Below are 56,689 nucleotides of genomic sequence, written 5' to 3' on the forward strand. Positions count from 1 at the left end.
CCACCCGCTCGAACAGCTCGTACAACTCGTCCGGCACCAAACGCTCAACCATCGACACCAGCCCAGGCTACCGAGCCAAATGAGATGACGTCTAAGCGGGCGAGGTCGGGCACGCCCGCGGCGCGCGCGGCGGCCGTCGGGTCGGTGGTGCCGCGCTGGTACACCTCGTCGTGGAACGGCCAGAACCGGCCCTGCTGTCCGGCGGCCCAGGCGGCGCGCGCGAGCGCGATCGAACCGTCGCCGCGGATGGCGAAATTGCGGAACTCGAAGCGGACGACGCCGGTGTCCACGTACTTGCGCAGCAGGTCGGCCTCGGTTTCGCGGGCGAAGCGGATGCAGTAGCCGCAGTTGAAGTCCGCGTACTCGACCATCAGCACCGGCGCGTCGACGCGCCCCAGCGCCATCGGGTCGGCGGCATCCCGCGACGCCGTCGCCGGCAGCGTCAACGCGGCCTTCCGCACCACCCCGTCGTGCGCGGCCCCCACGACCGCCGGCTCCGCCGGCAACCCGGCAGGCACCGACGCCTGCGAGAACTGCGCCAACACGCCCATCAGCACCGCCGCCAGGCCCACCACCGCCACGACCCACACCCGCCGCCGATAGGCCCGCGACGCGGGGCCTTCCCCGGCGCTCAGGATGATCCCCATCGCCACTCCGCCTTCCACTCGTTCCAGGAACCCCGCACAGCGCGCGGCACAACGAGTGGAGGAGGGGAGGGGATACGGGGGAGGGGCCTGATGGGTGGTGGGGGAGCGAGAAGGCAGGCAGTGCCAAGCGCGCGGGTGGGGGGCGGGCCTGCGCGGAGGCCGACAGCCGCTGACGGGTGGGGGCGGGGCCGGTGGCGGGCAAGGCGGAGCGCGGGGCCGGCTGTGGGTGTATGGGCGGGTGCGGTGCCTGCGGTGCCTGCGGTGCCTGCGGTGCCTGCGGGGATGTCGGGAGAGGCTGACGGGTGGTGGCGGGGAGAGCGGGCGCGGGCGTTTGCGGGGCGCGGCTGCGGCGCTGCCGGCACCGTTGCGCTCGGCCCGATGCCCGATGCCCGATGCCCGATGCCGCTTTGCCGCCAGTGCCCGCGCCGCCGGTCCGCTCTGCGACCCGCCCCGCCCCCGCCCGTGGGACAACACCCCCCAGGGGGCCACATTCCGCCGGCCGCGCCCGACGCTCCCCACCTCGCCTGGGCCCTCGTCGGGTCCGTATCGCCTGGCCCGTTGGTGCGTGACTCGTTCTTCCTTCTTGGCCGTGGCACTGGGCGTGTCTGGTGGATATTCGTGCCCCTCACGTCGTCTGGTGCCGTGCATCGCAAGGCGCATGCCCGCAGCTCGTGCTTTGTCGTACTCGCAAGGCCTACGGCGCCGCGAGGGGTGTGAAGATCCAGCAGACCGCCCTAGCCTGAGGCCGCCGAGGGCCGGTGTGTGACGGGGTTCGGCATCGAGCGGGCCGTGACGTGCGGGAGGGCGCGATGGACGGGATCGGGATCGTCGAGGTCGAGGCCGGGGGGATGGTGTTCCGGGCCCGGGTGGCCGGGCCCGAGGACGGGCGGCCGGTTCTGCTGCTGCACGGGTTTCCGGAGACGTCGGCCGAGTGGGTCCTGCAACTGCCCGTGCTGGCGGCGGCGGGCTGTCGGGCCATCGCGTTCGACCAGCGCGGATACTCGCCGGGCGCGCGGCCCGCCGACGAAGCGGCGTACGACCGCGACGCGCTGGTCGGCGACGTGCTGGCGGTCGCGGACGCGCTGGGTGCCGCGACGTTCGACCTCGTCGGGCACGACTGGGGCGGCGCCATCGCCTGGCAGGTCGCCGGACTGCACCCGGAACGGCTGCGCACCGTGACGGTCGTGTCGACCCCGCACCCCGACGCGATGTCCGCCGCGGCCCGGGACAGCGGGTCCGGCCAGCGCAAGCAGTCCGCGTACATGGACATGTTCCGCACCCGCGGCGTCGCCGAGGAGCGCCTGCTCGCCGACGACGCCGCCTACCTGCGCGCCGCGTACGGCGGCCTCCCCGACGACGCCGTCACCGAATACCTCGCCGTGCTGCGCGAGCCCGGCGCGCTGACCGCCGCCCTCAACTGGTACCGCGCGATCACGCCCAAGTCGCTGCACGACGCCGGGCCGATCACCGTGCCCGCTCTTTATGTCTGGGGCAGCGCCGACGGCGCGCTCGGCCGCACCGCCGCGGAACTGACCGCCGCGCACATGCGGGGCCCGTACCGGTTCGTCGAGCTGAGCGGCATCGACCACTGGGTCCCGGAGAACGCCGCGGGACGGCTCAACACGGAACTCCTCCGCCAGTTGGCCGCGCACTGAGGTCTAGACCAATATGGGGGGCATGCGAAACCCGTGCATGCCCGACCCCCTGCTCGAAGTCGTCGTCCTGTCCGCCGCCGACGCCCGGGCCGCCGTGCGCGGCGGCGCCGACCGGCTCGAACTGGTCGCCGACATGTCCGCCGACGGCCTGACTCCGCCCGCCGTCGTCTGGGCCGCCGTCCGCGACGCCGTCGACGTCCCGGTGCGCGTCATGATCCGCCGCGCCCCCGGCTTCGCCCGCGGCGTCCCGCTCGACCGGCTGCGTGCCGACGCGGCCGAGCTGTGGTCCGCCGGGGCGCGCGAATTCGTCGGCGGGTGGCTGACCGCGGCCGGGGACCCGGACGTCGAGGCCTGCGCGGCCGTCTTCGGCGACCTCCCGGATGCCCGCTGGACGTTCCACCGGGCCTTCGACCACATCCCCGACCGCGCTGCCGCCTGGACCGTGGCCGCCGCCCTGCCCGGCGTCGACACGATTCTCACGTCGGGAGGCCCTGGGGGAGTGGGGGACGGGTTGGCCGCGCTGACCGCCGATGCCGAGGCGGAGATGGCAGCGAAGAGCGCGGCGGGGAAGAGCGCGGCAGCGAAGACCACGTCGGCGAAAGCGATGCCCGCAGCCGCGAACGACCGCCCCACTGCCGACTCCGACGCGCAACCCCCGACCCCTCGCCCCCGCATCCTCGTCGGCGGAGGCCTCCGCCTCGAGCACCTCCCCGCCCTCGAAGCCGCGGGCCTGAACGCCTTCCACATCGGCAGCCCGGCCCGCCGCGGCGGCTGGGATCAGCCCGTCGACCCGGCTGCGGTGGCCCGCTGGCGGGAAGCGATCGGCTGACGCGCCCGGGGGTGGCGGCGTCGGAGAATCCGACCGGGCGAACTTGGCGCACGCGTAGGGGAGGAAATAGGGCGGAGCCGCACATACGGCCGCCGAGCGATGTGATGGTTACGGCCCGGGTATCGCCTCGGGAGCGCACGCCGACACCGGTGCGAGCGTGAGCCGGTGATGACGCGTGGCGCTGTCCCCGAAACCACGCCCTCCCCGGCCTTCCCCGGCCGTTCCCGTCTGCGGTGACCCCCGGCACCACACTCCACCCGGTCGCACTGGAGGCGGCAATCCGGGTACTGCCCCCCCGCAACCACTGCACCTGCTCGCCCCGGCGGCGGCGGTGATCCCGGGACCGCTTCCGCAACCACGCCACCCAGCCGTCCCCGGCCACGGTGGCTTCGGGAACGTTCGCGCAACTACAGCGCCCGAGCGCCCCGGCCGCGGTGACGTCCGGGACCACGCCCGCAACCACCCCCACTCCGCTTCCCCCGCCGCGGCGACGATCCCGCAACCGCTACCGCTACCGCTACCGCTACCGCGACCACACCCCGGCCGCCCCCGGATCTGCCGCCGGGTGGCCGAGCAGCGCCCAGAACCGGTCGGCGAGAGCCGCGGGAGTGGCCGGTGGGGGCGGCTCCGCGGCGTGCGGGCGGGTGCCGGGGACGCCGGACGTCCAGGACAGGGCCAAGTGTTCCCGGTACGCAAATTCGCGGTGCAGTCCGGTCAGTGCGGCGGAGACCCGGCTGCGGCGCAGGCCGGTGAGGCGCGCGACCACGGACAGTTGCGCCTTGGGGCGGCCGCGTACCGTCTCCGCGAGCAGCTGCTCGAGTTCCGCGGCGGAACCCGCCACGGCGACCAAGTCGCGGTGTGAAAAGCCGAGTTCGCGGGCGAGCGCGGCCGTCGAGCGGGAGTCGCCGCGCCACGCGTTGGCGCGTTCCATGGCCGTGTAGCGGGAGGGCGGAAGTCCGATCCGCGCGCACAGTTCGGCGACGGTGAGTCGGCGACCGATCCGGTGTTCGCGCAAAGCCCCTGCGGTGCCCATGAGTTCGCCGGGGGAGCACCACAGGGTTTCGGCGAGCGCGAGGAGCTCGGCTTCGGTGGGGCGGTCGGTCCCGGCCTCCCACGCGGCGACCCGGCCGGGGCCCGCGGCGACGCGGAACGCGGCGAGTCCGTAGGCGACTTGGTCGAGGGTCATGTGCAGCCCGCGGCGGGCCCGGCGCGCGGCCGAGGGCGAGAACGGCGGGCGAGCGGCGATGTCCTGGGCGGCCTCCACCGCGCCAGGCTAGGCGCGGCCCGGGCGTCGGAGAACCTGGACGATCGCACCGGACTGCCGCGTTCCGCCCGGTCCCGAATCGTCACATCGTCCGGCAACCCGGGCGCCGTCGCGCGCCGCGGAACGGGCCGGGCAGCAGTGAGGCCCCGGAGCGAACGGGGGGACGTTCCGGGGCCTCGCTGCGTACAACGACCCCCCGCGCACGGGGGTTACGGTCGTCACCGGGAAATCGGCGGAGAAATCGACGACGTCGGCGAAGAAGTCGGTTCCCCGGTAAGGGAGTCGGAGGTCATGGGCCGACGAGAGTTCCGGCCGCTCCCAGTCCCCCGCGTCGTCCCCGACGCCCGCAAAGGACGCGAGAAGCAGGGCGTGGAGAACCTTCATCACGCGCGGTCGGGTTTGTCGGTAGAGGCAGGCAGAATACGCCTCGGCAGGCGACCCCCAGGCGCCGGTTTTGGAGGATACGCTCGTATGGTCCGCACGACGCCGCCGCGGCCGATCACGATGACCGAGGTTTTCCCAGAACTCCGTTCGTTTGCGCGGACGGCGATTCGCTTGCACCCGCGCCGCGGTGCTCCCGCGGTCGGCGAAAGCTCGATGGGCGGCCCGCTGTTGTGGCCGGCCGGTGAACCGTGGCCCTACTGCACACGGGACCACGAGGACGAGGGCGGTCCGGTCGCCCTTCTGCCGGTGCTGCAGGTGTACGCCCGCGATGTACCCGAACTACCAGGATGGCACTGGCCGGACAAAATCGATGTCCTGCAAGTCCTGTGGTGCCCCAACGATCACCACGATCCGAGCATCGACCCGTGGTACGACGGCCCGATTCCCCTACTGTTCTGGCGCAGGTCCGCGGACGTCCTGGACGTGCTGCGCACACCCCCGGCCAGTCGCTTCGCCTGCGATCCCGAGTACTACCACCCCGCCGACGACTGCTACACGCCGGCTCCGTGCGTGATCCATCCCGAGGCGGTGACCGAGTACCCGGACGCCTGCGAGGTTCCGAAGGATCTGGCTCGGCGGATATACGAGTGGGCGGACTCAGCCGGGCAGGAGTATCCGTCCGAGTTGTCGATCGCACCGGGAAGCAAGATCGGAGGGTGGCCTGCACGGCACCTGACTGATTTCCACGCGATCGACTGCCGTTGCGGTGCGCGCATGCAGCCCCTGATAACGGTCGCGAGCAGCGAATGGCACGGCGGCGGCCACAGCTGGATCCCCACAGAAGACCACCCGGATACCAACGACTCCGATCCGTTGGACATCAGCGTCGGACGCCACGGACAGGTGCGTGTCTTCGCTTGCCCGGCGTCGCTCGACCATCCGATGCGGCTCGACACGCAGTGACGGCCGAACGGGACTGGCTTGGCATCGGAACCTGAGGCGCGACCGAGGGAGATGCTCTGCGCGTCGGCCGCCGCGGTGACGCGAGCGTCCACCAATCGTGCCGCGGCGGTTTACGGCAGGTCTGTCTCGACGAGGCGTCCGTTTTCCATGCGGAAGATGCGCGGCGGTTTCATCCGGGCCATGAGGGCGTCGCGCACGGCCTGGCGTTGTTCCGGGGTCGGCCCGTCGGGGTCGGTCAGGCGAATCCGGTGCACGGGGACGTGGTCGGCGTCGATGTCGCCGGGCATGCGGCGGCCTTCGACGACGAACCCGAAGAGGGCGCGCAGCGCCTCCTCGCCGAGGTCCAAGGGGTGGAACGGCAGCGGTTCTCGCGCGGGGCGGTCCAAGGACCCGGCCGCCCGCCCGGATACCGCCTGGCTGCGTTCCACGCTGCGTGCCGCCAGGCCCGATGTCCAAGCACCGTGCACGACCTCGGCCCCCATGACCCCGCGGATGACCGGTCTGGACACGCTCGCTCAGCGTTCAACAGGGACCCGCAGAAGAACATGCGTCGCCACCGAATGGGGACGGTTTGCGGCGACTCTTGCCACGGCTGGACCAGTGACGGCGTGCCGGGAACGGGGGCGGGCCCGTGGGGTAAGTCGTTGGGGTCCGGCGGTTTGCCGGACCCCAACTGTGGTAGCGGGGACAGGATTTGAACCTGCGACCTCTGGGTTATGAGCCCAGCGAGCTACCGAGCTGCTCCACCCCGCGTCGGTGTGATCACCCTATCGGATCTGGCGGGGGACATCGACCACCACGGGGCGTCGCAGCGGCTGCACCGCGGACGCCGCTCCGACCAGGGCACCCGTCGCGCGCATGCTGCGGCGGGAAGCGGCGTTCGAGCCATTGTCCGATGTCGTGTCCGTGGATGGTCACCCGGGCACGAGCTCGTCCAACGTCGCGCCTGCGGCCAACGCTTCGCGTACGCCCGCGTAGTGGCGCTGCCGGTCGAGCGGCCAGGCCGGGTTCCAGTTCGGGTCGATCTCCGCCCGGGCCTCGGCGCGTTCGGGGTGGTCGGCCAGGAAGCCGGGCCGCCGTTGGTTGGGCAGCCACTGCCCGATGGGCGTGTCGAGTGCTGTCGCGGTGAGGGGTGCGGCGTGGGTGCCGTGGTCGGTGTAGTACGCCCGCGTGGTGTCCAGGCTGTCGTCGGAGGCGGCGTCGGTGGGTTCCAGACTGTGCCGAGGCCTTCGAGGCGTTGGACGCAGCCCGGTCGGGGTGTCGGCGGTGTAAGCGGTGCGCTGCCGCTTGATCCAGCTTCCGAGGGGGGTAGCCGGCCTCACACATCTCGGTCGCCCGGGCAGATTGGTATGAGAGCCTCACGCCGTGGCTACGGAAAGCGAGGTGGGAGAGCTGTTGCACCAGCGCGGCTGGAGGACCGTGTTCACGGTCGCTGACAGGGTGAACGCGTGGGCTGCCCTGGTGTGCGCCATCGAGCGCGGCTACGGCGACGACGTGTACGAGTACACGAACGACCTCTACTGCCGAAACTGGCTGCACGAGGCGTGGCTTCCGCTGGACGAACACGTCGTCCAGCTCTGGACCCCGCGGATCGAAGCCCTGGACGCGCAGTACAAAGCCGCGACCATCGACGACGACGGCCTAGCACTCGGTCAGTTCCACAGGCTGCCTGGCCCCGACCTGTGGTGGTGGCGGCGCCATCCCAGCATCCTCACCGGAGACCTCGGGCGATCGCTTCGCTCGGCCGGTGCCGTCGGCGCCGACGCCGACGCCGACGCCGACACGGACACGGCATGACCCTCATGCCTCGTGGGAGTGTGCGTGGCGGGAATTGTTTCTTCACCCGCGAACTGGCCCGGCTCATGACCGGCCCCACGGCCGCAGCGCCGACCCGCTGCTGCTCGCCGCCCAACTGGAGCGCGTGCACCGCTTGCAGGAGCAACTCGCCCAGCGCCTGGCCGCTCGTGCCGTCGCCCGAGACCCGGATACCCGCCCCGACATCCTGGTCCTGAGCGCCCTGGTGGGCGCGGCGTTCGCCTGTCTCCAAGCTGCCCCGTCCGCCGCACCTTGTGTGGCAACGACGACCTCGCACAGCCGGGCGCCTCCCTGGACCACAGGATGCGTGCGCTGCGGCTCATCCGCTATGTCACTGCCGAGCGCTGACCTGCGCGGATCTGGGCCGTATCGCGCGTCGGCGCGGGAACGGTCGCCGCGCCGACCGGGTCAGGCGGTGTCGTCGACGAGGCCCAGGCGGTGGGCGAGGGCGGCGGCTTCACCTCGGCTCGCCACCTCGAGCTTGCCGAGGATGTTGGAGACGTGGACGCTGGCCGTCTTCACGCTGATGAACAGCTCTTCGGCGATGCGCCGGTTGCTGTAGCCCCGTGCGAGCCGCTGGAGGACTTCCCGTTCGCGCGGGGTCAGCGACGCCGCGGTGGCTGTGGCGGTGTCGGGGGAGTCCTTCGCGCCGCCGGGGGTCGGGTCGTTTGCCGACGCCGGCGCCGGCTGCGGAAGCGTCAAGGACATGCGGCGGGCCAGGAGCTCCGCGCTCGCCCGGAGCGGTTCCGCGCCCAGGCGGACGGCCCTGGCGTGGGCGGCGGCGAGGGCGTCGCGGGCCTCGGTCCGACGGCCCGCGGCGGCCAGGGCGGAGGCCAGGTCGAGTTTGACGCGGGCCTGGTCGTACGGCTTGGTGGTACGCGACCACGCCTCGTCGGCCTCGATCCAGCGTTCGGCGAGACCCGAGTGCCCTTCGGCGGTGTCGAGGAGGGCGGTGACGGTCACCGCGTACGCGCGGTCGAGGTCGCAGTCCGTCGCGAGCGTCTTCGCGAATGACCGGAGGGCTGCGGCGGCGGACCCGACCGCCTCCGATCCGCCGGATGCTGCCGGTGCCAGCTCGGCTTCGGCACGCGCCGCCTCCGCCAACAACGGCCATCCATAACGCTGGTGGCCTGCCAGCACGCCTTCCCCCAGTTGCGCGGCGGCGATCTCGCGTGCCGCGTCCAGGTCGCCCGCCCTGCGCGCGGCGGCGATCCCGAGGGCCCGGTGCGGGATCGTCGCCTGCGGTTCGAGGTAGGTCTCCACCGCCGTGGTGAGTCCCCGCTCCAGGTGACGGGCCGCAGCCTCGTCGTCGCCGCGGTATACGGCCAGTTCGGCGAGCACGCGCTCCAGGTGGGACGACGCCCTCGGACCCGGGCTGAGCGCGAGCGCGTCCGCCGCGACCTGGGCGGCTTCGTCCCAGCGTCCCAGGGACAGGAGGCTCTCGGCGAGGTTGCCGGAGGTGAACACGGCCATGTGGCGTTGTCCGCGTTCGAGGGCGATCGCGAGTCCGCGCCGGGCGGTTGCGACGGATTCCTCGTGGCGCCCGAGCCCTTCGAGCAGGGAGGCGTGGTTGCCCAGCATGTGGACCAGGGTGTCCGGGTGGTCGAGGCCTTCGGCGATCGCGATTGCCTTGTCGCCGTTCTCCTTCGCCTCGTCGACGGCGCCGACGCTGAGCAGGAACCAGGCGAGCGTCTTGCGGACGTCGGCCTCCGCGGCGATGTCGCCCATCTCTTGGGCCGCCACCAAGGCGTCGCGTGCGGCGCTTACGGCTTCGGCGGCCCGGTCGTCGAGCACCTGCGCGCGGGCGATCTGGATGCGTACGCTCGCGTGCTCGGCCGTCGCGGGCACCTTGGCGAGAAGGGCCTCGGCCTTGCGGAGTTCGGGGAGGCCCGACCCGCGGGCGGTGGTACGCAGCAATTGCGCCCGGGTGAGCCAGAGCACGGCGGCGCGGCGCGGGTCCGCGTCTGCGTCGACGATTTCGAGGGCTTGGCGGAGCAGCGCGAGTCCGTGGTCGGGCGCATCGTGGTAGCGGGCCGCGGTCGCGGCGTCCTCGAGGATGTCGAGCTGGGCGGTGCCGGAGAGCGAGGCCGGGTCGGGGACGCGTTCCCACATCTGGAGGGCGCCGTCGAGCAGCCGCAGCTGCTCGCCGAAGGCGTAGCGGTCGCCGGCGTGGCGGGCGGCGGTGAGCAGGGCGGGGAGGGCACGGGCCGGGTCCTCGGCGGCCCACCAGTGGGTGGCGATCCTTCCGACGGCCTCGTCGGCGGGGACGAGGCCGGGGTGGTCCTCCAAAGCGCGGGCGAACGCGGCGTGGCTGCGCATGCGTTCGCCGGGCAGCAGGTCGTCGAGTGCGGCCTCGCGGACGAGGGCATGGCGGAAGCTGTATCCGTCGCCGTCGCGTGCGGGGGCGAGCACGTGCGCGCCGACTGCGGCGCGCAGGGCGGTGTCGAGCGCGTCCGGGTCGAGGCGGGCGTGTGCGGCGGCGACCTCGGCGAGGAGGCGGTGCGGGACGCTGGGACCGCCAACGGCGGCCAGCCGCACGACGTGCTGGGCAGCGTCGGGGAGTTGTTCGATGCGGACGAGGAGAAGGTCGCGCAGGGACTCGGACAGGCGGGTCAGACGTCCGTCGCGGACGCTGTCCGCGAGTTCTTCGACGAAGAAGGCGTTGCCGTCCGACCGGGTGAACACCTGTTCGACGAGCCGGTGGGACGGCTCCTCGCCGAGGATGCCGTGGAGTTGCTCGGCGACCTGGGCGCGCGTGAGGCGGGCGAGGTCGAGGCGGCGCACACTGCGTGCGCGGTCCAGCTCGGCGAGCACGGGGCGCAGCGGGTGACGTCGGTCGACGGCGTCGGCGCGGTATGTGGCGACGATCAGCACGCGGGCGCGGCGCAGGGTGCGGACCCAGTAGACGAGCAGCTCGCGGGTGGCGGAGTCGGCCCAGTGCAGGTCCTCGATGGCGACGACGAGTGTCCGGTCGGTGGCGAGGGAGTCGAGGAGGTGCAGGGTGAGGTCGTAGAGGCTCAGACGGTTGGCCGCCCCTGCGTCGGGGTCCCGAGGCGGGGTTCCGGGGGTGGCGCCACCGGGCGGGGAGTGCGGCACACCGGTATCGGCGGCCGTCACCGAAGCGGCCGATCCGACGGGCTGCGGAACCGGGACGAGGCCCGGGGCGAGCCGGGCGAGGTCGGCCTCACGCCCGGCCGCGGCCTGGGCGAGCCGGTCGCCGAAGGCCGCGTCGAGCATCCGCAGTGCCCCGGCGACGGGTGCGAACGGCAGCGCTTCGGCGCCGAGTTCGATACAGGACCCGGTCGCGGTGACGGCGCCTGCCGTGGTGGCGTGCGCAAGGAACTCGTCCAGGAGCCTGGTCTTGCCCACGCCGGCCTCGCCCGCGACCAGGACCACGGCGGGCGTGCCGGAGTCCGCGGCGCGGAGGGCTTCGTCGAGGATGCCGAGTTCGGTGGTTCGGCCGACGAAGACGGGGCTGACGGGGTTGGCGGACATAGGGGGAGCATGCCATGACTTGGGGCGAAACCGCTGGGGTGGTTCCGCCGCCAGGGAGGCCGGAGGCACCCGCCGATGAGGACATCCAAGACCGGTGGACGCCGCATCAGCCGACCGTGACAGACGCCACCGTCGTCGCCGAACCGGTCGCGGCCGCCGAGCAAGCCCACCCGGGACCCTGGAACCCCGGAACCCTCCGCTGCCTCCCAGCCCGCCGGGACCCCGCTGATGGCCCGTGTGGGCTGGGCGGACTCTCCCGCCGCGTGCACGACGCGACCGGGGCCCACGACCCGCACAAGCCCGCCGCGCCCGCCGGGAGGGATGGTGCTTTCCGGTCTTCTTATGGCGTGCCGTCGGTGTCGTCCGCGAGCAGGCGTTCCAGCAGTGCTTGGAACTCCGCGCCGACCGTGATGCCGATCCCGTCGTCCACGCGTTCGCTGAGCTGGGTGAGCCGGCGCCGGTGCCACCAGTACACGTAGGGGCTGACCGGGCCGGGGGCCTCCTCGTGCCGGGCGGCGGCGAAGCCGGCCAGGGCGTTGAGGGCGGGCACCACGTCCATGCCGGTGATCGGGTGGAACGCCAGCACGTGCCGGAACGGGAAGGCGACCAGCGCCCCGTCGGGGCCGAGGGCTTTGCCGGTGATCCGCCGTACCAGGTCGTCGAGGACCAGGACCCGGCTCGCGGTGAAGAACGAGTCCCCGGCGAGGAGATGGAACGTGCCGCCGTCCTCGTGGGTGACCACTTCGTGCTCCTCGACCGGGAGCGCGCGCAGGTTGTTCATCGCCCGCAGCCGCAGTTCGGCGAGGTCGCCGAGGGCGGAGAGCGCGTCGCCGGGCAGCGTCTGGACGCTTTCCGGCAAGTCGAGCGCGAGGACTTCGCGCAGCCCGGGCGCGGGCGCCGGGGCGTACACGAACGCCGGGTCGTCCGGCAGGTTCGTGTCCGACGTGACGCGGGGGAAGAGCCGGGCCCGCAGTTCGTCGTGCGAGAGGGTGTCGAGGGCGGACGGCGCGTCCATCGCGCGCACCAGCTTGTCGACGTGGTCGCGGATCAGCGCCGGCCAGGCCCGGGAGCCGCGTTCGTCGTTGTGGCAGCCCGCGGCGAGGTTGTAGAGGTTGTAGTTCCGCTGCGCGCTGTCCGTCATGTGGTCGGCGAACACCGTGACCTCGAGGCCGCGCTCGGCGAACGCCTCCCGGGTGAGGCTGCGCAGCATCCGCCCCTCGGCCTCCGACAGGAATTCGAACGCCGGATCGCGAGGAGTGTCGCGCGGATCGCGCTTCGGCCCCCGACGGAACAACCCCACGCCTGCCTCCTACCCGGTGATCACGTACCGGGATCGTAGCGAGCGCGGGGCACCCCGGGGCCGGGCGCGGGCCCCGGGGCGCGGGCCCGCGCGGCGGGTGCCCGCGGGGGTGTGCGGTCAGGCCGAGTCGCGTACCACCACCCGCGGTTCGTTCTCCGGCAGTTCCGGCCAAGGCTCGTGCGGGCCGCGGTCGAGCAGCTCCAGCAGGACCCGCACGTGCGCCTCCGCGAAGTCGCTCGTGTGCAGCGCCACGCTGCTGAGCCGCGGCTGCACCAGCTCGCACAGCGGCGTGTCGTCGACGCCCAGCACCGCGATGTCGTCGGGCACGGACAGGCCCGCGTCGCGCAGGGCACGCAGCATCAGGGCGGCGAATTCGTCGTTGTAGGCGAACAGCGCGCGCGGCCGCCCGTCCGGGTCGGCCGCCCACGCGCGGGCCAGCACGAGTGCGGCGTCGTGGTCGAAGCCCAGGTCGTGCCGGGCGACCGCGAGGCCGGTGGTGGAGACCTCCGCGGCGAGTCCCGCGTAGCGCAGCTCGCCCGGCTCGGCGAGGTCGCCGGTGGGCACGATCGCCGCGATGCGGCGGTGCCCGCGGTCGAGCAGGTGGCGGGCGGCGACCCGGCCGACCTTCTGCTGGGCGAGCCGCACGGTCGGTGCGAACGGGACCTCCTCCTCGCCGACCAGGACCACCGTGCGCACGCCGTGCCGGCGCAGCAGGTCGACGCTCTCCGCCGTGCACCGGTCGGTGTCCGCGATGACCGCGCGCGGCCGCAGCTCGGCCCAGGCGAGGGCCGCGTCGGTGCCGGTGAGGCTGCGGTCGCCGTGCACGAGGAGGACGAGGCCGCGGTCGGCCAGGGCGGCGCGGGTGCGTTCGATGACGGAGTTGAGGGCGGGTCCGAGGGGCCAGCGGGGCATCGCGTACACGACGAGGTTCCCGGTTCCGGCGCGCAGGGCGCGGGCGCCCGCGTTGGGCGCGTAGCCCAGTTCGCGGACCGCGGCGAGGACCTTGTCCCGGGTGGCGTCGCTGATGCCGGAGCCGGGGACGTCGTTGAGCACGAAGGACACCGTGGTTCTGGACACGCCGGCAGCCCGGGCGACGTCGGCGCTCGTGGGCGCCTTGCCTTGACGAGGGACTTGGGGCATGGCTACCGGTCCTCACGTGAGGGTTCGAGGGTGGTGCAGCGGGTTCCGGCAGGGTCGGCAGATTCCCCGGGTGGCGTCCGGAGGCTTCTGTCAACAGTGTTGCCGAAGGGTTTCAACAGAGGGTGACATGAGGTTCCCATGGCCGCAGCCCATTTGGTTCCACGGGGGCCATGCGACGTAAATCACGGGGGGTTTACGTGTTCTTCATCCCGTGCCATGATCCGTGCACCGCTGCTGACACGTGTCAGTAACACGAGTCAGTTAATCGAGTAAGCAAGCGAGTCGGCAGCGGCGAAAGCGAACGGCCCACGACCCCGTGCGACGGGTTACCGGGGGTCAGGACCGTGCGTTCCCTCCTTCCACGACTCGTGATGGCTCGGTGATACCGAAATGACGCAGAGCAACCTCGCGCCCCGCGACGAGGTCCGGGGCGCGGCCCCGGGCACCGTTCCGGCGCAGCTCGGCCCCCTGGACTCGGCCGGCAAACCGCGTTACAGCCTGAGCCCCCTCCTCGGGACTCTCCCGCTGGCGAACCTCGCGCTCTACCTCGTGTGGATGGGCGTCGGATCGTTCCTGATCCCGATGCAGGTCACCGCGATCAAGGGCCACCCCGACCCCGACGCGCTCAAGAACGCCGTCGCCGTCGGCGCCGCCCTCGCCGCCATCGGCAACCCGATCTTCGGTCAGATATCCGACCGCACCCGCAGCCGCTTCGGCCGCCGTGTCCCGTGGATCGTGATCTGCTCGCTCCTCGGCGCCGGCGCCCTCATGTGGCAGGCCAACGCCAAGTCGATCGGCACGCTCGCCATCACCTGGGGCTGCGTGCAGTTCATCCTCAACGGCTTCCAGGCCGCGCTCACCGCCGTCATGCCCGACCGCGTGCCGCCCGCCAAGTACGGCATCTTCTCCGGCCTGGTCGGCCTCGGCATCCCGCTCGGCATCGTGGTCTCCGCCTACACCATCGGCGGCATCGACCTGCACAAGCTCGGTATCGACAAGGTCGTCGGCGGTTTCGACGGCAAGTTCCAGGGCGAGAACGGCTACTACCTGATCGCCGGCATCCTCGTCGCCTGCGTGCTGGTGTTCTGCCTGGTCACCCCGGACAAGCCGAGCGTCGACATGCCCGTCGAGCGCTTCGACTTCGGCAGGTTCCTGGCGAACTTCTGGCTCAACCCGCGCAAGCACCCCGACTTCGCCTGGGCGTTCCTCTCCCGCTTCGGCGTCGTGGCCGGCTACTTCGTCGTCCTCACGTACAACATGTACATCCTCATGGAGTACGTGAAGATCAAGCCTCAGGACACGCCCGCGATCATGGGCTTCCTGATGGTGATCAACGCCATCGCCACGGTGATCGCCTCCATCGTGGTCGGCAAGCTCGTCGACCGCTTCGGCGTCATCAAGCCCTTCGTGCTCGGCTCGGGCGTCCTCGCCGGCCTGTCGCTGTTCATCCCGATGATCTGGGCCAGCGTCAACGGCATGACCGCGTTCAACGTCGTGAACGGCTTCGCCTTCGGCATGTACATGGCCGTCGACATGGCGCTCATCACCAAGGTGCTGCCGCGCGGCGAGGACGCGGGCAAGGACATGGGCCTGATCAACATCGCCAACGCGGCCCCGCAGATCGCCGCCCCGTTCATCGCCTCGTCGATCGTCGAGACCTGGGGCTACCACGCGCTGTTCCCGATGGCGGCGGTCATCTCGCTGGTCGGGTCCGTGCTGGTCGTGTTCGTGAAGACCGTGCGCTGACCGTCGTCACGACGGTCCGCCGACCGGACGCCGCAGCGCGGCGCCGGCCGTGGTCCCCGGAGTCCTGCCCGACGGCAGGGGCCCGGGGGTCGCGGCCGGCGCTTCCGTGTTCGGCCGGTGATCCGGCCGGGCGGGCTCAGCGCTGGTAGGGCCCCTGCGGGGGATAGTGCGGCTGCGCGCCCGGCGGCGGGTAGTTCACCGGGCCGTGCGGGCCGCCCGGGCCGCCCCAGGTGTTCGCCCGGTAGCCGTCGCCGCCCATGCCGAGGGCGCCGCCGCCGTGCTGGATCGTGTCCGGCGGGTTCACCTCGGTGCACTGCACCATGACCCAGCCCTCGCCGATGAAGCTCAGCATCCAGCCCTCACCGGTCTGCCCGCGCCGCCGCCACACGCCCTGCGCGTTGGTCTGCGCCTCCATGCGGGTGGTCAGCCCGGCCGTCCACGCCACCGCGGCGTCCGCGTCCACGAAGACCTCGGCCTGCGGTGTCACCTTCATCACCAGCGGCGTCCCCGGCGTGGTCAGCGCGATCATGCCGGTGCCGTGGATCTGCAGCGCGTTGTTGCCCGGGCCGGCGATGCGCTGCTGCGCCTCCAGCGCGACGGGCGCCCACATCAGGCTCGGATCGAGGGCGAGGACGGTGTCGTCGTCCACGATCAGACCGTCGTTGTCCAAGGTCACCAGGTGGATGTACTGCGCCTGGTTCGCGAGATAGACGACGCCGTTTCCGTAGCAGCGCATCAGCTGCATGAATTCCGCGCCGTACTGCGCGGCGCGCATTTCGCCGGGGGAGTTGAGGTACCCGTCGAACTGCACGCCACCGGTGAAGGCCACCATGGCACCCTTGCGCGCCAGCACTTCGGGCATGCCGCGCTGGTCGAGCGCCACCCGCAGGATCTGCGGGTTCTGCAGGCTGAACCTTTCGGTCGTCTGGATCGCCACGTTCTGGAACAAGGGACTCTGCACCGCCCCATGATCCCGGTTCGAGGGCGGTTACGGGAACCAACAACACCCCATGTCATGCCGGGTGAGGGGCGGCCGTACGCTGCCGGTGGGCACTCTGTTACGGCGTTACAGAGTGTCCGGCGGGGTACGTCGACCGCCTGACGCCGGAACCGTTCGAGCCGAGAGGGCCCGCATGACCGCCGAGAGTGCCGCTCCCGCCCACCGTCCCCTGCCCGACCTCGGACGGGTCGGCCTGTGGACGTCCGCCTTCGACTTCCTCCCGGTGCCGCAGCTCCGCGACACGGCGGCCGAACTCGACGCGCTCGGGTACGGGGCGCTGTGGTGGGGCGAGACGGTCGGGCGCGAGACCTTCACCCAGGCGCTGCTCGTGCTGGAGTCCGCGCCGCGCATTCCCGTGGCGACCGGCATCGCGAACGTGTGGGCGCGCGACGCGGTGGCGACCAACGGCGCCGCGCGCACGCTGCTGGACGCGCACCCGGGCCGGTTCCTGCTGGGGCTCGGGGTGAGCCACCAGCCGCTGGTGGAGGGGCTGCGGCCGGGCGGCAACGTCTACGACAAGCCGCTGGCGCTGATGAAGCGGTACCTGGACGGCCTGGACGGCGCCCTCTACTTCGCCGCCGGAGGCGAACTGCCGCGTCCGCCGCGGGTGTTGGCCGCGCTCGGACCGAAGATGCTGCAGCTGGCGGCGGAACGGTCCGAAGGCGCGCACACGTACCTGGTGACGCCGGAGCACACGGCGGAGGCACGCGGCGCGCTGAAGGACGGATACCTGGCCGTCGAGCAGGCGGCCGTGCTGACCGCGGACCGCGAGACCGCGCTGCGCCGCGGACGCGAGCACGTGAAGCCGTACCTCGGGCTGCCGAACTACCGGAACAACTGGCTGCGGCTGGGCTTCGACGAGGCCGACTTCGCCGACGGCGGCAGCGAGCGCCTGCTGGACGCGCTGGTGGTGTGGGGCGACGAGGCGGCGATCCGGGCGCGCGTGGACGAGCAGTTCGCGGCGGGCGCGGACCACGTGTGCGTGCAGGTCCTGGGCGAGTCGATGGTGGACTGCCCGATCGAGGACTGGCGGGTGCTGGCGCCGGCGCTGGTGGGCTGACACCGCCGAGCCTGCCCGGCCGGGCGGTGCCACCCGGCACGGCTTAGGGATGTCTCGGCACCGCGGCCTTCGCGCGGGGCCGGGCGGGTGTCCCGACGTGGGCGCGGGCCGCCCGGCCCGCGGCCCGCGCGAACTGCGCCAGCGACGCGCCGGCGGAGTCGGCGCGCCAGACCAGCCCGTAGTCCACCGGGTCGGCGCCGAGCACCGGGACGTAGCTGACGCCGGGCCGGGCGTAGTAGGCCGCGGAGTGCGCGGGCACCAGGAACGCGCCGTGCCCGGCGGCCACCAGCATCAGCGCCTCCTGCATGTTCGTCACGACCGGGCCGCGCGGGATCTCCTGCCCGCTCGGTGTCCGCGTCGGCGTGTGCGTGCCGCGTGCCGGGTCGGTGGTGGCCACGCCCAGGAGCGGCACGTCGGCCAAGTCCTCCACGGTCAGTGCGCCGCGCCCGGCGAAGGTGTGCCCGGCGGCGATCGCCAGGGCGTACTCCTCGCGCAGCAGTGCCGGACCGTGGCCGAGGTCGTCGGCGTGGCGCGGGAGTTCACCGATCTGCACGTCGAACTCGCGCTCCCGGAGCGGCCCGTAGGGATCGGCGAGCGGGATCTCGCAGATCTCCACCGCCAGCTCGGGGTGGTCCTTGCGCAGGGCCTCTGCCGCGGCCAGCGCGATCTCGCCGGTCAGCGGGGTCGCGAAGCCCACGTGCAGCACGCTGGTCACCCCGCGCGTCGCGGCCCGGGCCCGCTCCAGTGCCTCGGTGATCGCCTGGTGCGCCGGTGCCAGGTCGTCGCGCAGGCGGCGCCCGACCGCGGTCAGCGCGACGGTCCGGCTGGTGCGGATGAACAAGGGGCCGCCGACCCTGCGTTCCAGGCGGGCGACGAGCTGGCTGACCCGGGACCGGGACAGCCGCATGCGGTCGGCCGTCCGGCCGAAGTGCAGCTCCTCGGCCAGCGTCAGGAAGGTCTCCAGTTCGGCGCGTTCCATGCGGTCCCCACCCAGGTGCGATCGGTTAGTCGGACTGCATGAACGGTGAGGTGATCGCCGTTGTTCCGCCCCTCGGGGCGCGGTGAGGGTGGAGCACCAGCACAACGACCCCCACCGGCGAGGAGCGAACCCATGGCAATCGATCGAACGGCGGTCCCACCGGCGGCGGAAGGCCGCATCCGCGGACGCGACCGCGGCATGCTGCTGGTGCTGTGCGGCGCGATCTTCCTGGAAGGCATCGACGTCGCGATGCTCAACGTGGCGCTGCCGTCCATCCGGGCCGACCTCGGTTTGTCGACCGGCCAGCTGCAGTGGGTGATGAGCGCGTACGTCCTCAGCTACGGCGGCTTCATGCTGCTCGGCGGCCGCGCGGCCGACCTGTTCGGACGCCGTCGGATGTTCGTCGGCTGGCTCGCGGTCTTCCTGCTGTTCTCCGGCGTCGGCGGATTCGCCACCGAGGGCTGGATGCTCATCACGGCGCGCTTTGTCACCGGTGTGGCGGCGGCGTTCATGACCCCGGCGGGCCTGTCGATCATCACGACCGGCTTCGCGGAAGGCCCGCAACGCAACAAGGCGCTGCTCATCTACTCCGGAACGGCGGCGGGCGGTTTCTCGATCGGCCTGGTCGTGGGCGGCCTGCTGACCGCGGCGGGGTGGCGCTGGGTCTTCTTCGTCCCCGTCGTCATCGCGGCCGTCATCCTCGCCGCGGCCCTGGCCCTCGTGCCGAAGTCGCCGCGCCCGGCACCGGCCGACGAGCGGTTCGACCTGGCGGGCGGACTGGCCGTGACGGCCGGGATCGTGCTGATCGTCCTCGGCATCGAGCGCGGCGCGCACGCGTCCGCGGCCGCGACTGTCGCCACGGTCGGCGCGGGTGTGCTGCTGCTGGGCGTGTTCGCGGCCATCGAGCGGCGGACGCCGGCACCGCTGGTCCGGCTCGGGATCCTCCGCAACCCGGCCCTGCTCCGGGCGAACGCGGCGGGGCTGCTGTTCGCGGGCGGGTTCTTCGGATTCCAGTTCATCGCGGTGCTGTACATGCAGGAGCTGCGGGGGTGGTCGACGGTGGAGACGAGCCTGGCGATGCTGGTCGTCGGGATCGACGCGGTCCTGTCGCCGACACTGACGCCCAAGCTGGTCGAACGCTTCGGAAACGTGCGGGTGGCGGTCGGCGGCCTCGTGCTCGCCGCGCTGGCCTACGCGTGGTTCCTGCCGCTGGGGGCCGACTGGAGTTACCTGGCGATGCTGCCGGGGCTGACGCTGCTCGGGTTGGCGTTCGCCCTGACGTACGGCCCGCTGACGATTGCCGCGACGGACGGTGTGGACGAGGCCGAGCAGGGGCTTGCGGGCGGGCTCCTGTACACGTCGATGCAGTTCGGCGCCGCGCTGGGGATGTCCGCCGTGACGCTGGTCAACACATCTGCCACGGAAGGGAGTTCAGCCTCGGCCATGCTCGATGGGTATCGCGCGGCCTTGGTGGTGCCGTTGGTCGCTGTGGCCGTGGCGGTTGCGGTGGGTGCGTCGGGGTGGCGGGCGCGGAGCGGGCGGGTGGTCGACGAGGCCCGCGCAAGCGCCGATCGGCCGGTCGACGCGGTCGCCCGGTGACGCGCCGACGGTGACGTGTCCGGTGGTCAGACCGTGCGGGGGCGGTCCGGCCGCTGACCACGAACCGCCCAGGCCCGCGCGGTCAAGGCGATCGACCCGTCGGGCCGGGCGGGCACGATCCGCCGGAGCGCCCGCCGGAGCCGCTCCCGCGCGGCCGGATCGAGGGTGGCGACATACCCGGGCGCGGGCCCTTGGCCCAAGCCGAACGGACCCCATAGGGCCCCGAAGTCCCGAAAGGACGTCGGAACTTCGATCGGGACGACGACGACCTCGGCGAGGCCCGCCGCGGACCACAGGGTGCGCAGGGCGTCGGGGTGGCAGGCCGGGAACCGGCGGCGTTCGTCCACGGCGCCCGCCGCCGGGTCGGTGGCGACGGCGGCGTCCCAGAAGAGGCGGAGGAACTGCATGCCGTCGGTGTAGTCCCAGACGTACGCGGCGACGGTGCCGCCGGGGCGCACCGCGCGGACCGCCTCGGCGACCGCGCCGCGCTGGTCCGGGAAGAAGTTGAGCGCCAAGCCGCTGACGGCCGCGTCGCACGAGCCGTCGGCGATCGGCAGGGCCGAGGCGTCGGCCACCGCGAAGCCGGCGGCCGCGGGTGCGGCGTCCCGGGCCGCGGCCACGAAGCCCGGGGACGTGTCCACCCCGGCCACGGTCCGCGGCCGGCAGCCGTCCGCGATCACCTCGGTCAACGCCCCCGTGCCGCATCCCACGTCGAGCCAGCGCCAGCCGTCGGCGGGGCGAAGCCACGGCACGAAGGACGCGGCGACGGCACGGCTCCACCGCCCCATGTACGTCTCGTACGCGGCGGCCGCGGTCCAGCGGTCCGACGATTGCTCTGCCATGTGCCCATGATCCGGGCGGCGGGCGCCCCAAGGCGAAGCGACACGGCGTGGGGGCTATGCGCCGTTCAACCCCCGCAAGGCTTCCACCGCCATGTCCACGTCCTGTTCGGTCGAGTACACGTGGAACGACGCCCGGACCCGCCCCGCCCGCACGGCCGCGCGTACCCCCGCCGCCGCGAGCGCCGCCTCGGCGCCCGGCACGTCCACCGTCACGATCGCGCTCGTGCCCGGCGGCCGCCCCAGCCCGGTCAGGAACCGGTTCGCGAGCCCGACGTTGTGCGCGCGGATCTTCTCCACGCCGATCTCCCGCACGACGTCGATCGCCGGTGCCGCCCCCACCCACGCGAACCACGCCGGGGACGAGTCGAACCGCCGCGCGTTCGCGGCGAGCCGCAACGGACCGCCGTAGAAAGACGCGTGCGGATCCTCACCGGCGAACCAGCCTGCCGCCACGGGCACGAACCGGTCGCGCACACCCGGCGCGAAATACGCGAACCCGGTGCCCCGCGGGTTCATCAGCCACTTGTAGCCGCCGACGGCCAGCACGTCATAACGGGTCGCGTCGACCGGCATCCACCCCACGGCCTGCGTCCCGTCGACCACCACCAGCGCGCCCGCCGCCCGCGCCGCCGTGAGGATCGCGTCGTCGTCGGCGATCGACCCTTCGGCGGACTGCACCAGGCTGTACGCGACGACATCCGTCCGTTCGTCCACAGCCTCGGCGAGCTTGTCGCACGGGACAGTCACGACCTCGATACCGCGCGGTTCCTGCACCATCCACGGAAAGACGTTGGACGTGAACTCGATGTCCGGCACCACCACCCGCGTCCCCGGCGGCAGCGACGCCGCGACCGGCGCCAGCAGGCTTGACACGTTCGCGCCGATCGTGATGTCCGCGACGTCCGCGCCGACCAGCGCCGCGAAGGACCCCCGCGCCACCTCGCCGGCTTCGCCCCAGACTTCCCAACTCGTATGCCCGGTACGCCAGTCGCGCTGCGCTGCCAGGACGGCTTCGTAGGCGGGAGTCGGCGGCAGGCCGTAGCTGGCGGTGTTGAGCCAGCCGGGCTCGGGGTCCCACAGGACGCGTGCGTCGGCGATCTCCATGCCATCGACGCTAACAACCGTTCCGCGCAGGTCCCAAGAGCCAATGACACGGAGGTGGCTCCCGCTGCGACGGCCGTGGCGGACCGGAGCGGGAGCCACCTCCGGGTGGCGGCGCGTGGCGCACAGGGGCGGCGCCACGTACCGCATGCCGCCGCGTGTGCCCACAGGGGCGAGGCTCTCGCGGCGACCGGGGGTGGTCGTGCGGACGTACCGGCTTGCTGACGTGCTGGGACTTGCGGCGGTGCGGGAACTGCGGACCTGCCGGGCTCCGGCGCGTACCGGCGTGCGGACGTGCGGAGTTGCGGGTCGTGCGGTGGTGCTGGGCGGTGCTGGACGGGCCGACGGGCGCGGTGCCGGTGTGCGGGTCGTGCGCGTTCGTTGGCTTATGCCGGGAACCGTACCCGATGGGTGGATCCGGTGGTGGCGGAACCGGGTTATCCGCCGGTGTGCCGTTCGCGTAAAACCTCCGGACCGCAAAGCGGCCTTGCGGGGTTCAGTGGGCGCCGGAGGGGTGCGGTCTGCCAGTCGCGCGGGCGACTCGGGACGAGCCGCCGGTGTACGCGGTCGCCGCGATCGGCGTGTGCGTCTTCAACTCCACCATCTGCACCCCTCGTGGACCGTGGCGCCGGTCCGATCCCCGTACGACGAGCCACGCCGACGCAGATGCACGTGCATCCGCACCCGCAACTGCTCGGGCGTCGGGTGAAACCTAGCCGTTGGCCAATTAGTTTGCAAGGTCCACTATCCGCCTCCCGTGATGTGGGCCTCACCACAGCATCCGACGCCATTCCGGGACCCCCCGAACCCGCCGCGAAATACCATGGGCGCACCGGGGATCCGCACGCCGCGGGCACCCCGGCCGACCGCCACCGGGAGGCGCATATGCAGGTGTTCGCATCGTTCGACGAGTTCGCCGCACGCAAAGGCGACCACCTCGGCTACAGCGACTGGCACGTCGTCGACCAGGCCCGCATCGACCTCTTCGCCGACGCCACGGGCGACCACCAGTGGATCCACGTCGACCCCGAGAAGGCCAAAAACGGCCCCTTCGGCGCCACCATCGCCCACGGCTACCTGACGCTGTCGATGATCCCCGCCCTCGGCAAGGACATCTTCCGACTCGACGGCCCGAAGATGCTGGTCAACTACGGGACGGAGAAGGTGCGGTTCCCCAGTCCGGTGACGGTGGGTTCGCGGGTCCGGGTCGGCGCCGAGCTGGCGGACGTCCGGGATGTCGCCGCGGGCAAGCAGGTCGTCGTGAAGTACACGGTCGAGATCGAGGGGCAGCCGAAGCCGGCGTGTGTGGTGGAGAGCATCGTGCTCGTGGTGCTGTGACATCTCCGCGACATCTCCGCGAGAGTGGTTGACCGAATCGACCCGCCACGCCAGACAGTGTTCATCCTGCGTGAAGACCGCGCGAACAGCTCGGCGACGTATGCCTGTTCGTGACTCCGTGTGAGTCCGATCGGCCCAGGGTGCCGGCATTTCGGGGCGTGCACCTGGCCCGAACTGCTAACCCGGTTGCAGACCCGGGCGGACGCAGATGGGCTGATCACGTGGGAGGTCAATATCGACTCCACGATCTGCCGGGCCCATCAGCACGCCGCAGGCGCCCGCCGCAACGGCCAGGCCCAGAAGGAGCCGCCGGACGGCGCCCGCACCGAGCCCGATGATCACGGCCTGGGCCGGTCACGGGGAGGCTTCACCACCAAGATCGATCTTGCCTGCGAGCAAGGCCAGCGACCGCTGTCTGTGCTGGTCACCGCGGGCCAGGGCGGTGACAGTCCTCAGTTCACCTTGGTTCTGGAAGGCATCCGGGTAACCCGCACCGGACCGGGCCGTCCCCGCGTTCGTCCGCTGCGAGTGCGGGGCGATAAGGCGTACTCGTCCCGCGCCAACCGGGCCTACCTTCGAAAGCGCGGAATCCGCTGCACGATCCCGGAGCCCGCTGACCAGGCGGCCCACCGCAGGCGACGGGGAAGGCCGGCGGGCGGCCTCCGGGCTTCGATCGCGAGGACTACAAGGCCCGGCATGCGGTCCAGTGCGGGATCAACCGGCTCAAGCGCAACCGCGCGGTGTCGCCACCCGGTTCGACAAACTCGCGGTCCGCTTCGAAACCACTGTCTTGATCGCAGCGATCGGCGAATGGCTGTGACCGGGCCCGAGATACTGGTTCCTCATGCCATGCTGACCGCGTCAGGGCCGGAGGGCGAGGTGGAGGAAGCGGTGGGGGCTCAGTACTACGGCGCCGACAGCGAGACCGGCGACCGCATCGACGACCCCTCCGAGGACGCGCTGTTCATGATGTTCAGCGACCTCAACGACTCCGGGAACACCTTCGTCGTCGTCCAGCCCGACGAGGACGACCCCGTCTGGTTCGCCTCCGTGGCCGTCCTGGACGAGGGCGGCTACGAGATCGTCCGCCGTGACACTGCCCGCAACGAGCACGAGGTCGCTACGGCGACCAGCATCAACGACATCGCCCGCGACCTCACCATCTGGTTGAGCGCCCGCGACTTCCCCGGACGGCCAACCAGGCAGGTCGGCGAGTTCTAGACCACGGGCCAGCCGAGGACGCGGGCGAGCAGCCGCGTGAGCTGCTCGCGCTCGGCGGCGGACAGGCCGTCCAGCAGGTTGTCCTGGACCCTGGACAGCTCCGTGTCAAGCTCGTCCAGGCGGCCCCGCCCCACGGCGGTCACGGTGATCAAGTTGCGGCGCCGGTCCTTGGGGTCCGGCGCCCGCGCGACATGGCCCTGCTCGATCAGCTCCTTGAGCATGGCGTGCATGTCACTCTGGTCGATGCCGCACCGCTGACCGATTCGCACTTGGCTGTCCGGGCCGAACTCCTCCAGCGCGGCGAGGATCGCGAAGTGGTAGGCGCGCCCCCCCGCCCCGGCCATCGCCTCGCCGATGAGACGGTGCGCCCGCGCGGACGCCTTGCTGATGAGCCAGCTCGGCTTGCGGCGCAGGCGAGTTGGCGACTCTTCCATCTCCATGCGCGAAGTCTAGCCAATCCCTTGGATGGACCCACGAATATGAGATACGTTGGTTGAGCCAAGGTTGGTTCACCCAAGAGATTTGGAAGGTGCGACGATGTCGCTCACACTCAGCGAGGCCCAGACCCTCAGCACCTGTGCCCGGGACCGTGCCGCCGGACTCCGCGTGCGGGTCACGGTCGCGATCGTCGACGCCGGCGGGCACCTGCGCGTCCTCGACCGCATGGACGGCGCGCCCCCGCTGTCCGCTCGGATCGCCCCGGCGAAGGCGACCGCCGTCGCCCTGTTCCACCGCGACGGCGGCGAGTTGATGCGCCTGCAGCAGGCATGGCCCTCGCTGTTCGCACAGCTGGACGAGGTGGCGGGAACGCCCGTCGTCGCGGGCGCGGGCTCCCGGCTGATCCGTCACGGCGACACTGTCGCCGGGGCGATCGCGGTCAGCGGCGGCATGCCGGAACAGGACGACCAGTGCGCCGAAGCCGCGCTCGCCCACCTTGAGAAGCCCGCTCCCGCATCCCCCGCAAGGGCTTCCTGACCGCGGTGAAGCCGCACTCTGGAGGGCGCAGGGCCTCAGCACCGTGACCGGCAACAGCGGCTCCAGCACAGCCCAGTGCCCGTCAGAAGGATCCCCTCGCCCCACACCGAGATCATCGCGGTGTGGGGCGAGGAACAGAGCCGACTTTTAATACACGGCCTAGCCCAGCGCGCGGTGCCGGTACGCCAGGGCGGCTACCCAGACCATGGCAATGAACGCGCGGCACAGGAACGCGGTGGGCAAAGGCAGCCAGCCGAACGCACGGAGTCACCAGCACCCTGTCCGGGCCCGCTGTGCCGACCCCGCAGACAGAGCCGGGCAATCGCCGCCTGCCCTGTTCAGCGATTGCGGGTGGCTCCGTCGGATCGGTTCGCCTCGGCGGCACCGAAGACTTCGTCGTGGGTTTCCAGATCGCCTTCGCCACGATATGCAGGGGGGACGCCGAATCCGAGCCTGGACAGGAGCAGGCCGACCGTGCTGCCGACTGCGATCAGACCTACACCGGTCCAGAACAGCCAGGGCTCCGCGAGTGGCAGTCCGCACGCTGCCGTGACCGCGCCGACGAGTACGACGACGGCTCCTGTCCATGCCGCGACGCTGTGCCCGTGCCTGCCAGGTTTTGGAACATTGCTGCCTCCTCTGTCGTCCTGGGCGCCGCGCTCCCACGGCGCGTACTGCGTCAACTATCCGGACGGCCAGGGGAGAAACCGGCCGCAGGCCAGAGCGCGCTTCAGCGTCGGCATGGTTGCGGCCCGCGCGCCTGTTCCCAGTTCGCAAACGGGCTCCGTGTGAGCCGGGGCGCCGTCCTGGCAGCTCGGACAATCTGAGAGGACACGTGTATTCGGCGCAGCCGCACCGGCGCGCGCCGAGTCGCGTCGACGCGGCCGGACGCGTGCCGTAGGGCGGGAAGCCCTTGCCGCGTCCCGTCGTTGTCCCCGGACTCTTGCCGCACTGGGGTCGGGCGGGCTCCTCCGGACGTGCGGCTCCCTCCGCGGTGCTCCTGTGGCTGGGCGCATGCACGCGCCGGTCCGCCGTCGTATGGGTTTGTGGCCGGCCACGGGCGGCTTCGGAAGTTGCGCTGTTCCGTGGCTATGCCGGATCAGCGAGCGCGGCCAGCCGCACCACTCACCGGGAGGCGGAATGCCGCGGTGACCGTGGTCCCGCGCCTTCTGCCTCTCGTAGGGCGATGCGTGCGTGTGCGTGGTCGAGCGTGTGGGGGAGTGGGCGGGACGAGTCCAAGGCGGGGCGCAGCAGACGGAGCCTTCCGGTGCCGCGCAGGACCTCGGCGGTCACCGAGACGATCGTGTAGAGAACGAGGTCGCGGCCAGGGCAGGCGGTCGGGCCGGCGCTGAAGGGGACGATGCCGCGGGCCTCGTCCGCGCGGCCGTCGAGCCAGGCGTCCGGCGCGAACCGGTCGGCGAATTCCAGGGTTTCGGCGTCGCGGTGGAAGAAGGAGCTGACGATCGCCACCGTGTCGGCGTGCGCCGCCCACGGGCTGCCGGGCACCGGATCGCGCAGGAGGACGAGGGTCGTGGGCCACAGCCGCAGCGCCTCCAGCACGGACGCGCGCAGCCATGGCATCCGGGCGGGAGCGTGCGCCTCGTCCGGTGCGGTGTCCTGGACTTCCGCGAAGACGCTGTGGGCTCGGTCCGGGTGGGCGGCGAGCAGGATCAAGGTGGCGAACGCGGCGATGCCCGCGGCGTCGTAGGCGAACAGCCAGTGGGGGACCTGGCCGCCGATGCCCGCCTCGTCCCCGCCGGTCGAGCGCGTTGCGCCGGCGAGGCTGTCGGGGTGGGGGGCGGCCGTGTACCGGGCGAGGCGACGGGCCAACGCTTCCTCGGTCCTACGCCGGCGAGGCCACGCGTATCCCCAGTTGGCTTCCGCACGAAGGGTGTCGAGAAGTGCGGTGAGCTGCGTGTCGTCGGCCGCGTCGGGACCGAGGACGATGCGGCGGACCAAGCGCCCGAATGCCTTATGGAAGGCGTCCCAGGAGAGCACCCCCGGAGCGCCGGTCGCACGCAGCGGTTTGGGTTGTCGGTGATCTGTGCGGTGAATGGGCGCTCTCCCTACACTCGCGGCGTGAACGAATCGATTGGCTACGTCAGTTGCCGGCTCGACGAACACGACCTCACGGGGCGCTACCGTGGCGGCGAGTTCGTCATCGCCGATCTTGCGGAGCTGTTGTCCGTGAGCCGGGCGGCGGGGTACCGCATGCTGGAACGCACCCGAGACACGCATACAGGGGTGCGATGAACTCCCCAGTCTGGCCGGAGCCGCTGCGACAGGGCGATCCGCACGCGGTGGGGGATTTCCGGCTGGAGGGGCGGCTGGGCGGCGGCGGTATGGGGCAAGTGTTCCTGGGACGCTCTCTTGGCGGCCGCCCCGTTGCGGTCAAGCTGGTGCGGCCCGAACTGGCCGGCGATCCCGGCTTTCGACGACGGTTCGCCAAAGAGGTCGAGGCAGCGCGCCGGGTCGGCGGGTTCTACACCGCCCAAGTGGTCGATGCCGACCCCGACGCCGACCCGCCGTGGCTGGTCACCGCATACATCCCCGGCCCGTCCCTGCACCAGGCCGTCGAGACGCACGGCCCGCTGTCCCGGGAAGGTATCGCCGTGCTGGGTGCGGGACTGGCCGAGGGGCTGCGTGCGATCCACGACTGCAACCTGGTGCATCGCGACCTCAAGCCCTCCAACGTGATCCTCGCCGCCGACGGCCCCCGGGTCATCGACTTCGGTATCACCCGTGCGCTGGACACCACATCGGTCACCCTCTCGCGGACCGTGGTCGGCACCCCTTCGTTCATGTCTCCGGAACAGGCGCGCGGCCACGAGATCGGCCCAGCCGGCGACGTATTTTCCCTCGGACTCGTCCTGGCGTTCGCTGCCACCGGCCGCAGCCCTTTCGGTACGGGACAGGCCGAAGCGATCATCTACCGCATCGTCCACGACGAACCCGACCTGAACGGCGTGCCCGCCGACCTGGCGGACCTGGTGCAGCGCTGCCTGGCCAAGAACCCCGCCGACCGCCCCGACGTGGCCGACATTCTCAAGGGACTCGCCAGTCCGGCGCGGACAACCGGCCTTTGGGTGTCGGCGCCGGTCGCGACGATGATCGCCGAACGCCATGTGACGACCCTGCCGGCCACGGTGCCTTCGCCGCCTTCGGATTCCGATACCCGCACGGACAGCACGCAGGGCGGTCCAGACGACGAGCGTTTCGATGAATCGTCCTCATGGCGGGGGCGATTCGGCCCCGTGCTTACGTGGATCGGCGTCGCGTGTGCTGTCCTCGGCCTGATCGTCGTCGTTGCCCTGAACTCCCACCATGGGCCCGACGCCGCGACGTCAAGCAGTCCTCCGACCACATCTCCCGCGACCGCATCTCCCACGACCAGCCCTCCCACGACGACACCTCCCAGCACCGCCGCTCCCAGTACGACCCCTCCCACCACCCCCAGTCCCAGTGAGGACACCGTCGGCCCGGCTCTTGCGGCGATGCGGGCGGGGGACTGCTTCCACATCGGAGACGGGCCGCCGAATGCCTTCCCGTTTGAGGGGCCAAGCGACCTTTCCGAGATACCGGACAAAGTGCCCTGCGATGCGTGGAACGCGTACTACCGGGTCACCCGGGCGGGGCCCAGCGGCTCCGAGTGCCCGGGCCCTCCCGATGGCGGAACCAAAGAATGGACCCACCACGGCACCACAGACATCACCCTGTGCGTCGACCGCCAATACCGCGTCGGCGACTGCATCACAGGCCGCAAGGACGGTGAGTCGGATACTGCCTTCCTCGGGGAAGGCTGGGACTGCGGCGATACCCCCAACGGATCCGACTACCGTCTGAAGATCACCAAGATCCTCGGTCCCAAGCAGGGCAATCAGTGCGACGGAAAGTCCATCCAGGCCGTCCACGGAACGATGACGTTGTGCCTCAAAGTGCTCTGAGCCTCTGTCGATCTTCACGATCGGGAGGTCTGCGACATGAGGTTCTCGCCTTGGGCTGCTTCGAGGGCGTCGCGCAGTGCCCGGACTTCGTCGCAGTGGCGTTGTTTGAGCGCGGCGAGTTGGGCGGTGGGGGTGCGCTCCCCCTAGTCAGCGAACGACGCGGCGGTTTCCAGGAGAACGTCGTCGAGTGGGGTCGGGATCAGGCCGAAGGTCTTGGCGGTCAGTGAGGCGTCCATGACGAAGGGGCGCTGGTACTGGTATTGCATCTCCCAGGTCTGAGCGATGATCGGGTCGGCGAGGCCGGCGTTGTGCAGGTCCAGGGGCGACATGCTGGTCAGTTGCGGTGTGGGAGCTCCGGCCAGTTCGGCGAACCTTGTCGTCACCTCGCGTAGGGAGGCGTCGGAGATGGGGGGCACGTGCCAGGCCCGGCCCCATGCCTGCTCGTCGCGGCTGAGGGTGACCAACGCGTTTGCGGCGTCGCCAGGGTGGCTCCAGCTGTGCGGTGCATCCAAGTCTGCTGGTACGGCCGCGGGCTTGCCGGCCAGCACCGGCGGCGCGATCAGCAGATTGAACATCGATGGTTGGCCGGGTCCGATGAAGTCGCCGGGTCGCACTTCGGTGAATCGGATCCGTCCTTCGTTGTGGGCGGGGATGGCGTCTTCCCACATCTGCGCTCGGACTCGTCCCTTGATGGTGGTCGGCGACATGGGGAGATCTTCGGTCACGGGCTCGCCTGGGGCCGGGGGGCCGTATCCGTAGGTGTTGCTCAGGTTGACGTACCCGGCGCCGCTGCGTTCGGCCGCGGTCAGCAGTGCGGCTGCCAACGCAGGGGTCTCCACGGGCAGCATGTCGTATGCCGGCGTGGCGCAGTTGAACAGGGTCCTGGCGCCGCTGGTCAGTTCGGTGAGCCGGGCGGCGTCGCGGGCGTCGGCGGCGATCGGTTCGATCAGCGGATGTACGGGCCCGCCGCCACGCCGGCTGAGGATGCGGACGCGCTCACCGGATTCGGCGAGCAGGCGCGCGGTGGCGACTCCGGCGGTGCTGGTTCCGACGACGACGTGGAATGACATCGGGGCTCCTTCGTGCGGATGCGGGGGGTTCAGCCGAGGTGGGACAGGTCGATGGCGTCGGCCATGGCGCGGTATCCGGCGTCGTTGAGGTGCAGGTGGTCGCCGGAGTCGAAATCGGGGTCGAGCCGGGACGCGTCCTGGGGCGAGCCCACCGCGCGGTCGAAATCGATGACCGCGTCGTACTCGCCCGAGGTACGGATCCAGGTGTTGACAGCGGCGCGCTTGCTTGGCCGCTTGTCCTCTTCATCGTCTCCATCCATCTCCGGCACCCGGGCTCACCTCCGGGATGGCGACTCTCCTTCGCCGCGTCTCGCTCGCCGCCGCCCCTTGCATTCGGTCTCGCGCGCGCACAAAATCAAGCGCGCCTGGATATTTCGAAAAGGTCTTCGAAATATCGAAAAATCACGAGTCCTCGCCTCCGGGCCATCCTGGCGCGGGCTCGGCCGACCTCGATTCCCCTGCGCGGAGGAACCTCCGCGCACGAACCCCGGCAGGTGGCAGTGGTCCGCATCCTCGGACGCCCCGAAGAAGGCTCCCGCAATCCCTTCTCCCTCGACGGCGATGTGGCCGTCGTGACCGGCGCCGCGTCGGGCATCGGCCGTGAGGCCGCCCGCGTCTTCGCGGAGGCCGGCGCCCGGCTGTTGCTGATCGACCGCGACGCGGCGGGACTCGGCGAGACGGCGGCCCGGTTGTCGGAGACCGCCGCCGACGTCGAGACGGTCGTCGCCGACGTGAGCCGGCAGGCCGAGGTGGCCGCGGCTGCCGCTCGCGCCGTCGCCCTTTTCGGGCGGATCGACGTCTGGGCCAACGCGGCAGGTGTCCTCGGCATCGGAACGGTGGTCGACGTCACGGAAGCCGAACTCGACCGCATCCTCGCGGTCAACCTCAAAGGCACGTACTTCGGTTGCGCGGAAGCCGCCAAGGCCATGCGGGCACAGGGCCGAGGCGCCATCGTCAACATCGCGTCCGCGGGAGGGGAGATGCCCGCACCGGGCCTTTCCGCCTATGCGATGTCCAAAGCGGCGGTGCTGATGCTGACCAAGACCCTGGCCGTCGAACTCGGCCCCGCCGGGGTGCGCGTGAACGCCGTGGCACCCGGCTTCATCGACACCCCGATGGTGGCCCGGCGCTTCACCCGCGAGGACGGAACGGTGGACGACGCGGTGAAGCAGGCGGTCTTCGCCGACCGGGCCGGCGGAAGCCCGTTGAACGCCACGGGTGCACCTTGGGACATCGCGATGGCGATGCTCTACCTCGCCGCCGACGCCTCGCGCTTCGTCACCGGTCAGACCCTGCGGCCCAACGGTGGGGTCCATATGGTCTGACGCTGCCAGGCGCGCGATGCCCGCGCGGCGGCCCACCGGCCTGCTCAGGCCCGGCCCGGACGCCATGCCCGTCGGGCCCGAGCACCCGGCTCCGCGCCGCCTGGGGCCCACCGGCCTGGTCCTGCGCCGCAGTCACACTGCCCGGCCCTGCTCGCGCATGCCTCAAGGGGCCAGATCCCCCCGAGGCGGTCGCAACGCTCCAACCCACCACCCCCGAGTGCCTCACATCCCAGCCTCCAGCCTCGACGCCGAAACCTCCCCCAAACATCCCCGAGGAGACCCCGTGTCCCGTACCGACGACACCGAAGTTCCCGATTTCCCGGGCCGCTTGCGGCTGGATGGCAAGGGCGTGATTGTTTTGGGCGCCGGGCAGGGCATCGGCCGTCAGGCCTGCCATGCCCTCGCGCAGGCCGGAGCGCGCGTCCTCGCCGTGGACCTGGACGCCGACCTCGCCCACGACGTCGCCGCCGAGGTGGACGGCATCGCCTGGGCGGGCGACGCGAGTTCGCGCCCCGACATGACCGCGCTGTGGGCCGAAGCGCAATCGCGCCTTGGACGCGTCCACTCGGTGGTCGACATCATCGGCATGAGCAAGTACCAGTCGCTGATGGACTGCACCGACGACGACTGGGAGTGGCACCAGAAGATCGTGCTCCGCCACGCCGTGCTCGCCTTGCAGCTGGGCGGGGAGCACATGGCGCGGCACGGCGGCGGCACCTTCACCTTCGTTGCGTCCGTCTCCGGACAAACCGGCGCTCCGATGCACGCCGCCTACGGTGCCGCGAAGGCCGCGCTCGTCTCCCTGGTCCGCTCGGCCGCCGTCGAGCTGGGTCCTTCCGGCATCCGGGTCAACGCCGTCGCGCCGGGCGTCGTCTGGACGCCGCGGGTGTCCGCCTACCTCGGCGAGGCCGGCCGCGCATCCAACGCCGCCAACGCGCCGGTGCGGGACGTCGCCGTGCCCGCGGACATCGCCGGACCGCTGCTCTTCCTCTCCTCCGACCTCGCGCGGTATGTCTCCGGCCAGGTCCTGACCGTGGACGGCGGAGTCTCGGTGAAGTTCCCGTATCCGCTCCCGGACATGGAACTCGCCCCGCACTGACCGCCCCCGCCGCCACGCGCCGCACACCCACCCGCAACACCCACCCGAACGGCGCGCCCGACCCCCCCACGCAAAGGAAGAGACCGATGCAACCCTCCGTCGACCGCGCGTTCATCCGCCGGGCCGTCGAACTCGGCGACCTCGACGCGGTGCGCGTCGCGCTGTACCAGCACACGCACGACCCGGAACTGGCGGCGCTGCCCGTCGCCGCACGACTGTCCGCGGAGGAACGCGAACTCCTCATCGCCAAAGCGGTCGACTGGCTGGCCGCACACGCGGCCCCCGGAATGCCGGAGGAGCCGCCGGAGGCGGAACTGCGCACCCTCATGGCCATGGCGACCGGCGCGGAGATGACCGACCTCGAATTCGAGGCCCGCCGCGACATCGCCGCTTTCAAGCCGTTCCCGTGGTACGCCGGTTGGACGGGGGAACGGCCCGCGCTGCCCGACGGGTTCACCGCGGTCGTTGTCGGCAGCGGCTTCAACGGGCTGGCGATGGGCATCCAGTTCGAGCTGCTCGGGATTCCGTACATCGTGCTCGACCGCCAACCCGAGCCCGGCGGCACGTGGACCATCAACCGCTACCCCGGCATCCGCGTCGACACCCCGTCCATCACCTACGAGTTCAGCTTCGAGAAGAACCACCCCTGGACCGAGTACTACGCGCAGGGGCCCGAGGTACGCGCGTACCTGGAGCACATCGCCACCAAGTACGGCGTCCGGGCGAAGACGCGCTTCAACACGACCCTGGAACGTGCGCGGTTCGACGAGACCCGCGCTGTCTGGGTACTCGACGTGACGACGCCCGACGGCGCGGAATCCCTGGAAGCGAACATCCTGGTCAACGCCCTCGGGACGTTCACCAACCCGAAGCTCCCGCAGTTCGAAGGCCGCGAGGACTTCCGCGGCACCATCGTCCACCCCTCGCGCTGGCCCCACGACCTCGACATCACCGGAAAGCGCGTCGCGGTGATCGGAAACGGCTCCACCGGCGTCCAGTTGCTTGCACCGATCGCCGAAAAGGCCGCACAGGTCCACGTGTTCCAGCGCACGCCGCAGTGGATCAGCCCGCGCGACAAGTACGGTGCCGCCATCGAACCCGAAACCCGTTGGCTGCTCGACAACTTCCCCGGCTACTGGAACTGGGCCCGCTACACATCCGTGGCGGCGCTGTTCGCCACCCACGGCTTCCTCATCCCCGACGAGGAATGGCAGGCCGGCGGCGGCACGTTCAACCCCATGAACGACAAACTCCGCGACGACCTCACCGCCTACATCACCGCCCAAACCGGCGGCCGGCCGGACCTGCTCGACCGGCTCATACCCGACTACGCGCCCTTCTCCCGCCGCCCCGTCGTCGACAACGGCTGGTACCGCGCACTGACCCGGGACAACGTCGAACTCGTCACCGAAACCGTCGCCCGCCTCACCGGCACCGGCATCGAGACCGCCGACGGCACCACCCGCGACGTCGACGTCATCGTCGCCGCCACCGGCTTCGACGTCGTCAAATACCTGTGGCCCGCCCGCTACACCGGCAAGGACGGCATCGACGTCCACGACTTCTGGGCGGCCGACGGACCCCGTGCCTACCTCGGGATGATGATCCCGAACTTCCCTAACATGTTCGTCCTCTACGGGCCGAACTCCCAGCCGCTGTCCGGCGGTACAAGCCTGCCCATGTGGTACGCCATCTGGGCGTCCTACGTGGGGCAACTGGTCGTGCGGATGCTCGAAGACGGCGCCTCGCGCGTGGAAGTAACCCCCGACGCCTACGAGCGCTACAACAAGGCCCTGGACGCCGAAGCGAGCAAGCTCCTGCTCCTCCAGGACTACGGAGCACCCGAAAAGAACTACTACGTCAACGAGTCCGGCCGACTCCAGGTCAACGCCCCGTGGTACGGCCCCGACTTCCACCGCATGTGCACGCGAGTCGAATGGGAGGACCTCGACCTCGCCTGATCCGGCCCACGGCGACGGCGACTCCGGAGGGGGAGCGGCCGCCGCGGTCGCTGGAAGACATGGGTATGCGGGCGGGCCCCTGGGTTCTCGGCGGTCGGGTCCTGGCGCCTCGCTGGACGAGGTCGAGTTCGATGTGATCGCTACCGAGCTGGTCGAACAGTCGCCGACCGTCCCCGAGGAGGACCGGAATCAGGTGGATCTCCATCTCGTCCGGCTGCCCGGCTCGGAGGATTGCCGGGGCCGCCCCCCGCCCCGTGGACCATGATCGGCCGGTCCCCCGCGGCCGCGCGGGCCTGACGGGCGCAGTCGTCGACATTCGGTGACTGGTGGGTGAGGACGAAGATCGGCGCGCCGTCGTGGTGATCACCATGCCGGCACCCGGCGAGGGGGCGGCCGCGCACGCCGGCCGGGCCCCGCGCCCGAGACTGACGTTCGTCGTAGGCTCGGCCCCCACGACAACGGTCAGGAGGCAGAGTGGCTGACACGAGTCTGTCCGAGGTGATGGCCGAGCTTCGCGAGCTCGAAGACCCGCAGACACTCGCGGTGAACGAGAAGCGCGGTGACGATCACGCCGTGAATCTCGGCAACGTGCGCGCGCTGGCCAAGCGGTTGGGTGTCCAGCAGGCGCTCGCGCGCGAACTCTGGGACACGGACGACAGCGCAGCGAGACTGCTCGCAATCCTGATCTGCCGCCCGAAGTCCTTTGAACGCGACCAACTGGACGCCATGTTGCGTCAGGCCCGCACACCCAAGGTGCACGACTGGCTCGTGAACTACGTGGTGAAGAAGAGCCCGCACTGCGAAGCTCTGCGCGTGGCCTGGTTCGCCGATCCCGACCCCGTGGTCGCGAGTGCCGGCTGGGCACTGACCACCGCACGCGTGGTGAAGAGGCCTGAGGGTCTCGACCTCGTGGCCCTGCTCGCCCGCATCGAAGCGGAGATGCAACGCGCACCGGAGCGCCTGCAATGGGCGATGAACGAATGCCTGGGGAACATCGGGATCGAACACGCCGAGCACCGCGCGCGGGCCATCGACATCGGACAGCGCCTGGAAGTCCTCAAGGACTACCAGACACCCCCGAACTGCACGTCCCCGTTCGCCCCCATCTGGATCACCGAGATGGTCAGACGGCGGCAGAGCAAATAGCTCGAAGCCCACTGCCGACCGCACTGTTCTGGTCGAACGTCAACCCGTACGGCACCTTCCGCATGGACATGGACAAGCGCCTCGACCTGGCATCCACGGTGCCCCGCCCCTGCATCTCGCCGGTGCCCTCGGCCCCATCGGCCCCCCTCGCCGACCGCGCCCCCTGCGGGCGGTCAGGAACCTGGCCGGGATGGAGGAAGACCGGGCCGAGGGGACCGAACGATGGAGATGTCCGTTAGGGATCGTCAACCCGCTCGGGTGCCCAGACTCCGCGTCAGGGTCGGGATCATCACCGCTGCGGGGAGGAGGTGTAGCCCAAGGAGGGCGGGTGCGGTCGGCGCCCGGGTCGGTTACGACGGCGGTTTCCGTCATGCTGTTCATGTCGTTCCTCTCGTCATCGGTGAGGGCCTGGTTTCCGGGCGGAGTGATGATGCGCACCGTGGCGGTGCGACGGTAGGGGTTGTGCAGGGCGCGGATGCCGGTGCCGCGGAGCCAGAACGCGGCGTCGTGTCCGAGGACCGGCCCCGGCTCGCCGTCACGCAGCTCCAGCTGCACCCGGCCACGGGTGACGACGCAGAAAGCGTTGTGCCATTCCTCCGCGATCACGGCGATGCGTGTGCCGGCGCGCAGCGCGAGCGTTTGCACCGGGTTACTCGGTGCCGTCGGCCGGCAGGCGGTCCGGCAGTCCGAGCCGCGGGAACTGGTCGTCGTGGAACGTGGTGATCTCGGTGATCGTCCCGCCGGTAACGCGCAGGACGTCGATCGTCAGCGGCAGGTACGCGCCCTCGGACTGCTGCCAGTGGTAGAAGGCCAGCGCGGGCTGCCGGTTCACCGACGTGGGAACGGCACGCAGGCCGGTCATGCCCTCGAAGCCGCTCTCGGTCAAGAAGTTCACCACTGCGTCGCGGCCGACGTACAGGCCGGGTGTGGGCGGCATCGAGAAGCGGACGTCGTCCCGCAGCATCGAGGCGAGCGCCTTGACGTCCGTGGCCACGCTGGCCTCGGTGTAGCGGTGCACCAGCTCACGCACGGGGCGCACGCGCCGGGTGGGCCAGCCGCCTGACGGCGTTGTGGGCACCCGAGCATGACTGCCACGGGCAGAAGCTGCCCAGCTACAAGTGCTGCGGCGTATCGGGCATGGCGCGGTCGAGTCCGCCCAGGCCCGCCGGCGCGCGATCACCTGCTCACCGCGACCCTGCGGCCACCAGCTTCGCGGTGAGGGGTTCCAGCTCGGTCACCAGCTCGTCGAGTTCGGCGGGGAACAGGGCGTCGTACGGCGCGGCGGCGAGCTCGTCGGTGACGGCTTCGATGCGCTGCTGGGTCTCGCGGCCCGCGTCGGTGAACCAGCCGTCGGCGTCGACCAGCCCGCGCTCGCGCAGACCGGCCATGACCGCGGCCAGCCGCTGCTTCGGCAGGTGATGGATGCGCCCGAACGACTCCGGCGGGTGGATGCCCTGCGCCAGCGCGCTGAGCACGTGCGCCTCGGTGCCGCCGATGCCTGCGCCGACGAGAGCGGCGATGTGCCCATCACCGCGGTGCTCGCGCAGCATGGTCGCGGAATGCCACAGCCGCGCGACCGGGTCGCTCGGCACTGGAAGGGTGCGCATCCCGGCGTACATGACCCGACCTTCCGTGGGCGCGCTCGTCGCGGCTTTGCCGGTCAGGTCGGCGGCGCGTACCAGGCCCGGTGCCGCGGCCAGTTCGGCGCCGAGGATCCGCCGCAGGGACGCCGCGCTGCCCCGCTCCCGTGCGGCGACGGACGCCTCGGGCGCGATCGTCTCCCACGCACTCGGGATGTGCCGCGCGGCCTCGCCTTCGGCGAAGTTGTAGAAGGCCGCGTGCACGACCTCCGCCGGCACCCGCCCCAGCGGCGCGGCGCGGCTGGCGAAGTAGCCATCCCAGTAGGTGCGGTGGCCGAGCGCGGCCAACTCCGCGTTGCACTCGGGGGAGAAGAAGGTGACCAGGCAGATCGGCTCCAAGAGCTCGAACATGCGGCGAGCGGTGTGAGTCATGACCTGAATCATGCCCGCGGTCCGGCCCTGCGGAGTTGTACGCGCCGCCAGGCCAACTCCGGTCGGACGCCGTGACCAGGGGCAGGCGGAGCTCGACGCGGGCGCCGCCGAGAGGCGCGGTGCCGATGGTGACGTCGTCGCCGTGGCCGCGGGCGATGCGGCGCACCGAAGATGACACGCAAAGCCCGCGCCCCGGCCCAACCCCCTCGGCGACATGCAGGACGCACGACCCGCGGGCCGGGTTGTCGGCATCCGACACCACAGGATCAGCGTCGGCCAGGGCGCCACACTCGGTCAGGCGGCTGCGGAGCACGAATCCCATCGAGTCGATGTTCTCCACGGTCAATCTGAGGACGAATGTCACCCGCGGGGCTAGGCGGTGTCTTCAAATGATCTTGGTTAGTGGATCGTGGTCGGGTGATACGTCGTCGTGAACTCTCCGATGCCGAGTGGGACTTCGTGCGTCCGCTGCTGCCGATATCGCATCGGGGCCGGAAGCGGTCGGGCCTGGCCGGGCGCGGACCCGGCCGGTTCGGGTCGTCGGCGACAAGGGCTACAGCTCGAACGCGATCCGCACCTGGCTGCGGCGCCACGGCATCGCCGCGACGATCCCCGAACCCGCCGACCAGGTCCGCAACCGCCTTCGCTGCGGTTCTCGGGGCGGACGTAAGGTGCCCGGGCGTCTCGGCCCGGGCGCCCTCCGGCGCGCGCGCAGGCGTCGGACGTCAGGACTGTGTCGACCCGGCCGCGGTCGGACTCGACTTCCGCACCGGGGTCGCGTCCGGGACCTCGGTGGGACTCGATTCTCGGACCGGCGCCGCGTCCGGGGCCTCGGGCGCGGTCGCGGTCGGGGGCTCGGTGGGCTCGGTGGGTTCGGCGGGTGGGGTGAGTGATGTCGTGCGGGCCACCTCGGCGCGGAGCATGGCGTTCAGTGCGGCGAACGGGTCGATGGGCATGGCGGATTACCTCGCGTTGCGGAAAGGGGATCGGTACGGACGCGCACAGCTCCGTACTGGTCAGCAGCGCAGGACCAGGCACCCCTCAAGGCCGTCGGCGAACGGGTCGATCGCGGGCCGCACCGGCCGCGCCGGCTCGGGCGCTGCCCGGGGGACGGGACGGCCGGGCCTGACGACACGCGTCCTCGGCCCGCGTACCACCCCCGACGCGTCGAGTTCGGCCGTCCGGGCCTCGGGCCCCGCCTCGTCGCAACACGACTCCGCCGACGAGGACGCCACGGTGCGCTCGGCCCCGACCCAGGAGCCCGCCCCGCCGCCGAACGCGGCCACGAGAACGAGCAGGAGTACGCACAGCAGGCGGCGCGCAGCACGGACCGGGGCCTCGGTGACATGCGGCGACGGGCACATGCGGCGGCAGACCTCCTGACGGCGTCTGCCAACTGCAACGGTGGTGCTACACCTGTGGGCACCGGGAGGTCACCCGGATGAGGGAACGACAGCACCCGAATGCCGCCGCGCCCCGCGCGGATGGAACCGCCGAGTGCCGTCAGGGGAGTTGAACGTCCGGCTCCGCCGCCCCGCGGAAGGTGATCGAGTGTCGGCTCTCCCGTGCGGACCGCGGCCTCCGCCGAACCGGCCGGCGTCGCCGGATCAGACGCGCGGTCCGAGGAACAGGCCTCCGCTCGCGTCGATGGTCTGACCGGTGATCCAGCGAGCGGAGTCGGAGGCCAGGAAGGCGACCACGTCGGCGACGTCGTCAGCCTCGCCCAGCCGGTCGAGGGCGGTCATCCCGATGATCTGTTCGGTCAGCCCGGGGACTTCGAAGACGGCTCCGTTGGTCGGCGTCCTCGTGGCTCCGGGGGAGACCGCGTTCACGGTGATGCCCCGGGGGCCGAGTTGGTTGGCCAAGGTCCTGGTCATCGTCTCGATCGCCGCCTTCGTCATCGCGAAGGACGTCTGGGACGCGTTGGCCATCCGGGTCGCGACCGACGAGATCGAGATGATGCGTCCGCCGTCGCGCAGCAGGGGCAGCGCGCGCTCGGTCACGAAGTACGGAGCACGTACGTTCACCGCGAAAAGACGGTCGAACTCCGCTTGGGTCGTCACGCCGAGCGGGCCCGCCGGCGCGGCCGCGGCGTTGTTGACGAGGATGTCGAGCGGTCGACCTGCCAGGACGGCCTCGACACCGTCGAAGAGCGTTTCGACATCGCCCTCCACGCCCAGTTCGGCCCGGACGGCGAAGGCCGCTCCGCCGCCGCGCTCGATGCCCTCGACCGTCGTCGCCGCTCCCGCTCGGTCCGTGCCGAAGTGCACGATCACCGTGGTCTCCAGGGCTGCGAGCCGCGTCGCTATCGCCTGCCCGATGCCGCGTGAGGCGCCTGTCACCAAGGCGATTCTGCCGGTTTGATCAGTCATGACGACCTCCGAATGTTAGTTACTAACATTGAGGTAGTGTCTACCACATGAGCAAGCGGGAACCGACCCTGCGGGAGCGGCGGTATGCGGAGACGCGGCGCGCGATCCAAGCGCACGCCGTACGGCTGTTCACCGAGCGCGGGTACGACGCGGTGACGGTGGCCGACGTCGCGGAGGCCGCCGGTGTCTCGGCCATGACCGTGTACCGGCACTTCGCCACGAAGGAAGACCTCGTCCTCCTCGAGCAGCCGGCCGAGCTCATCGCCGCGCGGGTCGCCGCGTCGCCTCCGACGCAACCCGTGGTGCGCCGGGTCGCGGGCGCTCTCGTCGACGCGGCCGCGGAATTCACCGGCGGCGGAGACGGGCCGGCGGCGAACGAGCGGTTCCTGCTGGACTGCCTGCGGCTCATGGTCGCGACTCCCGCACTGCGGGCCAGGCATCTGGACGGCCAGTACGTGCTGCAACAGGCCGTCGTCGACGCCCTCGGCGCCGACGCGGCAACCCCCGACGCCGAGTTCCGTGCCCGGGCGGCGACCAGCGCCTGCCTGGCCGTCATGCACACGGCACTCACGCGCTGGGTCGAGGAAGACGGCCGGACGTCGCTACCCGAACTGATCGCGCACGCTCTCGCGGCTTCCTTCGGCGACGACGCCGTCGGGCGGCGGGGCTGAGGCGGACACGGCTGCCGTTGCGCGGGCGAGGGGCGCCGGTTCGGTTCTGACCCCTTGCCCGTCACCGGCCTCCGGCTCTATCTCCCGGGCGGGTTCGGGTTCGGGTGCGGCGCCGTCGCCAAGACCGGCCGGGACATCTGCGGGCGTCGTGTAGGCCGGTCAGAAGTCACAGCATCCGGTCGACCAGTCCGTCGACGTATTCGGGGGTGAGAGGGCCCATGCCGAACAGGATGCGGATGTACATCGGGGCCAGGATGTGGTCCAGCACATCCAGTGCGTCGGGTGCGTCTTCGCCGCGTTCGCGGGCGCGGTCGAGTACGGACTGCAGCTGCCGGGTGCGTTCGTCGCGGAGATCGTCGCGGGCCTGTAGGCCCTGCGGGCCGTTGCTCGACAGGGCGACGGCCAGGCGCACCAGCGCGAGACCTTCGGGGCCGGTGATCTCGCGGGCCACGGCGGCCGCGTACGTGCGCAGGTCGCCGGCCAGGCTCCCGGTGTCGGGCATCGGCGACCGGGCATTGAGCCGGGTGAGCGCCACGTCGGTGAGCAGGGTCTCCAAGTTGCCCCAGCGGCGGTAGATGCTGCTGTCGGCTACGCCCGCGCGGGCCGCGACGTCGCCGACGGTGAACTTGCCGTAGCCGTGCTCGCTGATCAGGTCGGTGACGGCCTGGTGCACCTCCGCGGCGACGCGGGCGCTGCGCCCGCCGGGACGCCGGGCTTGCTGTCGCTCGTTCATGCCCCCACCTCGCTCGTTCATGCCCCCACCTTAACGCAGCTCCCACTTGCGTTTGTGGAGCGCACCTCCCTACAGTCTGCTAACGCAGTCATTGGCTGCTTTAGGGCGTTCGGGTGGAGCGCGGCCTGCGTCGACCGCGGTCGGGCGCACTCACCGACGGAGGGAAATTCGTGGCTGCATCGCAAGCGACGGTCGGGAGCCGGTCAAACCGAGGCGTGCTGCTCGCGGTGACCTGTCTGGGCCAATTCATGGTGCTGCTCGACAACACGATCGTCGGAGCGGCACTGCCCGATATGCAGCAGCGGCTGCACACTCAACTGTCCGGTCTGCAGTGGATCGTCGACGCCTACGTGCTGCTGGTCGCCATGCTGCTGCTGTCCGGCGGCATCTTCGCCGACCGGTTCGGCCGCAAGCGGGTGTACCTGACGGGAGTGGCGGTGTTCACCGCGGCCTCGTTGCTGTGCAGCCTCGCACCCTCGCTCGGCTGGCTGGTCGCCGGCCGGGTGCTGCAGGGTATCGGCGCCGCGGCGCTGAGCCCGGCCTCGCTGGCCCTGCTCGTCGCCGCCTGTCCCGCACCGCAAGAACGCGTCAAGGCGATCGGCCTGTGGGCCGGATTCAGCGGGATCGGTCTGGCCGCCGGCCCCGTGGCGGGCGGAGTGCTGACGGATGCCTTCGGCTGGCCGGCCATCTTCCTGGTCAACCTGCCCATCGGCATGGTGCTTCTGCTGGTCGGAATCCGCGGCCTTGAGGAGAGCCGTAACGCGAACGCGCCCGCGATCGACATCCCGGGCACGGTGCTGTCCGTTGCGGGGGTGGGGGTGCTGACCTTCGTACTGATCGAGGGTGGTGCCCGCGGGTGGACGTCGCCGGTGATCCTGGGCGGCTTCGCCGCCGCGCTGATCCTGCTGGCCGCCTTCGTCGCCGTCGAAACGCGCCGTCCCGCCCCGATGCTGCCGCTTCGGCTGTTCCGGCAGCGGCTGTTCACCGTCGCCAACACCGCCATGGTCGTGGTGGGGTTCGCGCTGATGGGCGCGTCGTTCTTCTTCTCCCAGTTCTTCGTGTACGTCCAGGGCAGTTCGATCCTGCGCGCCGGACTCCAGACCCTGCCGGTGTCCCTGGCCATGGTGGTCGTCAGCCCGTACGCCGGCCGCCTCGCCGCCCGGTACGGCTTCCGCATCGTGGCCACCACCGGTCTGGCCCTGGCAGGCCTGGGACTGCTGGCGCTCGGCATGGTGCACGCCGACACCGGCTACGGGAACGTGTGGTGGCGGCTGGGACTCGTCGGCACCGGCTTCGCCCTCGCCATGTCGCCCTTGACGGGCGCCGCCATCCAGGCCGTCAGCCCGCAGGAAGGCGGCCTGGCGTCAGGCATCAGCAGCACCACCCGGCAGATCGGCGCGGTGCTCGGCGTGGCACTGCTCGGAGCCGTCGTCCGCTCCCGGCAATCCGGCGGCGCATCCCTTGAGGCCGGTCTCGACAGCGCCTTCCTCGCCGCCGGCGCCGTCACCTTGGTCACGGCCGTGTTCACCGGCTTGTGGCTGGCGAACTCCAAGCCCGCCGAAGGCTCCGCGGACGGCCCGGCCGCGGCGCGAGGTCTGACCGGTCCGGGTGCGATCACCACCTCGAACGAGACATCCGTGAACAGCCGTTGACCGCGGGCGGGAGCGGAGTCGGACCCGGCGTCGCCGAAGACGGCGGGCCGCGCGATACGCATGCCCGGAGCCGCCGGATCGGTGCCCCAGGGCGCGGGCCAGCGCCAAACGGTTCGGCGAGAGCGCTGACGCCCGGCGGGAGTCCCGCGACATCTGCCAGCGCCTCGCGTCCACGGACCCCGCGCGGTTCCCGGGCCCGGTGACGGTGGGGTCGCGGGTGAGGGTGGCGCCGTTGACGGACGTGCAGGATGTCCCCCAGGGCAAGCTGATACATGCCCATCGAAGGATCCAGGGGACACACGTGAGCATCCTTACGGCGCATCGGGCTCTGCTGAGTCGCCTGCTGCCCGACGACAAACCGCACGACTTGGCAGTACGCCAGGGGCAATTCCACACCGTGGTCATTGGCTCGGACCGTGTCGTGTGCCTGCCTCGTACCCGGTCAGCGGCCGCCCGGTTGCCCCGGCGGGCGGCCGCACTACACGCACTCGCCGGCCTCGACCTCGGCTTCCGCACACCTGAGCCGCTGCTCCTGGGTGGTGCCCACAGCACCGACGAGGCGCCGTTCCTGGTCCTCGGCCGCATTCCCGGGGAACCGTTGGAGACCGACGCTCTCGACGATGCCCGAGTGGTCGACACGGCGGCGGCCCAGTACGCCACGCTGCTGTCCGGACTGGCCCGTGCCGGCGCAGACGAGACGATACGAGCAGTTCTCCCTCAGGCGGCACAAGGCCAGTGGCAGCGGTTCGCGGAGAACGTGCGCGCGGACCTGTTCCCGCTTATGTCCCACGACGGACGCCTGCGGGCCGAACAGGAACTCAAAGCACTCGACAGCCTTCCCCACGTCACCCGAGCAGTCGTGCACGGAGACCTCGGTGCCGAAAACGTCCTGTGGGAGTGGACGAACGGCCTGCCGCACCTCTCCGGAGTGCTCGACTGGGACGATGTCGCACTCGGCGACCCGGCCGAGGATCTCGCAGCGATCGGCGCCGGCTATGGCCGTGAGTTCCTGGCGCGGGTGCTCGACCTGGGCAACTGGTCAAACCACGAACTCCTCACCCGTGTCGGCGCGATCCGCGGCACATTCGCCCTGCAGCAGGCCCTTTACGCAATCCGCGACGGCGACGAAGAAGAACTCGCGGACGGCTTGGGCGACTATCGCTGACGCGCATCGCTACATCCGCTTCATCAAGCACCTCATAGCTACAGCAACCCGTCGACCGCTGCGGTCACAGGAACGCCCCGACGGCGAGCGCTCGCGTCCCGGTGATCCCCGACCGACTTGTGCGGTGCCTTTTTCGGGACCACAACGGCGTTGCGGGCGGCCATGCGACGGTGTCACAGCACACCACGGCCACGTGAAGTCGGCCGCGGAGAGGTCGGAGTCGCCGTAGCCGCGCAGGTCGGGCACGGCCACCTCGTACCCGGCCTCCGCGAGCGGCCGGATATTGCGCCACCAGATGCGCTTGGTCTCCGGGTAGCCGTGAACGGGCAGGAGCGGGTACCCGCCCACGCCTTCGCGGATGTACGCGATTTCGAGGCCGTCCCGACCGGGCGTCGCCGCCACCGCGGCCCGATGCACGGCGAAAGCGTCCGGCGCGGGCGGAAGCGACGGTGCTCGAAGACCGCGGTATCCAGTAGCCGTTGGACCGCCAGATCGGTGACTTGGGCCGCGCTGCGCGGTGCCAGGACGGCGAATACGCCGACGGTGGCCCCGCCGCCGCCCGACTTCTCCACGGGGTGAACCCCTTGACTGCTTTACATGGTTAAGTAAATGTCTCGCGGTGAAACGCCCATCACCGAGGGAGGGTTCATGGGAGACCTGCTGGTACGCGGAGGGACTGTCGTCGACGGCACCAGCGCGCCCGGTTACCGGGCGGATGTGCGGATACGCGAGGGCCGCATCGTCGAAATCGGTCCGGAACTGCCCCGCGCCGGCGGTGGCGAGCAGGTGATCGACGCAGATGGCGCGGTCGTGGCCCCGGGCTTCATCGAGGCGCACACGCACGTCGACGGGCACATGTGGTGGAACCCCGATCTCGACCCGCTGCCGGCGTACGGCGTGACCACGGTCGTCATGGGCAACTGCGGCATGTCGGTGGCACCGCTCAGCGCCGAAGCCCGCGGCCCCGTCCTGGACCTGTTCTGCTTCCTGGAGGATCTGCCGCTGAGCGCGTTCCACCAGGACGTGCCGTGGAACTGGGAGCGCTGGCCGGAGTACCGCACCGCCGTCCAGGGCCAGGCGACGTCCGTCAACGTGGCCGGGTTCGTGGGCCATCTGACCCTCCGCACGACCGTGATGGGCGGTGACGCCGCCTGGTCGCGCGAGGCCACCGCGGCGGAGATCGCCCGGATGGCCGAACTGTTGGACGAGGCCCTCGGCCACGGCGCCATCGGCCTGTCCACCAACCTGTTCGACAAGGACCGGTACCTGCGGCTCGTCCCCACCCGACTGGCCGCCGACGAGGAGTTCGCGGAACTCGTCGCGGTGCTCGCCCGGCACACCGGCGCGACCCTCCAGATGATCACCCGGTTCAACGACCCCGAGAACGTCGCCGCCGACGTGGAGCGGCTTGCCGCGATCTGCCGTCCGCGCGGGGTACGCGCCCAGTGGACCTCCATCCCGTCGACCCGAAGCCAATCCGACCTGCGCGACCGCAACCGCGCGCTCCACCGGCGGCTGCGTGCCACTGGCGCGGACATGTGGCCGAACGTGCAGCATGTGCCGCTCGAACCGTTCTTCAACTTCGAGCGCGCCCTTACCTTCCAGCGTGTGCCGGCCTGGAACGAGTGGATGAACTCCCCGATGGAGACGAAGCTCGCCACCCTCGCCGACCCCGAGTGGCGGGACCGGGCCCGCGACGACTGGGACAAGCGCGAACGGGCCGCCACCTCCCGCCTGGACCGCCCGGAAAGCCTCATCCTCGAACTGTCCGAGACGGGACAGGGCCCGCTCGGCATCTCCTTGCAGGACTATGCCGACCGCGAAGGGCTCCATATCTCCGACGCCCTGGCGACGTGGCTGATCGCCAACGGCCTGCGCTCGTGCCTGCGCGGAACTCCGGAGGCGTTCGACGAGCCCGCGGTGGCCGAACTGTTCAAGGACCCGCACGTCCTGACCAACATCAACGACTCCGGCGCGCACCTGCAGCTTTTCTGCGGCGCGGGCCACAACCTGTACCTGCTCACCCACTACGTCCGCGACGCCGGGCTGCTCACCCTCGAAGAAGGCGTCCACAACCTGACCGGCAAGCTCGCGGGCTACTTCGGGATGGGCGACCGCGGCACCATCGCGGTCGGCCAGGCGGGCGACCTCGTCGTTTTCGCACTCGACGAGATCGAGGTACGCCCGGTACGCAAGTCCTACGACAACCCCGACGGCTCCTGGCGGTTCACCCGGGACCCTTCGGGCATCCGTGCCACCGTCGTGAGCGGTGTGCCCACCGTCCTCGACACCGCCCCGACCGCGACCCGGCCCGGAACGATGGTGGGACGGGCAGCGCGCTGACAAGCGCTGGACAAGCCGCCGGGGAGCGCTGCCACGCGTACCGCTCCCCGGCGCCGCCCGTCTGCTCGTACGCCCCCGCGGGGAGACCCTCGATCGTGCGGCGGCCCGCAGCACACGGCACCTGACGCGCCGACCGCACGGGATCCGGCATGGCCGGCTGCCCACCGTCAACGGGCGCTGCCCCACCGCTCCCCGCGTGCGCGGCCGAGGCGAACCGGCGTCCGCCACAGCGTGGCCATCCTGAAGACGCGTGTCCGCTCGGCGCGGTCTCTGGGCCAGATCGCGAACCGGCCGATCTACCTGACAGTTTGTCAATTTTGTGGCCGCTACATTGACCACTTGTCCGGGCGGCGCCGTTGTTCCATGCGGTGGTGCGGCCCGTGGACCCCTGTCGGACCGAGAGCGGAACAGAAGTGGCCCCAGGAACCTTTCGCGCAAACGCACACCAGCGCAGTGGCGCAGTGCGTGCGGCGTCGAAGGGTGCGGCGGCCCCGTACCGCGAACACGGTGGTTGGTGGTAGCCGGCTCCCCAGTGAGCCGGGCCGTGCCATGCCCTCGGTGACTCCACCGGGCTGAGCACGCCCCACCGCCCCGCCGCCTTGTCCGCGAAGCCGAGCACCGTGTCGTGCGCGGCGAACCCCTCGGCCAGGCGTCCGGCGTCTTCCCGAAGTCCTCGCAACACGGCCGGCGACCCCACGACCACGGGTCGCGGCGGTGCCGTGGCCGAGGCGCCCCTCCCGCCCTGCCTCAGGAGCCCGAACTCTCATGAGCGCCACGACGAAACGCCGTGGGCCGACGTCTTCCCCCGGTGCCCTCGGGGCGTTGGTGTCGGCCGTGGGACGGGTGTGCGGCCGACGCCGTCCCGCTGTGGACCGCGCGGCACGCCGCCTCGGCGACGCCCGCCGGACCGACCGGGCGGTGAATCCCTGGCTCGTCCGCACCGGAACGCCGACCGCGCCCCCGCCCGAACCGCTGATCGGGCCGCTGATCGGTCGGACGGTGCACGGACAGCGCGATATCCGCGCCGGATGGGACCAGATGCACCTGGACATCTGGGGGCCGCGCACCGGCAAGACCGCCGGCCGGGCCATCCCCGGCATCCTGTCCGCACCGGGCAACGTGGTGGTGACGTCCAACAAGCGCGACGTGGTCGACGCGACGCGCGGGCCACGGGCCGAACGCGGCCCGGTGTGGATCTTCGACCCGCAGCAGCAGATGCACGCGGCCGCGTCGTGGTGGTGGAACCCGCTCGGCTTCGTCGGCGGGAACCCCACCCGGGCGGACTTGCTCGCGGGTCTGTTCATGAGCGTCCAACGGCGCGACCATCAGCGCAGCGACGGATATTTCGAGCCCGCGGCACGTTCCCTGCTGGGCGCCCTGCTGCTCGCCGCGGACGCCGAAAGCCTGCCGGTCACCCGGATCTTCCCCTGGCTCATGCGCCCCACCGACGACACGCCCGTACGGATCCTGCGGAACGCGGGCCACGACATGTCCGCGGCATCCGCCGAGGGCCTGCAGAACCTCCCCGCGGACCAACGCTCCGGCATCTACGGCACCGCCGCGCAACTGGCCTCGTTCCTCACCGCCTCGAGTGTCACCGCATGGATCACACCCGGCGGGGACCGCCCCGAACTGAAGCCCGAGGAGTTCGCGGCCCGATCGGACCAGACGGCCTACCTTCTCTCCGACGAGACCCACTGGGCCGCGGCACCGCTGACCCTGGCCCTCACCTCGGCACTCGCGTACGCGCACGAGGGCGTGGCAATCGACAGTCCGCTGGGGAAGCTGGCCCGGCCTGCGCTGTTCGTCCTCGACGAAGCGGCCAACGTCTGCCCGTGGCCGGAACTTCCTTCGCTCTACAGCCACTTGGGCGCACGTGGCATAGCGATGATGATCACGTTGCAATCGTGGCACCAAGGAGCCGCGGCCTGGGGCGAGCAGGGCATGGCGCAGCTTTGGGGCTCGGCCAGCGTGCGCGTGTACGGCGGAGGTGTCGCCGACATCCCGTTCCTCGAGGGCCTGTCGCACGTTTCCGGAGTGTTCGAGCCGGAGACGACCAGCGTCTCCGCCCCTCTGCTCACGGCTTGGTGGAACCGCACGATGACGCGCGCGAGCCGCCCGGAACCGGTGCTCGACGCGGCCGACCTCGTCGCTTTGCCACGCGGACGTGCGTTCGTTCAGGTCAGTGGGGCCCCGCCGGTCCTCGTGCGCACCGTCCCGTGGTGGGAAGGCCCCTACGCCGAACAAGTGCGCGACTCGATCGCCCGCTATGGACCACGCCCCAGCAACTCCGGGAGGAATCTTGCACGGTGACAACGCCAGTGTCGACTGGAATGCGTTCGACCCCGAGGCGTACTCGGCGCACAACTACGCGACGCTGCGCGCGGACGACAAGTACGTCATGACCCGGGCCGCAGAGTTCTTCGGGTCGGCCGGAATGGCCGGGGGCGCGCACGCGGTGGACGTCGGCCCCGGAGCGAACCTGTACCCCGCGCTGACCCTGCTTCCGTTCAGCCGCAGCATCACGCTGTGGGAGTACTCGACCAGCAATGTCGCCTGGCTACGCAACCAGGTCGGGTCGTACGCCCCCATGTGGGACGTCTACTGGGACACGCTCGCCGAGCATCCGACGCACGGCGGCGTCGGAGACCCGCGCGCCGCGCTCGCCGAACGCGGCGCGGTGGTCCAGGGCAGCCTGTTCGACCTGCCGCACGGGCTTTGGGACCTCGGCACCATGTTCTTCGTCGCGGAATCCATGACCACGCAGAACGCCGAATTCGAAAAGGCCGTACACCGCTTCGTCGGCGCGCTGCGCCCCGGCGCGCCCTTCGCCGCGGCGTTCGTGGAGAACTCCGAAGGCTATTCCGTGGCGGCCCGCCCCTTCCCCGCGGTCCGGGTCGGCAGCGAGGAAGTCCGGTCCGCGCTGGCCGGCTGCGCCGAGGACGTCGCCGTCGAACGCATCGGATTCCTCGATGTGCGCTGGCGCGACGGATACACCGGAATGGTGTTCGCGACCGGCCGCGCTTCACGGGTGCCGGCGCCGACCGGAGTGCCGTGTCGCGAGACCGGGAGCGGGAGTTCCGGCACGTGACGAATCTTCCCAGAAGGCGGCTGCTGGACATTTGGAAGGTGCTGGCCGCCCGCTCCGCGCGACCCGGGGACGAGGGTCCGGCCGACGCGCAGGACGCGCTCTACGACACCGAGCGGCTCGTGTGCCTGCTCTACCCCGCGATGCGCATGCCCGCGCTCGGCTTCGCGAACCCGGACACCACCGGCCAGGACGTCCTCGCCGCGCTCGCGCCCTTCGGCGACCACCAAGCCGTCCCCCGCGTGGTGACCGACATCTGCACGGCGTACTTCGAAGCGCATACCGCCGCGGACGGCCGACCGCTGTTCACCGGCGGCCCCCTGCGCACCCTCGACCCCGCAACTGCCCCGTCGTCCGCGCAAATGGGGCTGGAGACCGTGGAGTCGTTCTCCCAGGCGGTCACCCTGTGCCTGTCGGTGATGACCTTCGTCCGGGAGTTCGAGCGCCACGTCCGCTCCGCGCGGACCCGCGAACGCCTCGACAACCTCCGCCGGGCGGCCTCACGCCGGCTGACGTACGCCATGACGGCGCTGCGCGACTCTTTCGTCGCCGCGACCTTCCCCCTCGGCTCGGACGCGGCCCGGGCTGTCTTCGCCACCGTCTTTCCGGGAGGGGAACCCGACCGGCGGCAGGTCCGCGCGCTGATGGACCGGCTCCGGCCGATCCGCTCGGGCCTGCACGGGCTCGGCGCCCGCGCGTGCGGACCGCCCGGACTCGACGACGAAGACCTGCTGTTCTCCTGCGGTTGGACGTGGGGGCGCGCACGACCGGCCGACGCCCCGGAACCGGGGCGTTTCGCCGACCCCGTCCCGTCCTTGTACTTCACGGTCGCCGCGATGGACGGCATCGTCGACCTGTTCTCCTCGCGCCGGACCCTGTTGTTCGGCGTGCTGGACGACGACCAGCACGCCCTCGTGCAGCAGTTGCTGGCGCGCTGGGAACTGGCGCAGAGGTTCTGGAGCGCGCTGGCACGCTTCGGCGGCACGTGGCCGCTCCAGGACATCCCGTGGCCCGGCGGCGACGATCGGTCCGACTATCCGAGCCTGCATGTCGCGTCCATCGTCATCCACAACCTCATGCGCCAGGGCGGCGCCGACGAGGTCCCTCCCGACTTCGAACTCGGCACGCTCGTCACGGTGCTGTCCGAGCTCGCGGCCCGCGGGAAGATCACCCGGCGGGCCGGACCGGACGATCCGGCGGTCGCGCTGCACACTCCGGGCGTGACGACGCCGCTGCCCGGCGCCGAACTCCTCGGACCGCCGCTGGGCTGGGCCGTCACCGAGTTCGCACCGTCCCTGCTCAAGCGCACGCTTCAACTCGCCGCGCTGACACGTGTCATGGAGGAGCGTGACACTCTGCTGGCGCTGGCCGACCGGCTCACCGAGCACGTGTGGAACCGCCGGCTCGACACCGGACCGGCTGCCGGGCTTTGGGACGCCCCCGGTCGCGTGTACGCCACGTCTCCGCCGTCACCGGCCGGATTGTCGTGGCACATGACCGAACGGGTGGTCGAGGTCCTCGTGGTCGCCGGCTCCGGCATCGCCGCGGACCTGGCTCCCAGCCCGCGGCTCGCCGCGGTCGCGGCCGACATGCTGCGCGAGGCCGACCACCTGCTGGCGCAAGAGATGCTGACCCGCTCCGCGCACGCCCCGGCGGTCGACGTCGAACTCCAACTGGTCGGCGCTGTATTGCGCCGGGCCCGCAACCAGGCCGACCGGCGGCCGGCCGTCGCGATCGCCTTGGCGTCGGAGGCGCTGCGGCGGCTCGACGCGTTGTGCGCGGCACGCGAGGAAGCATCGAGGGGAAGGGTCTGAGTGCTGGTCTTCGCAACCTCGGACAAGGGCGGCACAGGACGGTCGGTCACCTGCGCCAACCTCGCCTACCGGCGGGCGCTGCTGGGCGGCGACGTGAGCTACGTCGACTTCGACTTCGGCTCGCCGACGGCACGGGCGGTCTTCGAGCTGGACGGCGACGGCCGCGCCGCCGGACCCGGCGTGCACACGTATCTGCAACACCGTGCGAGCGAGGCCAGGCAGATCGACGTCTGGGCGCACTCGCGCCGCCGGGAACTGCGCCTGCGGCCCGCGACCAGCGGGCGGTTGGAGCTGTTCCCCGGCGATCCGGGCGGCGGCGAGTTCCCCACGGACGACACCACCGCCGCACGCTGCGCGGAGTTGTTCCTGCGGCTGGAGGAGGAGTTCGACATCACGTTCGTCGACCTGAGCGCGGGGCGCTCCTACGCGGTCGACCTCGCCCTGCGTACGACGGCCCGACCGGAACTGGCGGAAACCCCGGTGCGCTGGCTGGTGTTCCACCGCTGGACCCGTCAGCACATCATCGCCACCGCCGACCTGGTGCACGGCGACCGGGGCATCCTTGCCGCGGGCGCCCTGATGGGCCACGACCAGCGCCGACTGGGCGAGCGCATCCGCTATGTCAGGGCCGCCGTGCCCCGCCTCGACACCGCGGCCGGCGGGGAACCGCGTCCCGCGCAGGCCGAATGGCTGGTGGCGTGCGACCGCGAGCTGAGCGACCTGGCGGCCGGCCACCGACTGGGACGCACCTCGGTGCTCGGCACCGTGCCCCTCGACCCGGTGCTGCAGTGGCGTGAGCAACTGATCACCGACGCCGACGCGTTGATCAGCCGCGTCGCCAACCGCGAGACGGTCGACGCGTTGCGTGACCTGGCGCATGCACTGACCGATCCGGCCTGCTGGGAGTCGTTGTGAGCACCGTGCACGGCCCCCGGCCGGATCCCGCCGCGGTGTTCCGCGAAGTCTCCGCGGAGGACCGTGTGCAGTCGCTGCCGCTGTCCCATATGTCGATCGAGCTGGGCCACCTCTACATGGAGGACTTCGCCGCCGGACCGCACCGCCTGCGCGAGCACTTCGCGGCGGTGGCACCGTGGGCGCAGGCGGCCCGGACCGCCGCGCCGACCGGCACCCGGCCCCGGGTCAGCACCTGCTTCCTCGTCGACGACTACTTCACACGGTTCTCGTCGCCGGCCGAAGTCGTGCCCCGCCTCGTCGCCGCCGCGGCCGAGTCCGGCCTGACCATCGACTACGTCGCGCGCGAGTCGGCCTGCGCCGTCAGCGGCGCGGTCTCGCCCGCGTCGCTGCTCGCGGCCCGGCTCGTCCCCGCACCCGCCGAGGGCAGCAACGGCGCCCGGCCGCCCACCGAGGCATCCGGCTGGCTGTGCAACGGCGCGCGCTCGACATCCTCGCTCGGCGTCGAAGCGATGGCGCCGCGCGGAGAATGGCGGCCACCGCGCGAGTTCGGCGCGCGCCGGCACTCGGTCTTCCTGGATGTCGAACTGTGGGACGACGACGGGCCGCGCACCTGGTCCTGCCCCTTCCTCGCCGCGGTCTGGCAGCTGCTGCGCCTCGGACTGCTGCGCGACCGCGGTGAGGCCGTGATCGAACCCGTGGACTGGCCCGACCCGCTGTTCCCGGACGACTGGGACGACCTGCCGGGGCTGACCCGCCTCAATCCCCGTGCGACGCCCTTCGCCGCGTACCGGACGTTCTCCCTCCTGGAGACGCGGTTCCTGCCGGTCGAGCACGCCGTACGGCTGATCCTGGAGCACACCGCCGTCGACACCGCGGTGCGCGAGCAGATCGCCGCGCGCGCCCGGGCCGAGAACCTGCCGGAACCCCGCACGCTCACCGAATCCCTTGCCTACGCCTTCGTGCCGGACCCGACCGACGGCAGCCGTCCATGACCACCACGCTCCTCGCGCTCGGTGAGGTACGCACCGCGCTGCTCATGAACTCCGCTCCACTGGCGCCCACGGGAACCGAAGCGCTGCTGGACATCGCCCCCGGCACGCGTGTGCGGTCCGCGGAACGCCCCCTCGTCCGCGCGGTTTCCGCCGACCTTGTGCACGCTGTGGACTGCCGGCTGCGCTGCGCGTCCGGCGCCAAAGTGCGAGGCGTCGGCACTCTGCTGGCCCGGACGCGCGTGACCGGCGGCCGGGTGGTGCAGGCCTCGGCGCGTGCCTTGGTCACCGCGGGTGGCACACGCCGCCTCGGCTGGGCGCACTACCTGGAACGCTTGGGGACCATCGAGGCGATCGGGCGTCCGGTCCCGGAGGACCTGGCCCGCGGCTTCCCGGGCGGCAGCGCCCCCGGCGCCACCCTCGACCCCGGTGCGGCATGCGAGCAACTCCTCGCCGCCGTCCAGGGTTCACCGCTGCTCGACCACCGTCCGGCGTTCCGCGCCGGACGCACCAGGCTCGGCTGGTCGGCAGTGGTCGCACCCGGCCGTCCGAGCGGGGTGTTCACGGTACGCGGCACGACCGATCGCACCTTGGAACTACGGCTACCAGCCGACGACTTCCCCGAGGATGTTGCCCGGCTCGCGGCGCTGTGCGAAGACCTGGCCCGGCACGACTGGCTGCTCGGCGTCGTCGGCGGCATTGCGGAACGCGCCTGCCGCGGCCGTGCGGACGCCGCATCGCTGGCGCGACTGCGGCCCGCCGTCGACCACCTGCTCCACCTTTGGATGCCCGGGATCGATGTACCGAGCGAACTGATGCCGGTGTGGGAAGGCCTGGAGACCGCACCAGGCTTCTCCCGGCAGTGGCAATCGTGCGTCGACCGCATCCGGGACCACATGGCGCTCAGCACCCTCGAACTCCTCGCCCGCGAGCCTGGCGCTCGCCGAGAACGTCTCGCGCCCGGGACCGGCTGATCACACTCCGTGATGCGTGCATGCGAAGCGTGATGTACGGTGGACGGAGTCGGCCGGATGGCCTGAGCGGAGGCCCATCCGACTGCCTGCGCCGGTGGTGCAACCGCAAGCACACCCGTCTTCCGGGCGGGAGGTCCTGGTTCAAATCCAGGCTGGCGCTCCGCTGGCGAAGTCCCCGACAGCCGCCCGGTTGCCGGGGACTTCGCCTTTCCCGGGTTCGCTGCCTGCGCGCATGTCCATCACGCGCCCTTGTGGGCCGCGATCGGAATGCCGCGGCGGGGCGGGCGTCGTCCCCGCGGGGTCCGCGTGCGGCAGAGCCGAACGAGGGGGCCTCGGCGGATGGCCGCGCGTCGCCGGATCCGGAGTGCGGGTGGCTGCTAGCTTCGGACGCGTTTTCCGGCGAATGTCCGGTTGGAGGCAATCGGGTGGATCGCCGGGTGAGCGCGATTTCGCCGGAACTTCGCGGCTCCGGCGGGCGAAGGAGATGCAGCGCATGCAAAACGGTGTGTCACGACGGGGACTCCTGAGTGCCGCGGGAGCCGTCGTCGGCGGGGTGACGCTTGGCGCGTCGGGCGCCGGGCCGGCGGTCGCGGACCCCGTCCGGGTCCCCTCGGCCCGTCCCGTCGACGACAGCGGCCTGCACGTGCTGCCCGGGGACGGGCGCTACGAGACCCTCAGCCAGGGGTTCAACCAGCGGTGGACCAGCGAGCCGCGCTACATCCAGCTCGTCACCGACGACGACAACGCCGTTGCCGCCGTACGCGAGGCGCTGGAGCGCGGCCTGCGGCCGACGGTGCGGAGCGGCGGCCACTGCTACGAGGACTTCGTCGAGAACACCGGTGGCGCCATCCTCGACGTGAGCAGCATGAAGGGTGTCTACCGCACCAAGGACAAGTACGGCCGATCCGCCTACTGCGTCGAATCGGGTGCCACGAACTGGGACGTGTACACCGCGCTGTTCCGCAAGTTCGGGGTGACGATCCCGGCCGGGTCGTGCTACTCGGTCGGCGCCGGCGGCCACATCTGCGGCGGCGGATACGGAATCATGTCCCGCCGCGACGGGCTCACCGTCGACTATCTGGTCCAGGTCGACGTCGTCACGGTCAAGGACGGCCGCGTCGAGGTGACCGCGGCGCACCGCTCGGACCCCGAACACTCGGACACCGCCAACCTGTTCTGGGCGCACACCGGCGGCGGGGGCGGCAACTTCGGCGTCGTCATGCGCTACTACTTCAGCGAGGAGCTGCCGAAGCCCCCGCCGCGCATGTGGCTGAGCAGCATCGCCTGGCCGTGGGCCGACCTGGTGAACCGCAGGGACGATTTCGAGCGGCTCCTGCGGAACTTCGGCGAGTTCTTCGCCGCCCACAGCGGGCCCGACGAGCAGGTCTACAACCAGCTCTTCAGCATCCTCAAGCTCCCGCACAAGACGAACGGCAACGTCGTCGTCTCCAGCCAGTGGGTCGCCGAGGACGTCGCGCCCCTGGACGCCTACCTCCGGGCACTCGAATCGGGTCTGACCACCGGCTCGATGATGCAGGTGTCCGAAGTCGGCGGCACGTTCCTGCCGCTGCCGGAGAAGCGCCGCCAGATGCCGTGGCTCCAGGCCACCCAGACCCTCAACGGCTCCGGGCCGAACCAACGCGGGAAGTACAAGTCCGCATACCACCGGAAGCCCTTCACCGACGACCAGATCGCCGCGATGTGGACCTGGCTCACCCGGGACGACCCGGGCGTGGACCTGACCCAGACGCTGGTCCAGATCGACTCGTACGGCTGCCGCGTCAACGCGGTCGCACCGAAGGCCACCGCCGTGCCGCAGCGGGACTCGTGCATGAAGCTGCAGTACCAGTCGTATTGGACCGACCCGGCGCAGGACTCGGCGCACGTGGACTTCCTCCGGGGCTTCTACACCGACGTCTACGCGGACACCGACGGTGTCCCGGAGATCAGCGACGCGGAGCACGACCGCACCACGGACGGCGCGTACGTCAACTACCCCGACGTCGACCTCGGCATCGCCACGGACCCGGCCCCGCGCTACCCGCACCTGTACTACAAGGACA

Annotated in this window: 50 protein-coding genes, 2 tRNA genes and 3 pseudogenes (1 of these 55 cut by a window edge); 30 read left to right on the forward strand and 25 right to left on the reverse strand. The window is 71.3% G+C overall.

Annotated features, from left to right (window positions below; all coding sequences use genetic code 11):
* Positions 1–44: 44 nt before the first annotated feature.
* Positions 45–647, reverse strand: coding sequence for a DsbA family protein (locus ACPA54_RS17150; protein WP_423530625.1), 603 nt, complete (start codon positions 645–647; stop codon positions 45–47).
* An 809-nt stretch (positions 648–1,456) separates the two neighbouring features.
* On the opposite strand from ACPA54_RS17150, the gene ACPA54_RS17155 reads away from it, so the two are divergent.
* Both ACPA54_RS17155 and ACPA54_RS17160 read left to right on the forward strand, forming a co-directional pair.
* Positions 1,457–2,302 carry an alpha/beta fold hydrolase gene (locus ACPA54_RS17155; RefSeq protein ID WP_423530626.1) on the forward strand — a complete coding sequence of 282 codons (846 nt, stop codon included), beginning with the start codon at positions 1,457–1,459 and terminating at the stop codon, positions 2,300–2,302.
* 37 nt (positions 2,303–2,339) lie between these two features.
* Positions 2,340–3,131, forward strand: a complete 792-nt coding sequence (locus ACPA54_RS17160) for a copper homeostasis protein CutC (RefSeq protein WP_423530628.1) — start codon at positions 2,340–2,342, stop codon at positions 3,129–3,131.
* 523 nt (positions 3,132–3,654) lie between these two features.
* On the opposite strand, the gene ACPA54_RS17165 is transcribed toward ACPA54_RS17160, so the two are convergent.
* The gene (locus tag ACPA54_RS17165) at positions 3,655–4,395 is read right to left on the reverse strand and encodes a helix-turn-helix domain-containing protein (protein ID WP_423530630.1); all 741 of its coding nucleotides are present in this window, start codon (positions 4,393–4,395) and stop codon (positions 3,655–3,657) included.
* A gap of 471 nt (positions 4,396–4,866) precedes the next feature.
* Here ACPA54_RS17165 and ACPA54_RS17170 point away from each other — a divergent pair, with 471 nt between their 5' ends.
* Complete coding sequence (locus ACPA54_RS17170; protein ID WP_423530632.1) at positions 4,867–5,742, forward strand: YwqG family protein; 876 nt, start codon at positions 4,867–4,869, stop codon at positions 5,740–5,742.
* Positions 5,743–5,852: 110 nt separating this feature from the next.
* On the opposite strand, the gene ACPA54_RS17175 is transcribed toward ACPA54_RS17170, so the two are convergent.
* The 3 genes from ACPA54_RS17175 to ACPA54_RS17185 form a co-directional block, all read right to left on the reverse strand.
* Entirely contained in the window at positions 5,853–6,251 is a 399-nt protein-coding gene (locus ACPA54_RS17175; protein ID WP_423530634.1) for a DUF6928 family protein, read from the reverse strand.
* 167 nt (positions 6,252–6,418) lie between these two features.
* A tRNA-Met gene (locus ACPA54_RS17180) sits at positions 6,419–6,495 on the reverse strand.
* A gap of 161 nt (positions 6,496–6,656) precedes the next feature.
* On the reverse strand, positions 6,657–7,064 hold the full coding sequence (locus ACPA54_RS17185; protein WP_423530636.1) for a helicase associated domain-containing protein: 408 nt from the start codon (positions 7,062–7,064) through the stop codon (positions 6,657–6,659).
* Between the two features lie 43 nt (positions 7,065–7,107).
* Between ACPA54_RS17185 and ACPA54_RS17190 the strand changes: the two genes are divergently transcribed.
* A complete protein-coding gene (locus tag ACPA54_RS17190) occupies positions 7,108–7,539 on the forward strand; it encodes a hypothetical protein (RefSeq protein WP_423530638.1) in 432 nt (143 codons plus the stop codon).
* A gap of 426 nt (positions 7,540–7,965) precedes the next feature.
* Here ACPA54_RS17190 and ACPA54_RS17195 read toward each other — a convergent pair whose 3' ends face one another.
* The 3 genes from ACPA54_RS17195 to ACPA54_RS17205 all read right to left on the reverse strand — a co-directional run bounded on the left by ACPA54_RS17195 (position 7,966) and on the right by ACPA54_RS17205 (position 13,492).
* The gene (locus ACPA54_RS17195; RefSeq protein ID WP_423530640.1) at positions 7,966–11,052 is read right to left on the reverse strand and encodes a helix-turn-helix transcriptional regulator; all 3,087 of its coding nucleotides are present in this window, start codon (positions 11,050–11,052) and stop codon (positions 7,966–7,968) included.
* A 340-nt stretch (positions 11,053–11,392) separates the two neighbouring features.
* Positions 11,393–12,352 (reverse strand): DUF1444 domain-containing protein, encoded by a 960-nt coding sequence (locus tag ACPA54_RS17200; protein ID WP_423530642.1) that lies wholly within the window; start codon positions 12,350–12,352, stop codon positions 11,393–11,395.
* 117 nt (positions 12,353–12,469) lie between these two features.
* Entirely contained in the window at positions 12,470–13,492 is a 1,023-nt protein-coding gene (locus ACPA54_RS17205) for a LacI family DNA-binding transcriptional regulator (RefSeq protein ID WP_423530644.1), read from the reverse strand.
* Between the two features lie 390 nt (positions 13,493–13,882).
* On the opposite strand from ACPA54_RS17205, the gene ACPA54_RS17210 reads away from it, so the two are divergent.
* Positions 13,883–15,238, forward strand: a complete 1,356-nt coding sequence (locus ACPA54_RS17210; protein WP_423530646.1) for an MFS transporter — start codon at positions 13,883–13,885, stop codon at positions 15,236–15,238.
* A 136-nt stretch (positions 15,239–15,374) separates the two neighbouring features.
* On the opposite strand, the gene ACPA54_RS17215 is transcribed toward ACPA54_RS17210, so the two are convergent.
* On the reverse strand, positions 15,375–16,199 hold the full coding sequence (locus ACPA54_RS17215; RefSeq protein WP_423530648.1) for an AIM24 family protein: 825 nt from the start codon (positions 16,197–16,199) through the stop codon (positions 15,375–15,377).
* Positions 16,200–16,371: 172 nt separating this feature from the next.
* On the opposite strand from ACPA54_RS17215, the gene ACPA54_RS17220 reads away from it, so the two are divergent.
* Positions 16,372–17,298, forward strand: a complete 927-nt coding sequence (locus ACPA54_RS17220) for an LLM class F420-dependent oxidoreductase (RefSeq protein WP_423530650.1) — start codon at positions 16,372–16,374, stop codon at positions 17,296–17,298.
* Positions 17,299–17,341: 43 nt separating this feature from the next.
* Here ACPA54_RS17220 and ACPA54_RS17225 read toward each other — a convergent pair whose 3' ends face one another.
* Complete coding sequence (locus ACPA54_RS17225) at positions 17,342–18,277, reverse strand: LysR family transcriptional regulator (protein WP_423530652.1); 936 nt, start codon at positions 18,275–18,277, stop codon at positions 17,342–17,344.
* Positions 18,278–18,409: 132 nt separating this feature from the next.
* Here ACPA54_RS17225 and ACPA54_RS17230 point away from each other — a divergent pair, with 132 nt between their 5' ends.
* A complete protein-coding gene (locus ACPA54_RS17230) occupies positions 18,410–19,876 on the forward strand; it encodes an MFS transporter (RefSeq protein WP_423530654.1) in 1,467 nt (488 codons plus the stop codon).
* 26 nt (positions 19,877–19,902) lie between these two features.
* Here the strand turns inward: ACPA54_RS17230 and ACPA54_RS17235 are convergent, their stop codons facing one another.
* Both ACPA54_RS17235 and ACPA54_RS17240 read right to left on the reverse strand, forming a co-directional pair.
* A complete protein-coding gene (locus ACPA54_RS17235; protein ID WP_423530656.1) occupies positions 19,903–20,718 on the reverse strand; it encodes a class I SAM-dependent methyltransferase in 816 nt (271 codons plus the stop codon).
* A gap of 54 nt (positions 20,719–20,772) precedes the next feature.
* Entirely contained in the window at positions 20,773–21,822 is a 1,050-nt protein-coding gene (locus ACPA54_RS17240) for an aminotransferase class V-fold PLP-dependent enzyme (protein WP_423530658.1), read from the reverse strand.
* 882 nt (positions 21,823–22,704) lie between these two features.
* Here ACPA54_RS17240 and ACPA54_RS17245 point away from each other — a divergent pair.
* From ACPA54_RS17245 to ACPA54_RS17255, 3 genes and pseudogenes are all read left to right on the forward strand, one after another.
* Positions 22,705–23,157 carry a MaoC family dehydratase gene (locus ACPA54_RS17245; RefSeq protein ID WP_423530660.1) on the forward strand — a complete coding sequence of 151 codons (453 nt, stop codon included), beginning with the start codon at positions 22,705–22,707 and terminating at the stop codon, positions 23,155–23,157.
* A 165-nt stretch (positions 23,158–23,322) separates the two neighbouring features.
* Positions 23,323–23,977, forward strand: a pseudogene (locus tag ACPA54_RS17250) (IS5 family transposase); the annotation flags it as partial.
* A gap of 29 nt (positions 23,978–24,006) precedes the next feature.
* The gene (locus ACPA54_RS17255) at positions 24,007–24,378 is read left to right on the forward strand and encodes a hypothetical protein (protein ID WP_423530662.1); all 372 of its coding nucleotides are present in this window, start codon (positions 24,007–24,009) and stop codon (positions 24,376–24,378) included.
* Here ACPA54_RS17255 and ACPA54_RS17260 read toward each other — a convergent pair.
* On the reverse strand, positions 24,375–24,818 hold the full coding sequence (locus ACPA54_RS17260) for a MarR family winged helix-turn-helix transcriptional regulator (protein WP_423530664.1): 444 nt from the start codon (positions 24,816–24,818) through the stop codon (positions 24,375–24,377). The two genes, ACPA54_RS17255 and ACPA54_RS17260, sit on opposite strands and share 4 nt — an antisense overlap.
* A gap of 97 nt (positions 24,819–24,915) precedes the next feature.
* Here ACPA54_RS17260 and ACPA54_RS17265 point away from each other — a divergent pair, with 97 nt between their 5' ends.
* Complete coding sequence (locus ACPA54_RS17265; RefSeq protein ID WP_423530666.1) at positions 24,916–25,353, forward strand: GlcG/HbpS family heme-binding protein; 438 nt, start codon at positions 24,916–24,918, stop codon at positions 25,351–25,353.
* 338 nt (positions 25,354–25,691) lie between these two features.
* Here ACPA54_RS17265 and ACPA54_RS17270 read toward each other — a convergent pair whose 3' ends face one another.
* Both ACPA54_RS17270 and ACPA54_RS17275 read right to left on the reverse strand, forming a co-directional pair.
* Positions 25,692–26,036: an HGxxPAAW family protein gene (locus ACPA54_RS17270; RefSeq protein ID WP_423530668.1), complete on the reverse strand. Its 345-nt coding sequence runs from the start codon at positions 26,034–26,036 to the stop codon at positions 25,692–25,694.
* A gap of 442 nt (positions 26,037–26,478) precedes the next feature.
* A complete protein-coding gene (locus ACPA54_RS17275) occupies positions 26,479–27,312 on the reverse strand; it encodes a cytochrome P450 (protein WP_423530670.1) in 834 nt (277 codons plus the stop codon).
* A gap of 120 nt (positions 27,313–27,432) precedes the next feature.
* Between ACPA54_RS17275 and ACPA54_RS17280 the strand changes: the two genes are divergently transcribed.
* Positions 27,433–27,606 (forward strand): hypothetical protein, encoded by a 174-nt coding sequence (locus ACPA54_RS17280; protein WP_423530672.1) that lies wholly within the window; start codon positions 27,433–27,435, stop codon positions 27,604–27,606.
* Positions 27,603–29,297, forward strand: a complete 1,695-nt coding sequence (locus tag ACPA54_RS17285; protein ID WP_423530674.1) for a serine/threonine-protein kinase — start codon at positions 27,603–27,605, stop codon at positions 29,295–29,297. Before ACPA54_RS17280 ends, ACPA54_RS17285 begins: the two co-directional genes overlap by 4 nt.
* 143 nt (positions 29,298–29,440) lie before the next feature.
* On the opposite strand, the gene ACPA54_RS17290 is transcribed toward ACPA54_RS17285, so the two are convergent.
* Together ACPA54_RS17290 and ACPA54_RS17295 are read right to left on the reverse strand one after the other, a co-directional pair.
* A complete protein-coding gene (locus ACPA54_RS17290; protein WP_423530676.1) occupies positions 29,441–30,367 on the reverse strand; it encodes an NAD-dependent epimerase/dehydratase family protein in 927 nt (308 codons plus the stop codon).
* Between the two features lie 29 nt (positions 30,368–30,396).
* Positions 30,397–30,627 (reverse strand): SGNH/GDSL hydrolase family protein, encoded by a 231-nt coding sequence (locus tag ACPA54_RS17295; RefSeq protein WP_423530678.1) that lies wholly within the window; start codon positions 30,625–30,627, stop codon positions 30,397–30,399.
* A gap of 234 nt (positions 30,628–30,861) precedes the next feature.
* Here ACPA54_RS17295 and ACPA54_RS17300 point away from each other — a divergent pair, with 234 nt between their 5' ends.
* The 3 genes from ACPA54_RS17300 to ACPA54_RS17310 all read left to right on the forward strand — a co-directional run bounded on the left by ACPA54_RS17300 (position 30,862) and on the right by ACPA54_RS17310 (position 34,752).
* Positions 30,862–31,692, forward strand: a complete 831-nt coding sequence (locus ACPA54_RS17300; RefSeq protein ID WP_423530680.1) for an SDR family NAD(P)-dependent oxidoreductase — start codon at positions 30,862–30,864, stop codon at positions 31,690–31,692.
* A 283-nt stretch (positions 31,693–31,975) separates the two neighbouring features.
* Positions 31,976–32,791 (forward strand): SDR family NAD(P)-dependent oxidoreductase, encoded by an 816-nt coding sequence (locus tag ACPA54_RS17305; RefSeq protein ID WP_423530682.1) that lies wholly within the window; start codon positions 31,976–31,978, stop codon positions 32,789–32,791.
* A gap of 86 nt (positions 32,792–32,877) precedes the next feature.
* Positions 32,878–34,752 carry a flavin-containing monooxygenase gene (locus ACPA54_RS17310; RefSeq protein ID WP_423530684.1) on the forward strand — a complete coding sequence of 625 codons (1,875 nt, stop codon included), beginning with the start codon at positions 32,878–32,880 and terminating at the stop codon, positions 34,750–34,752.
* 109 nt (positions 34,753–34,861) lie between these two features.
* On the opposite strand, the pseudogene ACPA54_RS17315 reads toward ACPA54_RS17310, so the two are convergent.
* Positions 34,862–35,201: pseudogene (locus ACPA54_RS17315) on the reverse strand (dihydrofolate reductase family protein); the annotation flags it as partial.
* A gap of 25 nt (positions 35,202–35,226) precedes the next feature.
* On the opposite strand from ACPA54_RS17315, the gene ACPA54_RS17320 reads away from it, so the two are divergent.
* On the forward strand, positions 35,227–35,898 hold the full coding sequence (locus tag ACPA54_RS17320; RefSeq protein WP_423530686.1) for a DNA alkylation repair protein: 672 nt from the start codon (positions 35,227–35,229) through the stop codon (positions 35,896–35,898).
* 649 nt (positions 35,899–36,547) lie between these two features.
* Here ACPA54_RS17320 and ACPA54_RS17325 read toward each other — a convergent pair.
* The gene (locus ACPA54_RS17325) at positions 36,548–36,928 is read right to left on the reverse strand and encodes a nuclear transport factor 2 family protein (RefSeq protein WP_423530688.1); all 381 of its coding nucleotides are present in this window, start codon (positions 36,926–36,928) and stop codon (positions 36,548–36,550) included.
* A 154-nt stretch (positions 36,929–37,082) separates the two neighbouring features.
* The gene (locus tag ACPA54_RS17330; RefSeq protein ID WP_423530690.1) at positions 37,083–37,910 is read right to left on the reverse strand and encodes an SCO6745 family protein; all 828 of its coding nucleotides are present in this window, start codon (positions 37,908–37,910) and stop codon (positions 37,083–37,085) included.
* 449 nt (positions 37,911–38,359) lie between these two features.
* On the opposite strand from ACPA54_RS17330, the pseudogene ACPA54_RS17335 reads away from it, so the two are divergent.
* Positions 38,360–38,614, forward strand: a pseudogene (locus tag ACPA54_RS17335) (transposase); the annotation flags it as partial.
* A gap of 21 nt (positions 38,615–38,635) precedes the next feature.
* Here ACPA54_RS17335 and ACPA54_RS17340 read toward each other — a convergent pair.
* The 3 genes from ACPA54_RS17340 to ACPA54_RS17350 all read right to left on the reverse strand — a co-directional run bounded on the left by ACPA54_RS17340 (position 38,636) and on the right by ACPA54_RS17350 (position 40,282).
* Positions 38,636–38,866, reverse strand: coding sequence for a hypothetical protein (locus tag ACPA54_RS17340; RefSeq protein ID WP_423531311.1), 231 nt, complete (start codon positions 38,864–38,866; stop codon positions 38,636–38,638).
* A gap of 60 nt (positions 38,867–38,926) precedes the next feature.
* Entirely contained in the window at positions 38,927–39,274 is a 348-nt protein-coding gene (locus ACPA54_RS17345; RefSeq protein WP_423530692.1) for a hypothetical protein, read from the reverse strand.
* Positions 39,275–39,517: 243 nt separating this feature from the next.
* Positions 39,518–40,282: an SDR family oxidoreductase gene (locus tag ACPA54_RS17350; protein ID WP_423530694.1), complete on the reverse strand. Its 765-nt coding sequence runs from the start codon at positions 40,280–40,282 to the stop codon at positions 39,518–39,520.
* Positions 40,283–40,329: 47 nt separating this feature from the next.
* Between ACPA54_RS17350 and ACPA54_RS17355 the strand changes: the two genes are divergently transcribed.
* Positions 40,330–40,953 carry a TetR/AcrR family transcriptional regulator gene (locus tag ACPA54_RS17355; RefSeq protein ID WP_423530696.1) on the forward strand — a complete coding sequence of 208 codons (624 nt, stop codon included), beginning with the start codon at positions 40,330–40,332 and terminating at the stop codon, positions 40,951–40,953.
* Between the two features lie 166 nt (positions 40,954–41,119).
* Here the strand turns inward: ACPA54_RS17355 and ACPA54_RS17360 are convergent, their stop codons facing one another.
* The gene (locus ACPA54_RS17360; protein WP_345679922.1) at positions 41,120–41,686 is read right to left on the reverse strand and encodes a TetR/AcrR family transcriptional regulator; all 567 of its coding nucleotides are present in this window, start codon (positions 41,684–41,686) and stop codon (positions 41,120–41,122) included.
* A gap of 170 nt (positions 41,687–41,856) precedes the next feature.
* Between ACPA54_RS17360 and ACPA54_RS17365 the strand changes: the two genes are divergently transcribed.
* A complete protein-coding gene (locus ACPA54_RS17365) occupies positions 41,857–43,338 on the forward strand; it encodes an MFS transporter (RefSeq protein WP_423530698.1) in 1,482 nt (493 codons plus the stop codon).
* 301 nt (positions 43,339–43,639) lie between these two features.
* Positions 43,640–44,503 (forward strand): viomycin phosphotransferase, encoded by an 864-nt coding sequence (gene vph, locus ACPA54_RS17370; RefSeq protein ID WP_423531283.1) that lies wholly within the window; start codon positions 43,640–43,642, stop codon positions 44,501–44,503.
* A gap of 9 nt (positions 44,504–44,512) precedes the next feature.
* On the opposite strand, the gene ACPA54_RS17375 is transcribed toward vph, so the two are convergent.
* On the reverse strand, positions 44,513–44,920 hold the full coding sequence (locus ACPA54_RS17375) for an alpha/beta fold hydrolase (RefSeq protein ID WP_423530700.1): 408 nt from the start codon (positions 44,918–44,920) through the stop codon (positions 44,513–44,515).
* Positions 44,921–45,151: 231 nt separating this feature from the next.
* Between ACPA54_RS17375 and ACPA54_RS17380 the strand changes: the two genes are divergently transcribed.
* The 9 genes from ACPA54_RS17380 to ACPA54_RS17420 form a co-directional block, all read left to right on the forward strand.
* Entirely contained in the window at positions 45,152–46,846 is a 1,695-nt protein-coding gene (locus ACPA54_RS17380) for an N-acyl-D-amino-acid deacylase family protein (protein ID WP_423530702.1), read from the forward strand.
* Between the two features lie 765 nt (positions 46,847–47,611).
* Positions 47,612–49,159, forward strand: a complete 1,548-nt coding sequence (locus ACPA54_RS17385) for a type IV secretory system conjugative DNA transfer family protein (protein ID WP_423530704.1) — start codon at positions 47,612–47,614, stop codon at positions 49,157–49,159.
* Entirely contained in the window at positions 49,149–49,937 is a 789-nt protein-coding gene (locus ACPA54_RS17390; RefSeq protein ID WP_423530706.1) for an SCO2525 family SAM-dependent methyltransferase, read from the forward strand. Before ACPA54_RS17385 ends, ACPA54_RS17390 begins: the two co-directional genes overlap by 11 nt.
* Positions 49,934–51,748: an SCO2524 family protein gene (locus ACPA54_RS17395; RefSeq protein ID WP_423530708.1), complete on the forward strand. Its 1,815-nt coding sequence runs from the start codon at positions 49,934–49,936 to the stop codon at positions 51,746–51,748. The genes ACPA54_RS17390 and ACPA54_RS17395 overlap by 4 nt, the downstream gene beginning before the upstream one ends.
* Positions 51,749–52,663 (forward strand): SCO2523 family variant P-loop protein, encoded by a 915-nt coding sequence (locus tag ACPA54_RS17400; RefSeq protein WP_423530710.1) that lies wholly within the window; start codon positions 51,749–51,751, stop codon positions 52,661–52,663.
* A complete protein-coding gene (locus ACPA54_RS17405) occupies positions 52,660–53,655 on the forward strand; it encodes an SCO2522 family protein (RefSeq protein ID WP_423530712.1) in 996 nt (331 codons plus the stop codon). Before ACPA54_RS17400 ends, ACPA54_RS17405 begins: the two co-directional genes overlap by 4 nt.
* Positions 53,652–54,626 (forward strand): SCO2521 family protein, encoded by a 975-nt coding sequence (locus ACPA54_RS17410; RefSeq protein ID WP_423530714.1) that lies wholly within the window; start codon positions 53,652–53,654, stop codon positions 54,624–54,626. The genes ACPA54_RS17405 and ACPA54_RS17410 overlap by 4 nt, the downstream gene beginning before the upstream one ends.
* 88 nt (positions 54,627–54,714) lie before the next feature.
* Positions 54,715–54,786, forward strand: a tRNA-Gly gene (locus tag ACPA54_RS17415).
* A 333-nt stretch (positions 54,787–55,119) separates the two neighbouring features.
* On the forward strand, positions 55,120–56,689 hold the 5' portion of the coding sequence (locus tag ACPA54_RS17420; RefSeq protein ID WP_423530716.1) for an FAD-binding oxidoreductase. It continues 92 nt past the right edge of the window; only the first 1,570 of its 1,662 coding nucleotides appear in the window; its start codon is at positions 55,120–55,122; its stop codon lies off the right edge, out of view.

The sequence above is a fragment of the Uniformispora flossi genome, assembly GCF_049534875.1.
Classification (GTDB): Bacteria; Actinomycetota; Actinomycetes; order Streptomycetales; family Streptomycetaceae; genus Yinghuangia; species Yinghuangia aomiensis.

Excerpts from the sequence above, each read along its gene's own strand:
- ACPA54_RS17150 (WP_423530625.1), bottom strand. The coding sequence starts at position 647 with ATGGGGATCATCCTGAGCGCCGGGGAAGGCCCCGCGTCGCGGGCCTAT.
- ACPA54_RS17155 (WP_423530626.1), top strand. The coding sequence starts at position 1,457 with ATGGACGGGATCGGGATCGTCGAGGTCGAGGCCGGGGGGATGGTGTTC.
- ACPA54_RS17160 (WP_423530628.1), top strand. The coding sequence starts at position 2,340 with ATGCCCGACCCCCTGCTCGAAGTCGTCGTCCTGTCCGCCGCCGACGCC.
- ACPA54_RS17170 (WP_423530632.1), top strand. The coding sequence starts at position 4,867 with ATGGTCCGCACGACGCCGCCGCGGCCGATCACGATGACCGAGGTTTTC.
- ACPA54_RS17195 (WP_423530640.1), bottom strand. The coding sequence starts at position 11,052 with ATGTCCGCCAACCCCGTCAGCCCCGTCTTCGTCGGCCGAACCACCGAA.
- ACPA54_RS17205 (WP_423530644.1), bottom strand. The coding sequence starts at position 13,492 with ATGCCCCAAGTCCCTCGTCAAGGCAAGGCGCCCACGAGCGCCGACGTC.
- ACPA54_RS17210 (WP_423530646.1), top strand. The coding sequence starts at position 13,883 with ATGACGCAGAGCAACCTCGCGCCCCGCGACGAGGTCCGGGGCGCGGCC.
- ACPA54_RS17220 (WP_423530650.1), top strand. The coding sequence starts at position 16,372 with ATGACCGCCGAGAGTGCCGCTCCCGCCCACCGTCCCCTGCCCGACCTC.
- ACPA54_RS17225 (WP_423530652.1), bottom strand. The coding sequence starts at position 18,277 with ATGGAACGCGCCGAACTGGAGACCTTCCTGACGCTGGCCGAGGAGCTG.
- ACPA54_RS17230 (WP_423530654.1), top strand. The coding sequence starts at position 18,410 with ATGGCAATCGATCGAACGGCGGTCCCACCGGCGGCGGAAGGCCGCATC.
- ACPA54_RS17235 (WP_423530656.1), bottom strand. The coding sequence starts at position 20,718 with ATGGCAGAGCAATCGTCGGACCGCTGGACCGCGGCCGCCGCGTACGAG.
- ACPA54_RS17240 (WP_423530658.1), bottom strand. The coding sequence starts at position 21,822 with ATGGAGATCGCCGACGCACGCGTCCTGTGGGACCCCGAGCCCGGCTGG.
- ACPA54_RS17245 (WP_423530660.1), top strand. The coding sequence starts at position 22,705 with ATGCAGGTGTTCGCATCGTTCGACGAGTTCGCCGCACGCAAAGGCGAC.
- ACPA54_RS17255 (WP_423530662.1), top strand. The coding sequence starts at position 24,007 with ATGCTGACCGCGTCAGGGCCGGAGGGCGAGGTGGAGGAAGCGGTGGGG.
- ACPA54_RS17260 (WP_423530664.1), bottom strand. The coding sequence starts at position 24,818 with ATGGAGATGGAAGAGTCGCCAACTCGCCTGCGCCGCAAGCCGAGCTGG.
- ACPA54_RS17265 (WP_423530666.1), top strand. The coding sequence starts at position 24,916 with ATGTCGCTCACACTCAGCGAGGCCCAGACCCTCAGCACCTGTGCCCGG.
- ACPA54_RS17285 (WP_423530674.1), top strand. The coding sequence starts at position 27,603 with ATGAACTCCCCAGTCTGGCCGGAGCCGCTGCGACAGGGCGATCCGCAC.
- ACPA54_RS17290 (WP_423530676.1), bottom strand. The coding sequence starts at position 30,367 with ATGTCATTCCACGTCGTCGTCGGAACCAGCACCGCCGGAGTCGCCACC.
- ACPA54_RS17295 (WP_423530678.1), bottom strand. The coding sequence starts at position 30,627 with ATGGATGGAGACGATGAAGAGGACAAGCGGCCAAGCAAGCGCGCCGCT.
- ACPA54_RS17310 (WP_423530684.1), top strand. The coding sequence starts at position 32,878 with ATGCAACCCTCCGTCGACCGCGCGTTCATCCGCCGGGCCGTCGAACTC.
- ACPA54_RS17330 (WP_423530690.1), bottom strand. The coding sequence starts at position 37,910 with ATGACTCACACCGCTCGCCGCATGTTCGAGCTCTTGGAGCCGATCTGC.
- ACPA54_RS17340 (WP_423531311.1), bottom strand. The coding sequence starts at position 38,866 with ATGCCCATCGACCCGTTCGCCGCACTGAACGCCATGCTCCGCGCCGAG.
- ACPA54_RS17345 (WP_423530692.1), bottom strand. The coding sequence starts at position 39,274 with ATGTGCCCGTCGCCGCATGTCACCGAGGCCCCGGTCCGTGCTGCGCGC.
- ACPA54_RS17350 (WP_423530694.1), bottom strand. The coding sequence starts at position 40,282 with ATGACTGATCAAACCGGCAGAATCGCCTTGGTGACAGGCGCCTCACGC.
- ACPA54_RS17355 (WP_423530696.1), top strand. The coding sequence starts at position 40,330 with ATGAGCAAGCGGGAACCGACCCTGCGGGAGCGGCGGTATGCGGAGACG.
- ACPA54_RS17360 (WP_345679922.1), bottom strand. The coding sequence starts at position 41,686 with ATGAACGAGCGACAGCAAGCCCGGCGTCCCGGCGGGCGCAGCGCCCGC.
- ACPA54_RS17380 (WP_423530702.1), top strand. The coding sequence starts at position 45,152 with ATGGGAGACCTGCTGGTACGCGGAGGGACTGTCGTCGACGGCACCAGC.
- ACPA54_RS17385 (WP_423530704.1), top strand. The coding sequence starts at position 47,612 with ATGAGCGCCACGACGAAACGCCGTGGGCCGACGTCTTCCCCCGGTGCC.
- ACPA54_RS17410 (WP_423530714.1), top strand. The coding sequence starts at position 53,652 with ATGACCACCACGCTCCTCGCGCTCGGTGAGGTACGCACCGCGCTGCTC.